At 66.9% G+C, this 57,671-nt stretch carries 49 protein-coding genes and 3 tRNA genes (2 of these 52 only partly in view); 25 read left to right on the top strand and 27 right to left on the bottom strand.

What is annotated here, in order from left to right; translation table 11 throughout:
* The 3 genes in view from ABZX86_RS19835 to ABZX86_RS19825 are tightly spaced (at most 3 nt apart) and all read left to right on the top strand, a layout consistent with a single transcriptional unit that may run on beyond the window.
* On the top strand, positions 1-673 hold the 3' portion of the coding sequence (locus ABZX86_RS19835; RefSeq protein WP_355125383.1) for a DUF4129 domain-containing protein. Its footprint begins 398 nt before the window's first position; only the last 673 of its 1,071 coding nucleotides appear in the window; the start codon falls outside the window, past its left edge; the stop codon is at positions 671-673.
* On the top strand, positions 670-1,674 hold the full coding sequence (locus ABZX86_RS19830; protein WP_355125382.1) for a MoxR family ATPase: 1,005 nt from the start codon (positions 670-672) through the stop codon (positions 1,672-1,674). Before ABZX86_RS19835 ends, ABZX86_RS19830 begins: the two co-directional genes overlap by 4 nt.
* Positions 1,675-1,677: 3 nt before the next feature.
* Entirely contained in the window at positions 1,678-2,973 is a 1,296-nt protein-coding gene (locus ABZX86_RS19825) for a DUF58 domain-containing protein (protein WP_355125380.1), read from the top strand.
* A gap of 91 nt (positions 2,974-3,064) precedes the next feature.
* Here the strand turns inward: ABZX86_RS19825 and ABZX86_RS19820 are convergent, their stop codons facing one another.
* The gene (locus tag ABZX86_RS19820) at positions 3,065-3,844 is read right to left on the bottom strand and encodes an RDD family protein (protein WP_355125378.1); all 780 of its coding nucleotides are present in this window, start codon (positions 3,842-3,844) and stop codon (positions 3,065-3,067) included.
* A 58-nt stretch (positions 3,845-3,902) separates the two neighbouring features.
* Here ABZX86_RS19820 and ABZX86_RS19815 point away from each other — a divergent pair, with 58 nt between their 5' ends.
* Positions 3,903-5,000, top strand: coding sequence for a stage II sporulation protein M (locus ABZX86_RS19815; RefSeq protein ID WP_355125376.1), 1,098 nt, complete (start codon positions 3,903-3,905; stop codon positions 4,998-5,000).
* Positions 5,001-5,667: 667 nt separating this feature from the next.
* Here ABZX86_RS19815 and ABZX86_RS19810 read toward each other — a convergent pair.
* Positions 5,668-5,750 (bottom strand) — tRNA-Leu (locus ABZX86_RS19810).
* A gap of 269 nt (positions 5,751-6,019) precedes the next feature.
* Between ABZX86_RS19810 and ABZX86_RS19805 the strand changes: the two genes are divergently transcribed.
* From ABZX86_RS19805 to pknB, 7 genes are all read left to right on the top strand, one after another.
* On the top strand, positions 6,020-7,489 hold the full coding sequence (locus ABZX86_RS19805) for an FhaA domain-containing protein (protein ID WP_355125374.1): 1,470 nt from the start codon (positions 6,020-6,022) through the stop codon (positions 7,487-7,489).
* Between the two features lie 205 nt (positions 7,490-7,694).
* A complete protein-coding gene (locus ABZX86_RS19800; RefSeq protein WP_327142981.1) occupies positions 7,695-8,162 on the top strand; it encodes an FHA domain-containing protein in 468 nt (155 codons plus the stop codon).
* Positions 8,159-9,634 (top strand): PP2C family serine/threonine-protein phosphatase, encoded by a 1,476-nt coding sequence (locus ABZX86_RS19795; protein WP_355125371.1) that lies wholly within the window; start codon positions 8,159-8,161, stop codon positions 9,632-9,634. The genes ABZX86_RS19800 and ABZX86_RS19795 overlap by 4 nt, the downstream gene beginning before the upstream one ends.
* Entirely contained in the window at positions 9,634-11,103 is a 1,470-nt protein-coding gene (locus tag ABZX86_RS19790) for an FtsW/RodA/SpoVE family cell cycle protein (RefSeq protein WP_355125369.1), read from the top strand. The genes ABZX86_RS19795 and ABZX86_RS19790 overlap by 1 nt, the downstream gene beginning before the upstream one ends.
* A complete protein-coding gene (locus ABZX86_RS19785; protein ID WP_355125367.1) occupies positions 11,100-12,569 on the top strand; it encodes a penicillin-binding protein 2 in 1,470 nt (489 codons plus the stop codon). Before ABZX86_RS19790 ends, ABZX86_RS19785 begins: the two co-directional genes overlap by 4 nt.
* Before the next feature lie 34 nt (positions 12,570-12,603).
* Positions 12,604-14,208 carry a serine/threonine-protein kinase gene (locus tag ABZX86_RS19780; protein ID WP_355125365.1) on the top strand — a complete coding sequence of 535 codons (1,605 nt, stop codon included), beginning with the start codon at positions 12,604-12,606 and terminating at the stop codon, positions 14,206-14,208.
* Positions 14,205-16,130 (top strand): Stk1 family PASTA domain-containing Ser/Thr kinase, encoded by a 1,926-nt coding sequence (pknB, locus tag ABZX86_RS19775; protein ID WP_355125363.1) that lies wholly within the window; start codon positions 14,205-14,207, stop codon positions 16,128-16,130. The genes ABZX86_RS19780 and pknB overlap by 4 nt, the downstream gene beginning before the upstream one ends.
* A 47-nt stretch (positions 16,131-16,177) precedes the next feature.
* Here pknB and ABZX86_RS19770 read toward each other — a convergent pair whose 3' ends face one another.
* The 3 genes from ABZX86_RS19770 to ABZX86_RS19760 are packed head-to-tail and all read right to left on the bottom strand — an operon-like array spanning position 16,178 to position 17,979.
* The gene (locus tag ABZX86_RS19770; protein WP_355125361.1) at positions 16,178-16,636 is read right to left on the bottom strand and encodes a dCMP deaminase; all 459 of its coding nucleotides are present in this window, start codon (positions 16,634-16,636) and stop codon (positions 16,178-16,180) included.
* Positions 16,626-17,318 carry a dihydrofolate reductase family protein gene (locus tag ABZX86_RS19765; protein ID WP_355125359.1) on the bottom strand — a complete coding sequence of 231 codons (693 nt, stop codon included), beginning with the start codon at positions 17,316-17,318 and terminating at the stop codon, positions 16,626-16,628. The genes ABZX86_RS19770 and ABZX86_RS19765 overlap by 11 nt, the downstream gene beginning before the upstream one ends.
* Before the next feature lie 22 nt (positions 17,319-17,340).
* Positions 17,341-17,979: an aminodeoxychorismate/anthranilate synthase component II gene (locus ABZX86_RS19760; protein ID WP_327142973.1), complete on the bottom strand. Its 639-nt coding sequence runs from the start codon at positions 17,977-17,979 to the stop codon at positions 17,341-17,343.
* 137 nt (positions 17,980-18,116) lie between these two features.
* Here ABZX86_RS19760 and crgA point away from each other — a divergent pair, with 137 nt between their 5' ends.
* Positions 18,117-18,383, top strand: a complete 267-nt coding sequence (gene crgA, locus ABZX86_RS19755) for a cell division protein CrgA (protein ID WP_327142972.1) — start codon at positions 18,117-18,119, stop codon at positions 18,381-18,383.
* A 73-nt stretch (positions 18,384-18,456) separates the two neighbouring features.
* Complete coding sequence (locus ABZX86_RS19750) at positions 18,457-18,894, top strand: PH domain-containing protein (RefSeq protein ID WP_355125356.1); 438 nt, start codon at positions 18,457-18,459, stop codon at positions 18,892-18,894.
* Positions 18,895-18,912: 18 nt separating this feature from the next.
* Here the strand turns inward: ABZX86_RS19750 and ABZX86_RS19745 are convergent, their stop codons facing one another.
* Together ABZX86_RS19745 and ABZX86_RS19740 are read right to left on the bottom strand one after the other, a co-directional pair.
* On the bottom strand, positions 18,913-19,782 hold the full coding sequence (locus ABZX86_RS19745; protein ID WP_355125354.1) for a rhomboid family intramembrane serine protease: 870 nt from the start codon (positions 19,780-19,782) through the stop codon (positions 18,913-18,915).
* 28 nt (positions 19,783-19,810) lie between these two features.
* Entirely contained in the window at positions 19,811-20,338 is a 528-nt protein-coding gene (locus ABZX86_RS19740) for a peptidylprolyl isomerase (protein ID WP_355125352.1), read from the bottom strand.
* Positions 20,339-20,477: 139 nt separating this feature from the next.
* Here ABZX86_RS19740 and ABZX86_RS19735 point away from each other — a divergent pair, with 139 nt between their 5' ends.
* Together ABZX86_RS19735 and glmS are read left to right on the top strand one after the other, a co-directional pair.
* Positions 20,478-20,747 carry a hypothetical protein gene (locus ABZX86_RS19735; protein WP_355125350.1) on the top strand — a complete coding sequence of 90 codons (270 nt, stop codon included), beginning with the start codon at positions 20,478-20,480 and terminating at the stop codon, positions 20,745-20,747.
* A 20-nt stretch (positions 20,748-20,767) separates the two neighbouring features.
* Positions 20,768-22,606 (top strand): glutamine--fructose-6-phosphate transaminase (isomerizing), encoded by a 1,839-nt coding sequence (glmS, locus tag ABZX86_RS19730; RefSeq protein ID WP_355125348.1) that lies wholly within the window; start codon positions 20,768-20,770, stop codon positions 22,604-22,606.
* A gap of 262 nt (positions 22,607-22,868) precedes the next feature.
* On the opposite strand, the gene ABZX86_RS19725 is transcribed toward glmS, so the two are convergent.
* From ABZX86_RS19725 to dnaA, 13 genes are all read right to left on the bottom strand, one after another.
* The gene (locus ABZX86_RS19725; protein WP_355125855.1) at positions 22,869-23,657 is read right to left on the bottom strand and encodes an ABC transporter permease; all 789 of its coding nucleotides are present in this window, start codon (positions 23,655-23,657) and stop codon (positions 22,869-22,871) included.
* A gap of 53 nt (positions 23,658-23,710) precedes the next feature.
* A complete protein-coding gene (locus ABZX86_RS19720; RefSeq protein ID WP_355125346.1) occupies positions 23,711-24,703 on the bottom strand; it encodes an ATP-binding cassette domain-containing protein in 993 nt (330 codons plus the stop codon).
* Between the two features lie 482 nt (positions 24,704-25,185).
* Positions 25,186-26,232, bottom strand: coding sequence for an adenylate/guanylate cyclase domain-containing protein (locus ABZX86_RS19715; protein WP_355125344.1), 1,047 nt, complete (start codon positions 26,230-26,232; stop codon positions 25,186-25,188).
* 67 nt (positions 26,233-26,299) lie between these two features.
* Positions 26,300-26,372: transfer RNA gene (locus tag ABZX86_RS19710), tRNA-Ala, on the bottom strand.
* Between the two features lie 39 nt (positions 26,373-26,411).
* The gene (locus tag ABZX86_RS19705; RefSeq protein ID WP_355125342.1) at positions 26,412-26,519 is read right to left on the bottom strand and encodes a DLW-39 family protein; all 108 of its coding nucleotides are present in this window, start codon (positions 26,517-26,519) and stop codon (positions 26,412-26,414) included.
* Between the two features lie 29 nt (positions 26,520-26,548).
* Positions 26,549-26,622, bottom strand: a tRNA-Ile gene (locus ABZX86_RS19700).
* A 169-nt stretch (positions 26,623-26,791) separates the two neighbouring features.
* Entirely contained in the window at positions 26,792-27,628 is an 837-nt protein-coding gene (locus tag ABZX86_RS19695) for a DUF3566 domain-containing protein (protein ID WP_355125340.1), read from the bottom strand.
* 161 nt (positions 27,629-27,789) lie between these two features.
* On the bottom strand, positions 27,790-30,303 hold the full coding sequence (gene gyrA / locus ABZX86_RS19690) for a DNA gyrase subunit A (protein ID WP_355125338.1): 2,514 nt from the start codon (positions 30,301-30,303) through the stop codon (positions 27,790-27,792).
* Positions 30,304-30,388: 85 nt separating this feature from the next.
* Positions 30,389-32,422 (bottom strand): DNA topoisomerase (ATP-hydrolyzing) subunit B, encoded by a 2,034-nt coding sequence (gyrB, locus tag ABZX86_RS19685; RefSeq protein ID WP_355125336.1) that lies wholly within the window; start codon positions 32,420-32,422, stop codon positions 30,389-30,391.
* 442 nt (positions 32,423-32,864) lie between these two features.
* Complete coding sequence (locus tag ABZX86_RS19680) at positions 32,865-33,467, bottom strand: DUF721 family protein (protein WP_355125334.1); 603 nt, start codon at positions 33,465-33,467, stop codon at positions 32,865-32,867.
* A 149-nt stretch (positions 33,468-33,616) separates the two neighbouring features.
* Positions 33,617-34,789 (bottom strand): DNA replication/repair protein RecF, encoded by a 1,173-nt coding sequence (gene recF / locus ABZX86_RS19675; protein ID WP_355125332.1) that lies wholly within the window; start codon positions 34,787-34,789, stop codon positions 33,617-33,619.
* 145 nt (positions 34,790-34,934) lie between these two features.
* Positions 34,935-36,104, bottom strand: a complete 1,170-nt coding sequence (dnaN, locus tag ABZX86_RS19670) for a DNA polymerase III subunit beta (RefSeq protein WP_327142957.1) — start codon at positions 36,102-36,104, stop codon at positions 34,935-34,937.
* A gap of 814 nt (positions 36,105-36,918) precedes the next feature.
* A complete protein-coding gene (gene dnaA / locus ABZX86_RS19665) occupies positions 36,919-38,841 on the bottom strand; it encodes a chromosomal replication initiator protein DnaA (RefSeq protein WP_355125329.1) in 1,923 nt (640 codons plus the stop codon).
* Positions 38,842-39,412: 571 nt separating this feature from the next.
* Between dnaA and rpmH the strand changes: the two genes are divergently transcribed.
* The 10 genes from rpmH (at position 39,413) to ABZX86_RS19615 (ending at position 46,939) form a co-directional block, all read left to right on the top strand.
* Positions 39,413-39,556, top strand: coding sequence for a 50S ribosomal protein L34 (gene rpmH, locus ABZX86_RS19660; protein ID WP_297610748.1), 144 nt, complete (start codon positions 39,413-39,415; stop codon positions 39,554-39,556).
* Positions 39,557-39,690: 134 nt separating this feature from the next.
* Positions 39,691-40,095 carry a ribonuclease P protein component gene (gene rnpA, locus ABZX86_RS19655; RefSeq protein WP_355125327.1) on the top strand — a complete coding sequence of 135 codons (405 nt, stop codon included), beginning with the start codon at positions 39,691-39,693 and terminating at the stop codon, positions 40,093-40,095.
* Positions 40,092-40,418: a membrane protein insertion efficiency factor YidD gene (yidD, locus tag ABZX86_RS19650; RefSeq protein WP_355125325.1), complete on the top strand. Its 327-nt coding sequence runs from the start codon at positions 40,092-40,094 to the stop codon at positions 40,416-40,418. Before rnpA ends, yidD begins: the two co-directional genes overlap by 4 nt.
* A 4-nt stretch (positions 40,419-40,422) precedes the next feature.
* The gene (gene yidC / locus ABZX86_RS19645) at positions 40,423-41,517 is read left to right on the top strand and encodes a membrane protein insertase YidC (RefSeq protein ID WP_355125323.1); all 1,095 of its coding nucleotides are present in this window, start codon (positions 40,423-40,425) and stop codon (positions 41,515-41,517) included.
* 47 nt (positions 41,518-41,564) lie between these two features.
* Complete coding sequence (locus ABZX86_RS19640; protein WP_327142953.1) at positions 41,565-42,140, top strand: protein jag; 576 nt, start codon at positions 41,565-41,567, stop codon at positions 42,138-42,140.
* 128 nt (positions 42,141-42,268) lie between these two features.
* Positions 42,269-42,961, top strand: a complete 693-nt coding sequence (gene rsmG, locus ABZX86_RS19635; RefSeq protein WP_355125853.1) for a 16S rRNA (guanine(527)-N(7))-methyltransferase RsmG — start codon at positions 42,269-42,271, stop codon at positions 42,959-42,961.
* Positions 42,962-43,055: 94 nt separating this feature from the next.
* Positions 43,056-43,478: a hypothetical protein gene (locus ABZX86_RS19630; protein ID WP_327142952.1), complete on the top strand. Its 423-nt coding sequence runs from the start codon at positions 43,056-43,058 to the stop codon at positions 43,476-43,478.
* Positions 43,479-43,908: 430 nt separating this feature from the next.
* Positions 43,909-44,931: a ParA family protein gene (locus ABZX86_RS19625; protein ID WP_355125320.1), complete on the top strand. Its 1,023-nt coding sequence runs from the start codon at positions 43,909-43,911 to the stop codon at positions 44,929-44,931.
* A gap of 45 nt (positions 44,932-44,976) precedes the next feature.
* Positions 44,977-45,993, top strand: coding sequence for a ParB/RepB/Spo0J family partition protein (locus ABZX86_RS19620; RefSeq protein WP_355125319.1), 1,017 nt, complete (start codon positions 44,977-44,979; stop codon positions 45,991-45,993).
* A 217-nt stretch (positions 45,994-46,210) separates the two neighbouring features.
* Positions 46,211-46,939, top strand: a complete 729-nt coding sequence (locus ABZX86_RS19615; protein WP_327142949.1) for a GNAT family N-acetyltransferase — start codon at positions 46,211-46,213, stop codon at positions 46,937-46,939.
* 74 nt (positions 46,940-47,013) lie between these two features.
* Here ABZX86_RS19615 and ABZX86_RS19610 read toward each other — a convergent pair whose 3' ends face one another.
* The 7 genes from ABZX86_RS19610 to ABZX86_RS19580 form a co-directional block, all read right to left on the bottom strand.
* Positions 47,014-48,210 (bottom strand): N-acetylmuramoyl-L-alanine amidase, encoded by a 1,197-nt coding sequence (locus ABZX86_RS19610; protein WP_327142948.1) that lies wholly within the window; start codon positions 48,208-48,210, stop codon positions 47,014-47,016.
* A 144-nt stretch (positions 48,211-48,354) separates the two neighbouring features.
* The gene (gene trxA / locus ABZX86_RS19605; RefSeq protein ID WP_355125316.1) at positions 48,355-48,693 is read right to left on the bottom strand and encodes a thioredoxin; all 339 of its coding nucleotides are present in this window, start codon (positions 48,691-48,693) and stop codon (positions 48,355-48,357) included.
* 11 nt (positions 48,694-48,704) lie between these two features.
* Positions 48,705-49,703, bottom strand: a complete 999-nt coding sequence (trxB, locus tag ABZX86_RS19600; RefSeq protein ID WP_355125314.1) for a thioredoxin-disulfide reductase — start codon at positions 49,701-49,703, stop codon at positions 48,705-48,707.
* Between the two features lie 143 nt (positions 49,704-49,846).
* Positions 49,847-50,770, bottom strand: coding sequence for a hypothetical protein (locus ABZX86_RS19595; RefSeq protein ID WP_355125312.1), 924 nt, complete (start codon positions 50,768-50,770; stop codon positions 49,847-49,849).
* A gap of 106 nt (positions 50,771-50,876) precedes the next feature.
* Positions 50,877-51,503 (bottom strand): RNA polymerase sigma factor SigM, encoded by a 627-nt coding sequence (gene sigM / locus ABZX86_RS19590; RefSeq protein ID WP_355125310.1) that lies wholly within the window; start codon positions 51,501-51,503, stop codon positions 50,877-50,879.
* A gap of 169 nt (positions 51,504-51,672) precedes the next feature.
* The gene (gene murJ, locus ABZX86_RS19585) at positions 51,673-56,088 is read right to left on the bottom strand and encodes a murein biosynthesis integral membrane protein MurJ (RefSeq protein WP_355125308.1); all 4,416 of its coding nucleotides are present in this window, start codon (positions 56,086-56,088) and stop codon (positions 51,673-51,675) included.
* Positions 56,085-57,671, bottom strand: partial view of a DUF6049 family protein gene (locus ABZX86_RS19580; protein WP_355125306.1) — the 3' portion only. The gene runs 948 nt beyond the window's last position; only the last 1,587 of its 2,535 coding nucleotides appear in the window; the start codon falls outside the window, past its right edge — the gene reads right to left on this strand; it ends in the stop codon at positions 56,085-56,087. The genes murJ and ABZX86_RS19580 overlap by 4 nt, the downstream gene beginning before the upstream one ends.

Genomic DNA, 57,671 nt, shown 5'->3' with positions numbered 1-57,671 from the left:
GACCCGCAAACCGAAGACGGCCCGGCGGAGGAAGAGCCGCGAACCGCTGGAACTGCCCGCGCTTCTGCGGGATTGGCGATTCTGGGCGGTGCTGGCCGGAATACTGGCCGTGCTCTTCCTCATCTATCTGGTCACCCACCTGAGCATGCCGCCGTCGACACCGCACGACACGCAGCCGCCGACCACCGCACCCCCGCCGACCACCGCTCCGCATCACCCGCCCAAGGTGAAGCCGCCGGACTTCGGCAGCGGCGACGATTCCATCTTCCAGCGCCTGCCCGACTGGGCGGCCTTCGGCGGACTGCAATTCCTGATCGCCTGGATCACCGTGCTCTGGTGGCGGGGCCGGCGGCGCGGCACCGTGGTGCGCGAACCCCGGCCGGTGGAGGCGCCCGCCAATGAACTGCTCGCGGGACAGGCCGGGCTGTACCGCAAATCCCGCGACCACGATCATGTGGCGGCCGGATTGCGCGCGGCCACCCTGCGGCGGTTGCGGCCCGCGCTCGGCGTCACCGCTGCCACCCCGCCCGAACTGGTGACCGCGGGCCTGTCCGCGCGCACCGGCTCCGACCCGGCGCTGCTGCGCGCCGCACTGTACGACCCGGTCCCGGACCGGGCCACGCTGGAAGTCGTGGCCGCACAACTCGAATGGATCGAAGCGGAGGTCTTGTGACCGGATCAGAGCCCACGGCGGTTGTCGTGGACACCAACCACGCGGTGACCGCCGAACAGGCCCAGCAGGCGCTGCTGGCCCTGCGCGCCGAGATCGGCAAGGCCGTGGTCGGCAACGACCAGGCGGTCATGTACCTGGTCCTGGCGCTGCTGTGCCACGGTCACGTCCTGCTGGAAGGTGTTCCGGGCGTGGCCAAGACGCTGCTGGTGCGGGCGCTGGCCACCGCGCTGGACCTGGAGCACGCCCGCATCCAGTTCACCCCGGACCTGATGCCAGGTGATGTCACCGGTTCGCAGATCTACGATCCGCACTCGGCGGAGTTCACCTTCCGGCGCGGACCGGTCTTCACCAATCTGCTGCTCGCCGACGAAATCAACCGCACCCCACCGAAAACCCAGTCCGCGCTGCTGGAATCCATGGAGGAGCGGCAGGTTTCGGTGGACGGCGTGCCGCGGCCGCTGCCCGATCCGTTCGTGGTGGTCGCCACCCAGAACCCCATCGAGCAGGAGGGCACCTATCCGCTGCCGGAGGCGCAGCTGGACCGGTTCCTGTTCAAGGTCGACATCCGATTGCCCGGGCGCGACGACGAATTCCGCATTCTGCAGCGGCACGCCGCCGGTTTCGATCCGCGTGATCTGGCCGCCGCCGGGCTGCGCCCGGTCGCCGGTCCGGCGCATATCGCCGCCGCCCGCCGGGCCGTCGCCCAGGTGACGCTCAGCCCCGAGGTGCTGGCCTACACGGTGGATCTGTGCCGGGCGACCCGCACCTCCCCCGCCGTCGCGCACGGTGCGTCCACCCGCGGCGCGACCGCGCTCATGGCCGCCGCCCGGGCCTTCGCCTGGTTGAACGGCCGCGGCTATGTCACCCCCGATGACGTGAAAGCCGTGGCGACAGCGGTGCTCCGGCACCGGCTGCAGCTGCGGCCCGAGCACGAGATCGAGGGCGTGACCGCCGAAGGGGTGATGGCGTCCCTGCTGATGTCCGTCCCCGTGCCGGTGTAGCCGGTGGTCGTCACCGGCCGGCTGGCCGTCGCGGCGGGCGTCGCCGCACTCTTCGTCACCTTCGTACTGCCGTCCTGGGCGGGCGTACTGCTGGCGACCGCACTGCTCGGGGCGCTGGTGCTGGCGGATCTGCTGCTGCTGGGTTCGCCGGGGGCGCTGCAGCTTTCGCGGGCCGCGCTCACCACCGTCCGCACCGGGCGCGGTATCGAGGTGGAGTTGATCGCCCTGAATACCGGTGATCGCACCCTGCGCGGCACGCTCTGGGACGACTGGCCCGCCAGTGCTCAGCCCCGCAATCACGCGCACCCGCTGAATCTGCCGTCCAACACCAGGATTCGGCTGCACACCGAGCTGACCCCCGAATATCGGGGCGACCGGGTCGCCGGTCCGGTCACCGTGCGCCTGCTCGGCCCGCTCGGCCTGGCCGGACGGCAGCTGCGCCGGGACGTCCCGGCCCGGCTGCGCGCCCTGCCGCCGTTCCGCAGCGAGAAGCTGCTCGTCTCCAAAGTCGCACAGCTGCAACATCTCGAGGGGCGCAACACCACGAATCGGCGCGGCCAGGGCACCGAATTCGATTCCTTCCGCGAGTACGTGGCCGGTGACGATGTCCGCACCATCGACTGGCGGGCCACCGCCCGGGCCGATGACGTACTGGTGCGCACCTGGCGGCCGGAGCGCAATCGGCACGTGGTCATGCTGCTCGACACCGGACGCGTGAGCGCGGGCCGCGTCGGCGACGGCACCCGCCTGGACGCCACCATCGAGGCCGCGCTACTGCTCGGCGGTCTCGCGGCCGCGGGCGGCGATTCGGTGGACCTGCTCGCCTACGACCGCACCCTGCGCGCCGAGGTGCGCGGCATCGGCGGAAAACGCCTGCAGCTCAAGCTCATGCACGCTCTCGCCGGAATCACACCGCAACTGGTCGACACCGACTACCAGGGCCTGCTCCGCACCACCCTGCAGCGCGCCCGCCGCCGCAGCCTGGTGGTGTGGTTCACGCACCTGGACGCGGCCACCGTCCAGGAGGGCCTGCTCCCCGTCCTCCCCGTCCTGTCCCGGCGCCACCGCGTACTCATCGTCTCCGTCACCGATCCGGACGTCGCCGCCGCGGCAGCCCACCGCTCCACCCTCGACGACCTCTACACCGCGGCCGCCGCCGAGAACATCCTCACCGAACACGCGATAGCCCGGGAAACCTTGCGCCGCATCGGCGTCCGCGTCATCACCGAATCCCCGGACCGGCTGCCCAGCGCCCTCGCGGATGAATATCTGGAGCTCAAGCAAACCGGGTCGATGTAAAGCCGCCCGTCTCTGTCGAACCGACCCTCGTCTTCCCGGTGCGCTTTTGGCATGCCGGGATGACGGGGGGGACCCGGGGGACGGGCGGTCTTCAGGCGACGGCGCGTGCGTATGCCGGGCGGGCGGGCGGGGGTGGGAACGCGCGGCGCTGGCGTTCGGACAGGACGGCGCCCAGGATCATCAGGGGCGGATAGCCGTTGGGGGGCGGGGTGTGCAGGCGGGCGCAGACCGTGAGGACCAGGGTGCGGCCCAGCTGGTCCTGGACGACGGGGGTCAGGGTGCCGAAGCGGATCAGGTAGCGGCGCACGGCGAGCGCCAATTCGTCGGAGAGGCCGGAGAGTTCGAGTTGCCGCGCCCAGCCCTGCAACCACGGCGGCGGGACGACCAGCGCCGCGAACGGCAGGCGGCTGCGATCGTGCACCACCACCGTTCCGGCGAGGGCATCACCGATGCGGCGGGCATTCGGTGAGCACAGCGACACCACCACGGCGATGAGACCGGTGCCCAGCATCCAGAAGTCCACGATGCCGGACAGACCGCGGGTGACCGCGTGCCGGAAGTCGATCGGCCCGCCGTCGCCGCGCACCACCCGCAGGCCCAGCGCCATCTTGCCGAGCGACCTTCCGCGCGTGAGAGTTTCGCCCAGCACCGGATAGCCGATCAGCACCGCGACCACGGTCACCACCATGGCGGTATCGCGCCAGGCCGAATCCGCGCCCCACCGGGACAGCAGCACCTGACTGCCGGGCACCAGCACCAGCCCGAGGATCAGCTGAACGCACAGGTCGAGCAGGAACGCCGCGGCCCGCGTGGGGATGCGCGCGATCGGCAGTTCGACGGCGACTGCTTCGCCGGTGGTGAAAAGGGCCATGTCACTCCTGGTGGGGGCGACTAGCATTCTTCCGAGCGAAGGCACAGGAAGGCAACCGATGGACCTGGACGCGTATACGTTCCTGCACAAACCTTCCTGGGATCGCCTGGACGCGTTGGCAACCCGCCGCAAGAAACTCACCGGCGACGAATCCGACGAACTGGTGCTGCTGTACCGGCTCACCTCACAACAGCTGGCCCGGCTGCAATCCGGATCCGCCGAGGCGGAACTGGTGGCGGGCCTGTCCGCGATCCTCACCCGGGCCCGCGGCCGGGTCCTGGGCGCGCGTATCGACACCCTGCGTGAGATCGGCCGCTTCTTCACCCACCGCTTCCCGGCGGCCGTCTACCGGGCCTGGCCGTGGTGGGTGACGGTGGCCACGGTCTTCGTGGTCGCCTCGGCGGCGGTCGGCACGTGGGTCGCGAACTCCGAATCCGCGCGCCGCGCTCTGGGCCTCGATACCGATACGGACACACTGACCCGGCCCGGTGGCGATTTCGAGACCTATTACTACGCGCATCCGCACGACGCTTTCGCGGCGCAGGTGTGGACCAATAACGCGACGGTGGCGGCCATGTCGCTGTTCACCGGGATACTCATCCTGCCCGCGGTGTACGTAATGGCCATGAATGCCCTCAATGTGGGCATCAGCGCAGGTCTGATGTCGGACGCCGGGCGCCTGGACGCCTTCTTCGGCTACATCCTGCCGCACGGAATGCTGGAGCTGACCGCCATTTTCGTGGCCGGCGGCGCGGGCCTGAAACTGGGCTGGACACTGATCGATCCGGGCCGGGAATCCCGGCCGCAGGCCCTGGCCCGGCAGGGCCGCGCCACCGCCGCGATTGCCCTGGGCCTGGTCGTGGTGCTGCTGATCTCGGGATTCATCGAAGGATTTGTCACACCCAGCGGACTGCCGACCGCGGTGCGGATCGGAATCGGGGCGCTCGTCGAACTCGGTTTCCTGGCCTATGTGTTCGGCCTGGGACGGCGCGCGGTGCTCGAACAGGAGACCGCGGAGGCGGCGGCGCATTCGCCGAGTGGAATCGAGCACATGTCGGGCAATCCCGCGCACACCCCGGGCAATTCGCTCGGGGGCGACCCGGATCCGGTTGCGGGAGCGGCGAGTTCGACGCTGGTGGCAACGGCCCGGAAGTGATTTCCACTGGCCGCAGCGAGTCCGGCTCAGCTGCGGCCAGCGTTACCGTCGACTCTACACAAACGTTATGGGTACGCAACCTCCGACTTGCTCACCGGACGTATAACGCGACCAGGCGAAATGCCCTTTGCGCGAAGGCAACTCGAGCAGTCCGCTAATGTCCAGCTTCTACATTGCCGGCGGTCTGCGGAGGCTAATGAAACCACCCGCGCGGTACCGTTGACGCACTCGATTCGACCCCTTGCACGTGCACCGCGAGAACCCCTGTCGAATGGTTTGCCGATTAGTCCGGCCAATACTCATCACAAGCGGTTCAACCCGCGTTAAGCTGGTGTTTCTCACCTGCTCAGCACCATTGCCGAGCAGTCGCTTCGGGGGAAACAAACTGCAAGTTTGTTTAACTCTGTTTTGACTTAATGCCCGTCAGGCAATGGTCGGAGAAAATCGGGCAGATACCCGATGTGGCACCTTCCGGCAATCGATTTACACCCCTCCGCGGACCGTCGGAGGCCATCCGGCAACGCCTCGGCCGAGGAGTTCACACCGTGGTTGCGATCTTCGTCACACCTGTTCTGACCTGCGGGTTCGGCAAGCTACCCACAAGCCTTCGAGGGGTGCGGAAATGACAGTAGGCCCGATCCGGAATCCGGATCGGGCCTACTGTTTGTGGGCGAAGGGGGACTTGAACCCCCACATCCTTTCGGATACTGGCACCTGAAGCCAGCGCGTCTGCCATTCCGCCACTCGCCCGAGCGACTCGAAGAACGTATCACGGCCCGTGTGCCAAAACGAAATCACCAGGTAACCGGCGCTGGGGGCGGCGGATGCCCGCACGGGAACCCTGACCCGTTTCCGGGAGTTACAGGGGTGGACGATGGTGGATATCATGCAATCACCGTGTCCCCGCGGTGACACGCCATGTCCGCGTGCCGCCCACGTTGCCAGGAGACCAGACACGCCGCACGCTCACTTCGATGTAACCGCACTCGAGGGAGCGTCCTGACCCGAGAGGAGGGGCGATGGGGATCGTTTCGCGATTCGAACGTCGCCTCCAGGGCGCTGTCGGTGACGTCTTCGCCCGCGCCTTCGGTGGCAGCGTGGTTCCGCAGGAGGTCGAAGCCGCGTTGCAGCGCGAGGCGGCGGACCATATCCAGGACCTCGGCAGCGGACATCTGCTGGCTCCGAACAGCTACGTCATCACCATCAACGAGTCGGACCTGGGGCAGCTCGTCCAGGGCGAGGGACAGGCCGACCACGACCTCGCAGTGCGGGCTTTCGCCAAACACTTACAGGACTACATCCGTGAGCAAGGCTGGCAGACGTACGGCGAAGTGCACGTGGAGTTCGAGGCATCCCCTACGCTGCACACCGGACAGTTCAGGACACGCGGCCGTGTGGACCCGGACGCCGTCGGCGGAACCGCCGAGCGCCGGGCGGGTCCGGCGCCGGCACCTGAACGCACACCACGACCCAACCCGCAACCAGGAGCTGGCCCCATGACGCAGAACTCAGGCTACGACCCGAGTCGTGAGCCCGCGGAGTCCGATCCACGTTCCCGCGGGTACGCGCCCCCGCCCGCGAGCCGCCCGGCTCCGCAGGGCTACGGCGAATACGGCCGCGGCGGTGTGCCGGCGCAGTCGCAGTACCCCGATCAGCCCGGTTATGCCGCGCCCGATCAGCAGGGCTACGGCGAGTACCAGAACGGCTACGACTACAACCAGCCGGGCGGTGCCGGCTACGGCGCGGCCCCGCAGGGTGGTTACGCCGAGCCGGGCTACGGGCAGCAGCCCGGGTACGCCGATCAGGCCTACGGGCAGCAGCCCGGCTACGCCGACCAGGCGTACGGGCAGCAGCCGGCCGGGTACGAGCAGGGCTATGCCGAGCCCGGCTACGGCCAGCAGGGCTACGCCGAGGGCGGCCAGCCGGGTTATGCCGAGCCGGGTTACGGCCAGCAGGCGTACGAGCAGCAGGGCTACGGGCAGCAGCAGGGCTATGCCCAGCAGCCCGGCTATGCCGATCAGGCCTACGGGCAGCAGCCGGAGCAGGCCTACGGCCAGCAGCCCGGCTATGCCGACCCCGCGTACGGCCAGCAGCCCGCCGGGTACGAGCAGGGCTATGCCGACGAGCAGGGTTACGCCCAGCAGCCGGGCTACGGCCAGCAGGCCGGGTATGCGGCGCCGGCCGGCCGCGCGGCCGCCTCGGGCTACTCCGCCACCCTGCAGCTGGACGACGGCTCCGGCCGCACGTACCAGTTGCGCGAGGGCAGCAATATCATCGGCCGCGGGCAGGACGCGCACTTCCGCCTGCCCGATACCGGAGTTTCGCGGCGCCACATCGAAGTTCGATGGGACGGCCAGACCGCGATGCTCTCGGATCTGGGTTCCACCAATGGGACGCTGGTCAACGGCTCTCCCGTACAGGATTGGCAGCTCGCCGACGGGGATGTCATCCGCGCCGGGCATTCCGAGATCCTGATCCGGATCGTCTGATCCCGTAAGCTCGCGAAGCAGGTCACGATATGGCTCGAGATTCCTCGGTCGTATCGTGATCGCAACCGGTCTACGGCCCTATGATGCTGCCAATACTCACGGTGGCGCAGGGCCGCGCTGACCAGCAACCGGTTGCGGGTCCGCGGAGCTTTTTCCGTATCGACAGCCCGTACGTACGACACGGTCGAACAGGAGGTGGAGCACCGTGCAGGGATTGATCCTGCAACTCACCCGTGCGGGGTTCCTGCTGTTGTTGTGGCTGTTCGTGTGGGCCGTGCTCCGGACCTTGCGCAGTGATATCTACGCGGCCTCCGGCATTCGGGTCGCACCTCGGGCCCAAGGCGGCTCCGCGGTGCTCCCATCCTTGCGCCGAGGCCAGAAGGGCGCCAAATATCTCGTGGTGACTCAGGGTTCACTCGCCGGCACCCGCATCTCACTCGGCACACAGCCGGTGCTGATCGGGCGCGCGGACGATTCCACACTGGTCCTCACCGACGACTACGCCTCCACCCGTCATGCGCGACTCTCGCCGCGCGGGGAGGACTGGTATGTCGAGGATCTCGGTTCCACCAATGGGACCTACCTCGACCGGTCGAAGGTCACCACCCCGGTGCGAGTTCCACTCGGCACCCCTGTCCGTGTCGGGAAGACTGTGATCGAGCTGCGATCGTGACTCTTGTTCTCCGCTATGCAGCGCGCAGCGACCGTGGTCTCGTCAGAGCCAACAACGAGGATTCCGTCTACGCGGGTGCGCGCCTGCTCGCCCTCGCGGACGGCATGGGCGGCCACGCCGCCGGTGAAGTCGCCTCGCAGTTGATGATCGCCGCGCTGGCGCATCTCGACGATGACGAGCCCGGCGACGATCTGCTCGGCAAGCTGGATCGTGCTGTGCACGAAGGTAATGCCTCCATCGCCGATCAGGTCGAGGAGGAACCGGAACTCGACGGCATGGGCACCACGCTCACCGCCATCCTGTTCGCCGGCCGCAAACTCGGCCTGGCCCATATCGGTGACTCCCGCGGCTACATGCTCCGCAATGGTGAACTCACCCAGATCACCCGCGACGACACCTTCGTGCAGTCGCTGGTCGACGAGGGCCGGATCACCCCGGAGCAGGCGCACACCCACCCGCAGCGGTCGCTGATCATGCGGGCGCTCACCGGCAATGAGATCGAGCCCACGCTGGTGATGCGGGAGGCCCGCGCCGGCGATCGGTATCTGCTGTGCTCCGACGGTCTGTCGGATGTGGTCAGCGACGAGACCATCGCCAACACCATGCGCGAGGGCAGCACCGACGAATCCGCCGACCGGCTCATCGAATTGGCGCTGCGCAGTGGCGGTCCCGACAATGTGACCGTCGTCGTCGCCGATGTCATCGATCTGGATTACGGCCAGAGCCACCCCATCGTGGCCGGCGCCGCCTCCGGTGAGGACGAGGACACTCCCCCGCCGAACACCGCCGCCGGCCGGGCCGCCGCCATGCGCCCGCCGCGGGCCGCACCGCGCCGGGCCGTCCAGGCGCCGGAGCCGGAACCGCCGAAGAAGAGCCACAAGCTGCGCTGGATCGGGCTGTCGCTCGCCCTGCTCATCGCCATCGGCGCCGGGCTCACGGTGGGCTACAACATGATTCGCGGCAACTACTACGTCGGCGCCGATCACGACAAGGTCGTGGTGCTGCGCGGGCTGCCGGGTTCGGTGCTGGGCTATTCGATTCGCGATGTGGATCAGTCCGCCTGCGTCACCCGCAGCGGAGATCTCCAGATGACGTCTCCCGGTGGGGATTTCCCGTCGGGCTGCCGCAGTCTGCAGCTCACCGATCTGAAGCCGACCGGGCGTGATTCGGTCGACAAGGGTCTGCCGCCGGGGTCCCGCGACGACGCCATCAAGCAGTTGCAGAGCCTGACCCGCAACGATCTGCTGCCGCCGTGCGAGAAGCAGCAGCCGGTGGTGCCGCCCGTCGTCACCCCGCCGGTCGATCCGAACGCCCCTCCGGTCACCACCACCGCGGCGGCCCCGCCGACCACCACCGTGCCCGGCGCTCCGGCCGGCTCCGGTGACAATCATCAGCTGGAACCGCGTGCACCGGTTCCGTCCACCACGATCGCGCCGCAGACGCCGGGGCAGAACTGCAGGGTGGCGGACTGATGTCCGCACCGGCACCACCGTCCGCTGGGGCCTTTCCCAGTCCACCGGGCGGATTCGCTCCCGCGCCTCCGCCGTCCACCCGGCGGAACGTGGAACTGCTGCTGCTCGGTCTGGCGGCAGTGGTGACGACGGTGTCGCTGGTGCTGGTCGAGGCCAGTCAGGAACAGGAGATCACGTGGGAGATCGCCAAACTCGGCGCCGCCTACCTGGCCCTGTTCGGGGTGGCGCATTTGGCGGTCCGCCGGTACGCACCCTTCGCCGATCCCCTCCTACTACCCATCGTGGCCCTGCTGAACGGGCTCGGGCTGGTGCTGATCCATCGACTCGACCTGGCCGAGAAGCAGGACGCCTTCCTCGCTTCGCAGCCCATCCCCTCCCCCGATGCCAACCAGCAGGTGCTGTGGACGGGGTTGGGGATGGTGGTTTTCACGGGCCTGTTGATTCTGCTGCGGGACTACCGCACGCTGGCCCGTTACGCCTACACGCTCGGCCTGGTCGGGCTGGCCGCGCTGGCCCTCCCGGCCGTGCTGCCGGACCGGTTCTCCCAGGTGAACGGCGCCAAGATCTGGATTCGACTGCCCGGCTTCAGTGTTCAGCCCGGCGAGTTCGCGAAGATCCTGCTGATCATCTTCTTCGCGGGGGTGCTGGTCGCCAAGCGTGATCTGTTCACCGCCGCGGGCAGGCACGTATTCCGGCTGGAACTGCCGCGCGCCCGGGATATGGGTCCGATCCTGCTGGTCTGGATCGTCTGCGTCGGCGTGCTGGTGGTTGAGAAGGACCTCGGCACCTCGCTGCTCATCTTCTGCACGGTGCTGTGCATGCTCTACATCGCGACCGAGCGGGTCGGCTGGGTGGCGGTCGGCACGGTGCTGCTGGCCATCGGATTCGTCTTCGCCTACAACGCCTTCGGGCATGTGCGGGTGCGCGTCGAGACCTGGCTGCACCCGTTCGCCGACTACAACAACACCGGCTATCAGATTTCGCAGTCGCTGTTCGGGCTGGCCACCGGCGGTCTCGCCGGGACCGGGCTGGGCAGCGGGCGGCCGTCACAGGTGCCGTTCGCCAAAACCGACTTCATCATCTCCGCGATCGGTGAGGAGCTCGGCCTGATCGGGCTCTCCGCCGTGCTGATGCTGTTCTGCGTGTTCGTGATTCGCGGCATCCGCACCGCGCTCGCGGTGCGCGACAGCTTCGGCAAGCTGCTCGCGGCGGGGCTGGCCTTCACCATCGCCATCCAGGTCTTCGTGGTGGTCGGCGGTGTCACCAAGCTGATTCCGCTGACCGGCCTCACCACACCGTTCATGTCCTACGGCGGCTCTTCGCTGCTGGCCAACTACGCGCTGGTGGCGCTGCTGATCAAGGTGTCCGATGCGGCGCGGGCGCCGGCCCCGGTCCGGAAGAAGCCGCAGGAGTCCATCACCGACGCGCCCACCGAACTGCTGCGGCGACCGAAGGGGGGCACCGCGTGAACACACCGCTGCGCCGCGTGGCCATGGCGGTCATGCTGATGATCGTGGCTCTGCTGGCCAATGCCACCTACGTGCAGGTGATCAAGGCCGACAGTCTGCGCAACGATCCGCGCAATGTGCGGGTGCTGCTGGACGAGTACGCGCGTCAGCGCGGCCAGATCTCCGCACAGGGCACCGTGCTCGCGAGCTCGGTCTCCACCGACGATCGCTACAAGTACCTGCGCACCTACCCGACCGATCCGCTGGCCTACGCGCCGGCGACCGGTTTCTACTCCATGCAGTACGGCAGCACCGGACTCGAGCACGCCGAGGATTCGGTGCTCAACGGCTCCGACAATCAGCTGTTCGGGCGGCGGCTCATCGATATGATCTCCGGCCGGGATCCGCGCGGCGGCAATGTGATCACCACGTTGAACCCGGCCATGCAGAAGGTCGCCTACGACCAGCTGACGGCCAAGGGCTACACCGGATCCGTGGTGGCGATCGAGCCGAGCACCGGGCGCATTCTGACCATGGTGTCCACCCCGTCCTACGATCCCAATCTGCTCTCCGGGCACGACGGGGCCGCGTCCTCACAGGCCTGGGAGACGCTGCAGGCGGATCCGCGCCAGCCCATGCTGAATCGTGCTGTCTCGCAGACGTATCCGCCGGGCTCCACGTTCAAGGTGATCACCGCGGCCGCCGCGCTGTCCGGCAATATCGCGCAGACGACCGACCAGTTCACAGCGGCGCCGCGAATCACCCTGCCGGACACCACAACCACGCTGGAGAACTACAACGGCACGCACTGCGGTGCGGGCGACGCCGCCACCGTATCCATGGCCGACGCGTTCAAGCTGTCGTGTAACACCGCTTTCGCAGAGGTCGGTATGAAGGTGGGGGCCGCGAAACTCAAGGACGAGGCCGCGGCCTTCGGCGTCGGCCAGCACCCCAATATTCCGATGCCGTGGGCGGACAGCACCGTCGGCACCATTCCCGACGCACCGGCACTCGCCCAGAGCAGTATCGGGCAGCGCGATGTGGCGCTCACCCCGCTCGACAACGCGGTCATCGCGGCGACCGTCGCCAATGGCGGCGTCCGCATGCAGCCGCATTTGGTGGACCAGCTGCAAGCCCCCGATCTGAGCACATTGGAGACCATCAAGCCGATGTCGGTCGGGCAGGCGATCAGCGCACCGGTGGCCACCCAGCTCACCAACATGATGATCGAATCGGAGAAGAACACCACGGGAGGGGGACAGAGCGCGTACACGATCGCGTCCAAGACGGGCACCGCCGAACACGGCACCGATCCGCGCAACACCCCTCCGCACGCCTGGTACATCGCCTTCGCACCGGCGCAGAACCCGAAGATCGCGATCGCGGTGATCGTCGAGAACGGCGGCGACCGGGCACTGGCCGCCACCGGTGGGTCGGTGGCAGCGCCGGTCGCCCGCGCGGTGCTCAACGCCGGGCTGGGGAGCTGAACGACATGAACGCGCAAGGTAGACAGGGTCGGAAATGCTGAACAACGGTGCATTGATCGCGGACCGCTACCGGCTGCATCGGCTGATCGCCACCGGTGGAATGGGCCAGGTCTGGGAAGCTCTCGACACACGACTCGATCGCCGGGTCGCGGTGAAGGTGCTCAAGGCGGAATTCTCCGCCGACCCCACCTTCCGCCATCGCTTCCGCACCGAGGCCCGGACCACCGCGCAGCTCAATCACCCCGGCATCGCAGGCATCTACGACTACGGCGAGACCATGGATCCCTCGGGCGGCGAAACCGCCTATCTGGTCATGGAACTCGTACAGGGCGAACCGCTCAACGCGGTGCTGAGCCGGCTCGGCCGGCTGTCGGTCCAGCAGGGTCTGGACATGCTCGAGCAGACCGGGCGCGCACTGCAGGTCGCACACGCCGCGGGCGTGGTGCACCGGGATGTGAAGCCCGGCAACATACTTGTGACGCCGACGGGTCAGGTGAAGATCACCGACTTCGGCATCGCCAAGGTGGTCGACGCCTCGCCGGTCACCAAGACCGGCATGGTCATGGGCACCGCCCAGTACATCGCGCCGGAGCAGGCCACCGGCGAGGACGCCACCTCCGCCTCCGACGTGTACGCGCTCGGCGTGGTCGGCTACGAGGCGCTCGCCGGCGAGCGGCCGTTCACCGGTGACGGCGCGCTCACCGTGGCCATGAAGCATGTGCGCGAAACGCCGCCGCCGCTGCCGGCCGATCTGCCGCCGAACGTGCGCGAACTCATCGAAGTCACCATGGCGAAGGATCCGCAGCAGCGGTTCGCCACCGGCGGCGAATTCGCCGACGCGGTGGCCGCCGTGCGGTCCGGTAGACGGCCCCCGCCCACCGGCGGTATGGCGACCACCGCCATGACCAGCGGGGCCGCCCGCATCATGCCGCCCGACGGGCCGACCGTCATGATTCCCGGCGGCCGCGGCGACCAGCCCACCATGCGGTACTCCACCCCGTCGCAGCAGATGCGGCAGCAGCAGCCCGGCGACGGCGCCACCGTCATGATGTCGGGTCCGCGCCCGCCCGCCGGACCGGTCACCCTGGCTCCGGCGGCGACCGGCGGGGATGGTGGCGGGCGCTTCACCAACAGCCAGAAGGCCATGGCCGGACTCGGTGTCGGTGCGCTGATCCTCGGCGGCGCAGCGGCTTTCGTGCTGCTCAGCGGCTCGCCGCCGGAGTCGACGCCGAACACCCGCACCAGCGTGGTGGTCGCACCGCCGCCGGTCATCACCACGACAACACCACCGCCGACCACGACCACCCGGGAGCGGCCGGTGCCGCCGCCCGTCGTGACGACCGACGATCCGCCGACCACGACGGACGCGCCCACGACCACACCAGCGCCGACGACGACACCGCAGAACACGACCACGCCGCAGACGACGACGCCGCAGAACACGACCACCCGGCCGGCCTGGCCGACCACCAGTCGCTACCCCCGCCCCACCTGGGACATACCATCATGGCCAGCGGTTCCCGGTGCCCGCGGATACGGCAACGGACACGATGAGTACGGGCAAGCGGTACCCGGAGCCGGTGGATACGCAGGAACGTCGGACAGCAGTGCTCCAGTCATCCCCCAAGGACAGTCATGACGACCCCGAAGAATCTCTCGTCCCGCTACGAGCTGGGCGAGATCATCGGCTTCGGTGGCATGTCCGAGGTACACAAGGCGCGCGATCTACGCCTCGGCCGCGATGTGGCGATCAAGGTGCTGCGCGCCGACCTGGCCCGGGACCCCACCTTCTATCTGCGTTTCAAGCGTGAGGCGCAGAATGCGGCGGCGCTGAACCATCCCGCCATCGTCGCCGTCTACGACACCGGTGAGGCCGAGATCGACGGCGGCCCACTGCCTTACATCGTGATGGAGTACGTCGACGGCGACACCCTGCGTGACATCGTGCGCGGCAAGGGCCCGATGGCCCCGCGCCGCGCCATGGAGGTCATCGCGGATGTGTGTGCGGCGCTGGACTTCTCGCACCGCAACGGCATCGTGCACCGGGATATGAAGCCCGCCAACATCATGATCAACCGCGCGGGCGCGGTGAAGGTGATGGACTTCGGCATCGCACGCGCGCTGGCCGACAGCTCCAACCCCATGACGCAGACCGCCGCCGTCATCGGCACCGCCCAGTACCTCTCCCCCGAGCAGGCCCGCGGCGAGCAGGTGGACGCGCGCTCCGACGTGTACTCCGTCGGCTGTGTGCTCTTCGAAATCCTCACCGGCGAACCACCTTTCACCGGTGATTCGCCCGTCGCCGTGGCGTACCAGCATGTGCGCGAAGACCCGCGGCTGCCCTCGCACGTGCACCCCGGCGTACCGCGCGAACTCGACTCCGTCGTGCTCAAGGCCATGAGCAAGAACCCGGCCAACCGGTATCAGACCGCCGCCGAAATGCGCGCCGATCTGATCCGGGTGCTGGGAGGGCAGAAGCCCACCGCGCCCATGGTCATGAACGACGAGGATCGCAATAATTTCCTCGACGACGATCTGCCGCCGCCGCGCAGCTACCGCACGGTCGAGCGCCGCGACGACACCACCGAACAGGAACTCGTCGAGGCCGGCCGTGGTGGCGGAGGCGGCGGCGGCGGACGCCGGAACGGGCTCATCGCGGCCGTCGTCGTCGCCGTGCTCGCCGTCGGCGGCGTGCTGTTCTGGGCGTTCGTCGGACCCGGCAGCCATGCCGACCAGGTGGCGGTGCCCGAGCTCTCGAACCAGAATTACCAACTCGCACAGCGGGATCTGGAGAAGCTCGGCTTCAGCGTCGCGATTCAGAACAAACCGGACCCGAAGGTCGCGCAGGACAATGTGATCGCCACCCAGCCCCTGGGCGGCTCCCGCATCGACAAGGGCAGCACGATCACCTTGCAGGTCTCCAGCGGACCGTCGCAGGTGGCGGTGCCGCGCCTGGCCGGATTGACCCAGCAGCAGGCCGAACAGCAGCTCAATTCCGTTGGGCTGCGGCTCAATCCGGATGTGCGCCGGGAAGCCTCCAGTGTCGACGAGAAGGACAAGGTCACCAGCCAGAATCCGGTCGAGGCGCAGAAGATCGACACCGGCGGGCAGGTCACCATCAGCCTCGGCTCCGGCCCGGACAAGGTCCGCGTCCCGGATGTCGTCGGCCAGTCCATCGATGTGGCGCAACCGAATCTGACCGACAGCTCGGGTTTCAAGGTCACCATTCAGGAAGTGCCGAGCAATCAGGCCAAGGGCACCGTGATCAGCACCGATCCGGCCGCCGGCACCCAGGCCGACAAGGGTTCGACGGTGACCGTGCAGGTCGCCTCCGGTGATCAGATCCCCATGCCCAGCCTCATCGGCCTCTCCCCCGGGCAGGCCGCCGACGCGCTGCGGCAGCGCGGCTGGAACGGGCAGATCAGTCAGAACACGCAGAGCACGCTGGATCCCAGCGGGGTCGGCCGCATCATCGCCCAGCAGCCGTCCGCCGGATCGTCCATCGCCAAGAATCAGACGGTGACCATTACCGTCGGCGCGTCACTGCTCGGCCCGCCGTGAGTTGATACGCCTTGGGGGTGTGCGGGATTCCCGCGCACCCCCTTTTTTCATAGTTGCAGGTGCCGGTTCATGGACATGGCTTCATCTGCGAGATCGGACAATTCGACTACCTCGATGCCGTGCTCGCGGAGTTTCTCCACACCCTGGCAGTTGTCCACAAAGGTGCCGGGTTCGCGCCAGGCGATGACCACGCGCCGAATGCCCGCCGCCAGAATGCGATCCGTGCACGGCGCGCGGTCCTTGCTGCCGCGCTGCGAACAGGGCTCCAGGGTGCTGTAGAGGGTGGCGTGCGGCAGGCGCGGGTCGTCGCCGAGCTTGTTCAGCGCGGATTCCTCGGCGTGCACCTTGTCATCGGTCTCCCGGGACCAGCCGTGCATGATCTCGACACCGTCCGCGCCGACGATCACCGCGCCGACGGAGAAGGCGGTGTCACTGGGCGGGCACAGGCGCGCCAGGCCGATGGCATGCCGCATCCAGCCCCGATCCCCCCGTGTTTCATCCGGCACTCGAATCCTCCTTCGGCAGATAGCGCAGCAGGGCGATATCACCGATCCGGCTGACCTCGGCCAGCTGCATGCGGTGTCGAGAACTATCCACAATTGTCCCCAGGAAGCGGGGCGCGGCCGGATCACCGATCACCAGCGGCGCGATCGCCATGCTGATCTCGTCGACCAGACCGGCCGCCAGGAAGGCGGTGTGGATGGCGCCGCCGCCCTCCACCATCAGGCGGGCGATATCGCGTTTGCCGAGATCGTCCAGCAGGGTCGCGAAATCGACCGCCGCACCCAGGGATACGACCTCCGCGAGATCGTCCAGGCGGTCACCGATCCGCGCCGCACCGGAATCGGTGGTGTAGACCAGCCTTTCGCCGCCGTGCTGCCAGAACCGCAGCGCCGGATCGAGATCCCCGGCCGCGGTGACGATCACCCGCAGCGGATATTCGGGCTGCCCGGCCGCGAGCCGCTGCAACCGCCGGTCCGGATTGCTGACCAGCAGCCGCGGATTGTCGCTGCGCAGCGTCTGCGCGCCGATCAGAATCGCGTCGGAGGCGGCGCGCAGCGCATCGACCCGATCGAAATCGGCCGCATTGGACAGCAGCAGCCGATCCGGTCCGGCATCGTCGATATAGCCGTCGATGCTGACTGCCACCGACAGCAGCACATGCGGTCGCCCTCGACCGGTCGTCATGCCCCGCTCATTCGGTATGCCGTCATACCAGCGCCGCGACCTCCGCCTCGAGGGTCTTCACGAGCGCCTCGGCGGGACGCTCGCCGCACACGCCCAGCCAGTTCGCCAGCATGCGATGCCCGCCCTGGGTGAGCACCGATTCGGGATGGAACTGCACCCCCTGGATCGGCAGGGTGCGATGCCGCATGGCCATGACGATGCCGGATTCGGTGCGGCCCAGCACCTCCAGCTCCGGCGGCATGGTCTCCTCGAGCACGGTCAGGGAGTGGTAGCGGGTGGCCGTGAACGGATCCGGCAGACCGGCCAGTACGCCCGCGCCGATGTGGAAGACCTCGCTGGTCTTGCCATGCAACAGTTCCGGGGCGCGGGTCACGGTGGCGCCGAACGCCACGCCGATCGCCTGATGGCCCAGGCAGACCCCGAGCAGCGGGCGCTCGTGCCGGGCGCAGGCCTTGACCAGTTCGATGCTGACGCCCGCGCGCTCCGGCGTGCCCGGGCCGGGGCTGATCAGAATTCCGTCGAACTCCTGCACGACGGCATCGAGATCAGCCAATTGCGGATCGTCATTGCGCCAGACAACAGCCTCGGCACCCAGCTGTCCTAGATACTGGACCAGGTTGAACACGAAGCTGTCGTAGTTGTCGACGACCAATACACGCATGATTCGAGACTAGTGGGCGGGTCCCGCCGCGTCGCATGCAATACCGTCGTTTATTCCCCCAGAGTGGCTCGCACAGGTTGTGCTCGAGTGACCTGGGATAATGTCTACCGAGACTGCACGCCGAAACTGAGGACGTCATGCCCAAGTCGAAGGTCCGGAAGAAGACCGACTACACGATCAACCCGGCCAGCCGCACGCCTGTGAAGGTGAAGTCGGCCGGCCCGTCGCCGGTCTGGTACGTCGCCATCATGCTGGGCTTCATGCTCGCGGGTCTGGTGTGGTTGCTGGTGTATTACCTGGCAGCCGAGCACATCACCTGGATGAGCGATCTGGGCGCGTGGAACTTCCTGATCGGGTTCGGCCTCATGGTCGTGGGCCTGATCATGACCATGCGCTGGCGATGAGTTCCTTACACCACTGTTATTCATGCACACCTGTGGATGAGCTTGTGGACAACTCGAGGAGAAAGTGGGGAAAGTGACTGCTGAGCCCCAGCTCTCCTGGTCCACACCCCCGGCCGCGCTGGCCGTTTGCGGCCTCGGCGGCATCATCCTCGCCGTGGCCGTCGTCGTCTCGAACGACGGCCCGGGACGGCTGCTCATCGGCCTGGCCGCGCTCGGCCTGCTCTTCTTGGCCGGAATGGGACTGCGGCAGCGCCCGCGCCTGTCCGTGGAGCCCGGGCCGGTGCCGCACATCGTGGTGCGCGGCCTCACCGGACCGCAGTACTACACACCCGAGCAGGTGCTGCGCGCCCGCGTGGTGAGCTATCGCCGCCTCGGACGCCGCATGCCCATGCTGGAGATGGATGTGGATCACCAGGGCGAGGAGAAGCTGATCATCTTCGGGCGCTGGGATCTCGGCACCCGGCCGGAGAACGTGCTCGACACGTTGCGCGGCTATCTCGTGAATCAGTAGCGCCTCACCGCACGCCCGTCAGTACAGCGTCGGCGCGCCCACCACGGTGACGATCACCGCGATCAGGCCCACCGCGGCCACCGCGATCCAGCCGATCCGCATGGCCAGGGCGGGCGTACTCGCGCGCAACCAGCGCGGCAGGTACAGGATGCCGCCGGCCGCGACGGTACCGGCCAGCAGGCCGCCCAGATGCGCCCAGACGGAAATGCCCGGCACCGAGAAGGTGATGATCAGGTTGATCACCAGCAGCACCATGATCTGGGTGAGGTTCTGCCGCGTCCGCAGCATCACCACGGCCACCGCGCCGAACAATCCGAAGATCGCGCCCGAGGCGCCCGCCGAGGCCGTCAGCGGATCCGACAGCACGGTCACCGCCGCCGAACCGCCCAGCAGCGAGACCGCGTACACCGACAGGTACCGGGCCCGGCCCAGCGCGATCTCGCAGTAGGGGCCGAGCACGTACAGCGCGAACATGTTCGCCAGCAGGTGGATCGGGCCGTAGTGCAGGAACGCGGAGCCGATCACCCGCACCCACTGCCCGTGCCCGACCAGCGCCGGCACCAGCATCCAGTCCACGAACAGATCCGAGCGCTGGTTGTCCATCACACTGCGGGCCTGGAATGCGGTGATCGCGAAGACCAGTACATTCACCGCGATGAGTGACCAGGTGACATACGGTTCCGGGCGCTTGGACTGTACCGACCCGGCCTGATTGCGGACCGGCCGCACATCCTGGCGGCCCTGCTGCACGCACTCCACGCAGTGCTGCCCGACCGCGGCCGGGGTCAGGCACTCCGGGCAGGACGGGCGCCCGCACCTGGTGCAGGCCAGACCGGTGGGGCGGTCGGGATGGCGGTAGCAGGTCGGTGCGGGCTGCTGCGGATTCATGGCGAATTCTCTTCGGGGTAGGCCGGATTCAGGAGAGCGTGATCCCGGAGATCTTGATCTCGTCCTTGGGCCGATCATTGCGGTCGGTGGCGGCATTCGCGATCGCATCGACGATCTTGCGCGAATCCGGGTCCACCACCTCGCCGAAAATCGTGTGCTTGCGGTTCAGGTGCGACTGCGGGCCGACCGTGATGAAGAACTGCGAGCCGTTGGTGGCCGGTCCGGCATTGGCCATGGCCAGCAGGTAGCCGCGATCGAAACGCAGGTCCGGGTGGAACTCGTCCTTGAACTCGTACCCCGGGCCGCCGCGTCCGGTGCCGGTCGGATCGCCGCCCTGGATCATGAAGCCGTCGATGATGCGGTGGAAGATCGACCCGTCGTAGAACGGGCCCTCGGTGGTGCCGGAGGCGTTCGCGGTCGTATAGGGCGCGGTGCCGTCGGCCAGGCCGATGAAATTGCGGACCGTCGCGGGGGCGTGGTTACCGAAGAGCGCGATCTTGATGTCGCCCTGATTGGTGTGCAGCGTCGCAACAGCAGTCTGATTCGGTGAGGTCACGCAGCACAGCGTAGAGGCCGGGGTGGACTGCGCGGTTCCACGGCACACCAACAGCGACCGTGACCTGCTCGATGCGATTCCCTGCCCGGAATCGGGCACAAATGTTGGCGAAATGACATTCATCGGGCAGGCTCAGGGCGTGACTGACGGGGTTCCGGTCGATCTGGTGCGCCATGTGGCGGCCTCTACGGGGCTGCCCGACGCCATCGCGGCGCGGGTGGTCGCCGATGTCGTCGGATATTTCGACGAAACGGCAGAGCAGTTCGTGCGCCGCAGACACGCCGAACTGCAACGCCGCCAGGTGCGCAATGCCGAAATCTGGCAGCGCATCGCGAGCGAACTGGCGCAATACCGGGTGGCCGCCCCCGAATTCACCGAACGGCAGCTGCGCCGCATCGTCTACGGATAGACAGAGGAGAGCTTCGCGCAATGTGTGGAATCGTCGGATACATCGGGCACCGTGAGTCCGTGCCGGTCCTGCTCGAGGGCCTGCACCGCCTCGAATACCGGGGCTACGACTCCGCCGGACTGGCCGTGCCGCACCGCGGCCGGCTGCGGATCACCAAAACCCAGGGCCGCGTGCAGGATCTGCGCAATCGCGTCGACGCGGAGGGCGCGCGCCTGCGCGGCACCGTCGGCATCGCACACACCCGCTGGGCCACCCACGGTGAACCCAGTGACGCCAATGCGCATCCGCACACCGACGGCAGCGGGCGGATCGCCGTGGTGCACAACGGCATCGTGGAGAACGCCGAACAACTGCGCGCCGCACTGACCGCCGACGGCGTGGAATTCCTCTCCGACACCGATACCGAGGCCATCGCGCATCTCATTGCCGCCTGCCTCGACGATACGGAGTCGCTCGAGGACGCCGTCCGCACCGCACTGCACAGTGTCGAAGGCACTTTCGGTCTGCTGGTGCTGGATTCGCGCCGTCCCGACGAACTCGTCGTGGCCCGCAACGGCAGCCCCATCGTGCTCGGCGTCGGCGACGGCGAGATGTTCGTGGCCTCCGATGTGGCGGCACTGGTGCACCACACCCAGCGTGTGGTCTTCCTCGACGACGGCGAACTGGCCACCGTGAAGGCGGGCGAATTCCGCACCAGCACACTGGGACTGGATGCCAGCCGGACCGACAAAACGCCCACCACCATCGATATGGCGGCCGAGGACTACGCACTCGGCGGCTATCCGGACTTCATGCGCAAGGAAATGGCCGAACAGCCCGACGCGGTCCGCCGGGCACTGCGCGGCCGGCTCGACGAACGCTTCGCCACCGCGATTCTGGGCGGGCTGAACATGGACGCGCGGGAACTGCGCGGCATTCGCAAGGTCGTCTTCCTCGGCTGCGGCTCCGCCTATTACGCGGGGCAGCTGGGCGCCCAGCTGATCGAGGAACTGGCGCGCATCCCCGCGACCGCCGAACCCGCCTCCGAATTCCGCTACCGCAATCCGGTCGTCGATCCGGACGCGCTGTACATCGCCATCAGCCAGTCCGGCGAGACCCTGGACACCCTGGCCGCGGTGCAGGAGCTGCAGCGCAAGGGCGGCCGGGTCATCGGCGCGGTGAACGCCGTGGGCAGCGCCATCGCCCGCGAATGCGGGGCCGGTATGTTCCTGCACGCCGGGCCCGAAGTCTCGGTGGCCTCCACCAAGGCGCTCACCAATATGACCGTCTCCTTCGCCATGCTGGCGCTGCTGCTGGGCCGCGTGCGCGACCTGTCGGCCGCCGGGGGCGAGCGCATCGTCACCGGTCTGCGCGCGCTGCCGGAGGCCATCGAATCGGTGCTCGATCAGGACGCCGAGATCGCCGAGATCGCGAACCGCTACGCCAAGGCGCGCAGCATGTTCTTCGTCGGCCGGGTGCGCGGCTGGCCGGTGGCCCGCGAGGGTGCGCAGAAGCTCAAGGAGATCTCCTACATCCACGCCGAGGCGTACCAGGGTTCCGAACTCAAGCACGGCCCGCTCGCCCTCATTGATCCGGACATGCCGAGCGTGGTCCTGATCCCCGGTGACGAACTGCTCGCGAAGAACATCACCACCATCGAGCAGATCAAGGCTCGCGGCGGACCGGTGATTGCCATCACCAATACCGACCTGCCGCCCGGGCTGGCCGATGCGGTCATCCGGGTCCCCGCGGTCGCGCGGGAACTGGACCCCATCATCCTGACCATCCCGCTCCAGCTGCTGGCCTATCACATGGCCGTCGCCCTGGACCGGGATGTGGACAAGCCCCGCAACCTGGCCAAGAGCGTTACCGTCGAGTAACCCCCGGACGCGCACTCGGGTGCGCGAAATCCATTGCTGTGTCACAGTGGTCGGATGGAGCTGGGGCGTTTTCGTAGTCGAATCATCGTGGCGGCAGTGCTTGCTATCGCGGGCGGCGCCATTGCGTTTTTCGTGAGCCGGCGACCCCAGCCGCCGGTCCCCGCCGCGGAGCCGCCGCGCCTGGGATACTCCCGCAACGGCTCCAGCCCTTCTCCGATCGCGGAATCCGCGCGCTGAGAAGGTAATTCGTCGGCCTCCCGAGTCAGCGACTCACGGAGCGCTTGTACTGCGCCAGCGCCAGCGGCACGAATACGGCGAGAATCACCACGACCCACAGCAGCGTTGTCGCCACCGGATGCTGCATCGGCCACACATCGGTGCTCGGCCCCATCGGACTGGTATTGCCGAACAGATCGCGGCTCGCCTGCGTCACCGCCGAAACCGGATTCCACTCCGCGATCACCCGTAGGACGGTGGGCAGGGTGGCGGTGGGAACGAAGGTATTGGCGATGAAGGTCAGCGGGAAGATCACCATGAAGCTGGCATTGTTGTAGACCTCCGGCGCGCGCACCAGCAGGCCGACCACCGCCATGATCCATGAGACGGCGTAGGCGAAGAGCAGCAGCAGCACGTAGGCGAGCACGGCATCGAGGAACGAACCGCGAATGCGCCAGCCCACCGCAAGACCGGTCAGCGACATGACCACCAGGCTCACCAGATTGATGCACACATCGGCGAGCGTGCGCCCGATGAGCACGGCCGACGGCGCCATGGGCAGCGACCGGAAGCGGTCGATAATGCCCTTCTGCATATCCTCCGCGAGACTGAGCCCGGTGAAGGTGGCGCCGAAGACCACGGTCTGCGCGAAGATGCCGGCGATCAGGAATTCGCGATATGACGTGCCCTGCAACTGAATTGCCGAACCGAAAACATACGCGAACAGCAGCACGAACATGATCGGCGACAGCGTCGAGAAGATCAGCACGTCGGGCACGCGCCGGATCTTGATGACATTGCGCTTGGTGATGGTGACGCTGTCGGTGAACACCATCGCCAAACGCGCTGCGGGCGAAGGATTGTCGACGGTGGTCTGGAGTGCGGCGCTCATCGGGCACCGCCCGCGGCCTGCTCGGCGGACTTGGCGCCATTGATCAGATCGTCGGCCTCGTGCCCCGTCAGCGACAGGAACACATCGTCCAGCGAGGGCCTGCGCAAGCCGACATCATGAATGACCACTTCATGTTTGGCGAGTAGCCCGATGGCATCCACCAGTGCCTGCGAGCCGTCGTTCACCGGCACGATAATGCGCCGCATACTGGGTTCGAGCCGAATCTCGCCCTGCGCCAAGCCTTCCAGCGCCCGCTGGGCAATGCCCAGATTGTCCGCATGGTCGACAACAAGCTCGATGCGATCGCCACCCACGAGCGCCTTCAGCTCATCGGAGGTGCCCTCGGCAATGACCTTGCCGTGGTCGATGACCGCGATGGAATCGGCGAGTCTGTCCGCCTCCTCCATGTACTGCGTGGTCAGCAGGAGCGTGGTGCCGCCGGCGACCAATTCGTCGATGACATCCCAGAGATCCAGGCGCGCACGGGGATCCAGCCCGGTGGTCGGTTCGTCCAGGAACAGCACCGGCGGATTCGCCACCAGCGCGCCCGCCAGATCGAGGCGTCTACGCATACCGCCCGAATAGCCCTTCACCGGACGATCGGCGGCATCGGAGAGCCGGAAACGGTCCAGCAGCTCCCGCGCTCGCTCCTTACTGCGCTGCACGCCCATGTGATAGAGGCGGCCGACCATCTCGAGATTCTCGAAGCCCGTGAGGTATTCGTCCACGGCCGCGTACTGACCGGACGCGCCGATGCGCGCGCGCAGCCGCTGCGGTTCGCGCAGAACATCAACGCCCGCAACGGTTGCCCGCCCGGCATCGGGCACCAGCAACGTAGTGAGTACGCGCACGGTGGTGGTCTTGCCCGCGCCGTTGGGACCGAGCAGTGCGGTGACGGTGCCTTCCGGCACCACAAGATCGAGTCCGTCAAGTGCGACCAGTTTGCCGTATTTCTTGACCAGACCCTCGGCGACGATTGCGTCGGGCATGATTCTCCTGATGTCTCGCGAGTTGGCAGCCGCAGGGGCTCTGAGCTGCACAGATGCTACTGAACAAGACCGGACATTCAGGGCAAGTATGCCCCGGCACAGCGGCGGAGGCCACACATTAACGACCACATCCCGCCGGGGGTCCGAGGCAGGCAGCTCCCGTGCGAACATATGTTCGCACGCGGGTACGACACTTTTTCCCGCAAAAAATCTTCGAACGCGATGCCCCGATTTCCACGCAATCAGCCGGTGTCGCGTAGGATCGATCGCGTCGGCCCCTCCCCCCCGGGCCGACCTTACGCGGGCCTCGGCTAACTCCCCCCCTTCGCCGAGGCCCGCCCCCATGTCTGCACCGCCTTACTGACCCGCCTCCCCGAACCTTTTGGCCAGACTTAGGTTGTGGGACAGTCGCGTTGGCGACCGGCGGTCAGGTGGTGACTGAGTCAGCCCGTACCCGGTGAGTTACCCCGAACGGAACCAAATCAGTTGTCGCCTGAATCAAACGGACGAACTTCGCGAACTTCGTTGTGGCGCAGGACGTGCCCGTGGAGGCGGTTGATGCCCTTCACTCGGACCGTGCGCAGGTGGCGGAGATCGAATTGCGGGTCGCCGACAATCGACTGTGCCGCACTGTCATCGATGAGTACGGTGCCCGGGCGGGCCACACCCGTAAGGCGGGCCGCAACATTCACGACCGAGCCGTAGAGGTCGCCGAAGCGCTGCAGGACGTCGCCGTAGGCCAGGCCGACCCGGAGCTCCTGGGTGACGCCGTGTGAGGCGGTGGCGGCCTCCTGGATGGCCAGGGCGATGCGGGCGCCGTCCTTCGCGGTATTGGCCGCGAACATGACTTCGTCGCCGACGTTCTTGATGACCCAACCACCATGCGCCGTAATGGCATTGCTGGTGGCCGTCTCGAACGCCTCCAGCAGCGAGGAGAGCTCCTCGGGATCCAGGTGCCGGGTCAGGCGGGTGTAGCCGACCATATCGGCGAAGCCGACGGCCAGCACCCGCATGGTGTCCCCCGCGACCGCGCCCTCCTCCAGCGACCGCGACAGCGCCGCATCCAGATGCCGCCGCCACGCATAGGACATGAGCGCCTCGAGCTCGGCCACCACCTCTTCGGTCGCGGCGCGCGCCACCTGTTCGTGATCGGCCGCCGGATCCTCGGCGGTGTTCTTCGCGATGCGATCCAGGATCTCCTCGGTCACCAGATCGACCTGCCATTCGGCCAGCCGGGCCATGGAGCGGCCCAGGGTGCGCGCGGCGGTCGTCTGCCGGTGAATATCCGCGGAGGCAAGCACATTCAGCTTGCTGAAGGTTTTGGCCGCATCGATATCGGCATCGGTGTACTCGACGGCCGAATCGTCCGGATCGGCCGGAAAACCGAGAGAAACCCACAGGCGCCGCGTCAGCGAGGAGGGCACCTTGGTGAGCGCGGTGACCTCGCGCCGATTGTATTTGCGCTGCCCGTTCAGCAGGAACGGCTCCACCACCGATTGGACCAGCTTGGAGATCTCCGGGGAAGCCATGCAGCCACCTTACGGGGCGCGTGTGCTCGGAATAAGACAGCCACGAAGGGCTGTGAGAATTAACGAGTGGAGCCTAGGGGAATCGAACCCCTAACCCCTGCCTTGCAAAGGCAGTGCTCTGCCAATTGAGCTAAGGCCCCCAGCCGGGATGCTGTGTCTCCACAGGATCCCGAAGAGGATCAGCGAGTGGTGACCTCGTGCCAGAGGTCCGCATCGCTTCGCTGGCGCAGCTTGCTGATTCCGAAGATCACTGCGGCGACAATGCCGATCGTCAGGAGAAATTTCATGAATCCCACCCTACTGTGATGTTCAGGAGTGGGCCTAGGAGGACTTGAACCTCCGACCTCTTCGTTATCAGCGAAGCGCTCTAACCGCCTGAGCTATAGGCCCTCATCCCGGTCCGAGTCTGTGACTCGAACCGAGGCTGAAGATTACCCGAAGGTCACGCGGATAAGCAAAACGGCTGGTCACCGGCCTGAAATCACAGGCGGGACCAGCCGTTTCGACATACCTCGAATCCGGGTCGGACAGGGTCGCCAGTCCGGATCGGACGGTGTCTCTAGTCCGGATCGGACAGGGTCACCTGAATGCCGCCGACCAGATCGGTGCACTGGTTGTAGACGAACACGCCGACCGTCGAAAGTGCTGTCAGCAACACCACATTGATGAGACCGATGACACTCGCGTAGCCGAACACCGTGCCGGCATCGATCAGCCCCGAGGAGGAGCTGTCCGACACCATGTCGGTGAAGGTGCTGTTGAGCCGGCCCCACACACCCATGCCCTCGAGCACCAGGTACAGCAGGCCGACCGCCAGCATCCACACGAAGAACAGCGCGACGCTGATGACCAGCGACACCTTCAATGTGGACCACGGGTCGATATGGCGCACCTGCACGGTGGCCCGCAGCGGCTCCCCCGTCGCGGCGGCGGCGGCGACCGCCGCCGGAGCGGACGGCGATACCGGGCCGGACGGCGGAATCGGCTCCGGCGGGGGCAGCGGATGCCGCATCTCCGACAGATCCGGCAGATCCTTCACCAGTTCCGGACGGGCGATGCTGCGGGTGGGTCCGTCGATGCCGACGGACTTCACCATGGCGGCCTCCTTGCGTGCCGCCTTGGCCGCCAGATCGGCGGTGGTGCGCGCATTGGAGACACCGGCGTTCAGACCCGCACTGCCGGGCCTGCCGGTGGTGGGGGCCTGACCCGGGCGGTACAGGTTGGACTGCGGTTCCCGCTGCGGCAGCTGCGACCACCCGCCGTCCTGGTAGGGCGAACCACCGGACTGACCGTCCACGCCTTCGGGGGCGGTCACCTCCGTCGGATCGCTCATTCGGCCGGAGCCCTCCGGCGCGTATTCGCCGGAGTTGTCCGGTCCCTCATTGGATTGCGGCACGCCGCCCTCGTTTCCCGAACCCGGTCGCGGAATAGGCCGCGGCGGAATCGGAGACGGAGCGATTCTCTCGGTCACGCCATTGGCATGACCACGCTGGTCATTCGGCTGATTGGTCAATGGTGAATCCTTCGATCCGTTGTGCCGCCGCTGCTGGGGTGAAACTACTGCTTCGCCGAACCACTGTTGTCATCTTCGGCAACCTGGTCGGGCTCGTCCGCGTTACGCGCGATCGCAAGCAAGGTATCGCCCTCACCGAGGTTCATCAATCGCACACCCTTGGTCTGGCGTCCAGCCTTGCGAACCTGCTTGGCCACAGTCCGGATAACACCGCCGCCGGATGTAATGGCGTACAGCTCATCCTCGTCGTCGACGATGAGCGCACCGACCAGACTGCCACGTTTCTCGTCGTATTGAATGGTCAATACGCCCTTTCCACCACGACCCTGCGCGGTGTACTCCTCGATCGCCGTGCGCTTGGAGTACCCGCCGGCCGTCGCGACAAGCAGGTAGTTCTGATCGCCCTCGCGAACCACGTTGAGCGACAACAGTTCATCGGCCTGATTGAACCGCATGCCCTGCACGCCGGAGGTGGCGCGGCCCATCGGGCGCAGCACCTCGTCATTGGCGGAGAAGCGGATCGACTGGCCGTGCGCCGACACCAGCAGCAGATCGTCATCGGCCGAACACAGTGCCGCGCCGACCAATTCGTCACCATCGCGCAGATTGACCGCGACGATGCCGCCGGTGCGGTTGGAGTCGAAGTCGGTCAGACGGGACTTCTTGACCAGGCCGTTGCGGGTCGCCAGCACCAGATGCGGGGCGTCCTCGTAGGTGGTCAGCTGAATGACCTGGGCGATCTTCTCGTCCGGCTGGAAGGCCAGCAGGTTCGCCACATGCTGACCGCGGGCGGTACGGCTGGCCTCGGGCAGCTCGTACGCCTTGGCACGGTAGACCCGGCCCTTGTTCGTGAAGAACAGCAGCCAGTCGTGCGTGGAGGTGATGAAGAAGTGCCGGACCAGATCGTCCTGCTTGAGACCCGCGCCCTGCACGCCCTTGCCGCCGCGCTTCTGCGAGCGGTACAGATCGGTCTTGGTGCGCTTGGCGTACCCGGTCTCGGTGATGGTGACGACCACGTCCTCGCGGGCGATGAGGTCTTCGTCCGTCACGTCGCCGTCGGAGGCGATGATCTTGGTACGCCGGTCGTCGCCGTACTTGTCGACGATCTCGGTCAGCTCGTCGCGCACGATGGCGCGCTGGCGCTCCGGCTTCTCCAGAATGTCCTTGAGATCGGCGATCTCGAGCTCGATCTTCGCCAATTCGTCGACGAGCTTCTGGCGCTCCAGGGCGGACAGGCGGCGCAGCTGCATATCCAGGATGGCGGTCGCCTGGATCTCGTCGATCTCCAGCAACTGCATCAAACCGGTACGCGCGGTGTCGGTATCGGCCGAACGGCGGATCAGGGCGATCACGGCGTCCAGCTGATCGAGCGCCTTGACCAGGCCGCGCAGGATGTGGGCCCGCTCCTCGGCCTTGCGCAGCAGGTACTTGGTGCGCCGGACGATGACTTCCAACTGGTGGTTCACATACAGCCGGATCATCTGATCCAGGCGCAGCGTGCGCGGCACCCCGTCCACGATCGACAGCATGTTCGCGCCGAACGAGGTCTGCAGCTGGGTGTGCTTGTAGAGGTTGTTCAGCACCACCTTCGCGATCGCGTCGCGCTTGACGGTGATCACGATGCGCATACCGACACGGTCCGAGGACTCGTCGTGGATGTCGGAGACGCCCGCGATCTTGCCGTCCTTCACCTGCTCGGCGATGGCATTGATGAAATTGTCGGTATTGACCTGGTACGGCAGTTCGGTGATGACGATCGTGGTGCGCCCGCGGGCGTCCTCCTCGATCTCGACCACACCGCGCATCTTGATCGAGCCGCGACCGGTGCGGTACGCGTCATTGATGCCCGAGGTGCCGACGATCAGGCCGTAGGTCGGGAAGTCCGGACCCTTCACCCGCTCGATGCACGCTTCGAGGGTGGTCTCCTCGTCCGCGAGGTGATTGTCCAGCGCCCAGAAGATGGCCTCGGACAGCTCGGTCAGATTGTGCGGCGGGATATTGGTCGCCATACCGACGGCAATACCGTTGGAGCCGTTCATCAGCAGCGCCGGCACCCGCGCCGGGAGCACCACCGGCTCCTGCGTCTTACCGTCGTAGTTCGGGGTGAAATCGACCGTCTCGTGGTCGATCTCGCGCAGCATCTCCATGGCCAGCGGAGTCAGGCGGCACTCCGTGTAGCGCATGGCCGCCGCGCCGTCGTTGCCGCGCGAACCGAAGTTGCCCTGACCGTCCACCAGCGGATAGCGCAGCGACCACGGCTGCGCCATGCGCACGAGGGTGTCGTAGATGGCCGTATCACCGTGCGGGTGGTAATTACCCATGGTGTCGGCGACCGGGCGCGCGGACTTCACATAGCTGCGATCGGGGCGGTAGCCGTTGTCGTACATCGCGTACAGGATCCGGCGGTGCACCGGCTTCATACCGTCGCGCACCTCGGGCAGCGCGCGCCCGACGATCACGCTCATGGCGTAGTCGATGTAGGAGTTCTGCATCTCCTGCTGGATATCGACCGGCTCGATGCGGTCGCCACCCGAGGGCGGAAGCGAAGTCTCAGTCATGAATTGGTCTCCGTAGGAAGTCTTTTGGGAGGGTGCTCGACGCAGGTGGGGGCTAGGGGAATCGAACCCCTAACCCCTGGCTCCGCTAAACGTCGAGGAACCGAACGTCCTTGGCATTGCGAGTGATGAAGCTGCGCCGGGCTTCCACGTCCTCACCCATGAGGATGGAGAACAGCTCGTCGGCAGCGGCGGCATCGTCGAGCGTGACGAGGCGCAGCACGCGCACCGAGGGATCCATCGTGGTCTCCCACAGCTCCTTCGGGTTCATCTCGCCCAGACCTTTGTAGCGCTGGATGCCGTCGTCCTTGTTGATCCGCTTGCCCGCCGCGAGGCCGGCCTCGAGCAGACCGTCGCGCTCCCGGTCGGAGTACGCGAACTCCGGCTCGGTGCGCTGCCACTTGAGCTTGTACAGCGGCGGCTGCGCCAGATACACGTGACCCTGCTCGACCAGCGGCCGCATGAAGCGGAACAGCAGCGTGAGCAGCAGCGTCGAGATGTGCTGGCCGTCCACGTCGGCGTCGGCCATCAGCACGATCTTGTGATAGCGCAGCTTGGCGATATCGAACTCGTCGTGGATTCCGGTGCCGAAGGCGGTGATGATCGCCTGGACCTCGTTGTTCTTGAGCACCTTGTCGATACGCGACTTCTCGACATTGATGATCTTGCCGCGCAGCGGCAGGATCGCCTGGTACATCGAGTCACGACCGGACTTCGCCGAACCACCGGCGGAGTCGCCCTCCACGATGTAGATCTCGGACTTCACCGGATCCTTGGAGCGGCAGTCGGCCAGCTTGCCGGGCAGACCGCCCAGATCGGTGGCGGACTTGCGCCGCACCAGCTCTCGCGCCTTACGCGCCGCGACCCGCGCCTGCGCCGACGAAACCGCCTTGGTGACAATCGTCTTCGCATCGGCCGGATTGGCCTCGAACCAGTGCGCCAGGTGCTCGTTGCAGGCGCGCTGCACGAACGACTTCACCTCGGTATTGCCGAGCTTGGTCTTGGTCTGGCCCTCGAACTGCGGCTCGGAGACCTTCACGGAGACAATGGCGGCCAGGCCCTCACGGATATCGTCACCGGTGAGGTTGTCGTCCTTCTCCTTGAGAAGCTTCTTGTCCTTCGCGTACTTGTTCACCACCGTGGTGAGCGCCGAGCGGAAGCCCTCTTCGTGCGTGCCGCCCTCATGCGTATTGATGGTGTTGGCGAAGGTGTGCACGGACTCGGAGTACCCCGAGTTCCACTGCATCGCGACCTCGAGCTCGTGGCCGGTGCCCTTGCCCGTGAACGCCACGATCGAATTGTGGATCGGCGTCTTGGTGCGGTTGATGTGCTTGACGTAATCCTCGAGCCCACCGGGGTAGTGGTAGGTCCGCGTCTTCACCTTCGGCGTCGCGACCGGGGCGTTCTCATCGAGATGCTTGGGCGCCTCGGCGGTATCGCTCACCACATCGTCGGTGACGTCGCTCTCGGCCACCCGCTGATCGGTGAGGGTGATGGTCAGTCCCTTGTTCAGGAACGCCATCTCCTGCAGCCGGCGCGCGACCGTCTCGAAGTTGTAGACGGTGGTCTCGAAGATATTCGGATCGGCCCAGAACCGGATGGTGGTACCGGTGCGCCTGGTGGCCTCACCCTGCACCAGCTTGCCCGGCTTGGAATCCTTGTACTCCTGGGTCCAGTGGTAGCCGTCGACGTCGATATCCGCTTCCAAGCGGGTCGACAGCGCGTTCACCACCGAGATGCCGACGCCGTGCAGACCACCGGAGATCGCATAGGAGTCGGAGTCGAACTTGCCGCCCGCGTGCAGCTGGGTCATGACCACCTCGATGGTGGGCACCCCCTGCGCATGCATGGCGACCGGGATACCGCGGCCGTCGTCCACGACCTCGACACCGCCGTCGGCCAGCATGGTCACATCGACGCGCGTGGCGTGCCCCGCCATCGCCTCGTCGACCGAGTTGTCGACGACCTCCCAGATCAGGTGGTGCAGACCGCGCTCACCCGTGGAGCCGATGTACATACCCGGCCGTTTACGAACGGCTTCGAGGCCCTCGAGGACGGTGATGGAGTCGGCACCGTATGTGCCCGACTTAGGTTTGGTCGAGCCGTCTGCGTTGGAGTCCATGGCAGCCACTGGTCGGTAGCTCTCCTTACTTGCTGATCCTCCGAGCGCCGAACGGTGAGCACACGTGGGGCCCCAGGGCATGTCTGCTCGAGGGTTACGGGTCCACGCGCGAGCTGTCGCCGAACGCGCCGGGAGGTATCGCCGCTAGTTACTCCTACATCCTACTGGTACGACCGACACAGAATGCACCTATGACACCCCTGTGTGCGCCGTAGGTGCGTGAAATCGACCAGCAATATGTCCGGTCATGGGTGACGGGGGTCCGGGGAGCTTCAGCGGGCTGTCGTGCGGACCGCCGGGCGGGTTAGCGACGAAGTGCGCGAAGATCGAGTCTCGGAGGCGTCGCGCACAGTTTGCCGGGCCCGCCGTTTTCGGCGATGTTCCACGTGAAACGGTCGGCTGACCAGGACAGCGGGGTTGCCGCACAAGCGATTCCGAGCGGTTACCCGTACGTATCGCGCGGGCCGCGTCCCTTCACGTGACGCTCACCCTTGCGCCAACTGGGTGCGGTCGGGCCGTTGATGCGCAACTGCGTGACGATCCCGTGGCCCACCGCGGCGGCGATCTTGGCCAGAATCTGCGACTGGAACATTCGCAGCTGCGTCGCCCACGCGGTCGACTCCGCCTGGATGCTCAGCACATTGTTCTCCAGCGAAACCGGCTGTGCGTGGGAGGCGATGTCCTCCCCCACCACCTTCGCCCACTGACCGAACACCATGCCCTCGGCGACCTTGCCGGACCAGCCGCGCCCCTTGGCCAGCTTTCCGGTCAATGCGCCGAGCAATTGCGGATCACGCTCATCGGGCCCGGAACCGGACCAGCCGCGGCGGCGGCCGCGCAGCGCGCGCACCCCGCCGGTCCGCGGCGACGCCCGGCCCTGGCCCACCGACTTACCGGCGGCCCGGGCGGCGGCACGCGCCTCCTCCAGCGCCCGGCGGGCCAGATCCACACCGCGCAGCTCGGATTCGGGACCGGCGGCGGCCGGCGTACCCGCCGCGGCGGCGGCCGGGCGGTGCGGATCGGCGGCTGGCGACTGCTCGGCCATGCACTCATCCCTTCGTCCGCGAGGTGGTCCGGTCGGAGATCACCCTGCTGTGGAGATCATCCGTGCGTTCCCGGCGATTCTGCCGCATCCCGCCGACAGACACGCTCGGCGAGGCCGTGATGTCGCACTCGCGCCACCAGCAGATCGGCCTACTCCACGATTCGCGACACCCGCTGATCGGCTTCCCCGGTGGTCTCCACCCGCAGCGGCGTCGCCGCCAGCTCCGCCGGCACGTCCTCCGGCACCGCGGCCGTGATCAATACCTGCTCGGCCCCGGCGGCCACGGCCGCCAGCGCGGCCCGGCGACGGCGATCCAGTTCGGCGAACACATCATCGAGAATCAGCACCGGATCGGTGCCCGCGGTACGCAGCAGCTCGAACGCGCCGAGCCGCAAAGCCAGTGCGAACGACCAGGATTCGCCATGACTGGAGAAACCCTTCGCGGGGGCGGATCCCAGCATCAGCTCCACATCGTCACGGTGCGGACCGACCAGGCACACCCCGCGTTCCAATTCCTTCTGGCGCGCATTCGCCAACTCGCGCAGCAGGATCGCCTCCAGCGCCTCATCGTCCCCAGGCTCCGGCGTCCGCGCGGGATCCTGGAATTCCACAGGCAGATAACCACTCCGGTAGGCGATCGACGCAGGTCGCGACTCCGGCGCAATCGATCCATAGGCCTGTGCAAGATGTGGATAAAGTTCGTGCACCAGTTGCAGCCGATGCGCCAGCAGCACCGCACCGTGCGCCGCCAGGTGCCCGTCCCACACATCGAGGGTGCTCAGATCCGTACCGCGCGACCCGGAACGCGCCTGCCGCCCAGCGGTTTTCAACAGGGCCGAACGCTGCCGCAGCACCTTGTCGTAATCCGCGCGCACCCCGGCCAATCGCGGCAACTGCGCCGTGGCGAGCTCGTCCAGGAAACGACGGCGCTCGGACGGGTCGCCGCGCACCAGCGCCAGATCCTCCGGCGCGAACAACACCGTCTGCAGGATCCCCAGGATCTCGCGCGGCCGCCGCACCGGCGAACGATTGATCTGCGCCCGATTCGCGGAGCCCTGATTGAGCTCCATATCCACCCGCAACTCACGACCGGTATTCACCACGGTCGCACCGATCCGGGCGCGCTGCGCACCCAGCCGGATGAGCGGGGCATCGGCCGACACCCGGTGGGAACCGAGGGTGGACAGATAGCCCACGGCCTCGATCAGATTCGTTTTGCCGTTGCCGTTGGAACCCAGGAAAACCGTTCGGCCCGGCGGTAATTCGAGCTCGGCGGCCTCCCAGGACCGGAAATCGCGCAGCGACAGGGTGCGCACGTACATCCGGTCAGTCCACCGTTCCCTTCGACCTGGGGACAACTACCCCACGCAGTGCAAAAACCCGGCACCGAGAGGTGAAACACCTCCGGGCGCCGAGCTTTTCACAGGTTTATCAACAGTGTGCACAGTGCCACCGCTCGCGCTGACATCAGCCCGGCAGTCGCACCGGCATCAACAGGTAGATGTAATTGCTGGCCAGCGCCGCGAACGCACCCGAATCCAGCTGCGCCGGATCCTCCTCCGGCGTCGGCACGAAAACGGCCGGGCGGCTGGGGGTGGTGAAACCGAAGGTCACCTTGTCGGTGCGCAGCGCGCCGAGGCCGTCCACCAGGTAGCCCGGGTTGAAGGCGATGGTCAGCGATTCACCGCGGAAGTCGGCCTCCAGCCACTCCTCGGCGCGACCGGCATCGTCGCCGCCGGCGGAGAGCAGCAGGCCCTCCTCCGAGAACTCCATCCGCACCTGGGCGCCGCGCTCGGCCACCAGGGCCACACGCTTGATGGCCTCGACCAGCTGACTCACCGAGAGCGTGGCGATGGAGGTGTGCTCCTTGGGGAGCAATTGCCGGAACTTGGGGAATTCGGCATCGAGCAGGCGCGTGGTGGTGCGGCGACCGCCGTTCACAATGCCCAGCAGGCCGTCGGAACCGGTGCCGAACGCCAGCTGCACCGGCTTGTCGGACGAACCGAGCGTCTTACCGGCCTCGGACAGCGTGCGGGCCGGGACCAGCACCGCGGTCTCCACATCGGCGCGACCCGGATTCCACTCCAGCTCGCGCACGGCCAGCCGGAAGCGGTCGGTGGCGGCGAGCACCACCTTCGGGCCCTCGATCTCGACCCGGATGCCGGTGAGCATGGGCAGCGTGTCATCGCGACCCGCGGCGACGGCGACCTGACCGACGGCCTCGGAGAACAGATCCACGGTGAGCTCACCGGTCTGGGGAGGAAGTTCGGGAAGCTGGGGATAATCCTCGACCGGCATGGTCGGCAGCGAGAACTTCGCACTGCCGCAGGCGATCAGCACGCGGGTGCCGTCCACCGACACATCGACCGGCTTGTTGGGAAGCGATTTGGTGATATCGGCCAGGAGACGGCCCGAGACCAGCACCTGCCCCGGTCCGGCGACCTCGGCGGCCACCCGCATCTGCGCGGAGACCTCGTAGTCGAAGCCGGACACGGTAAGACCATCTTCATCGGCCACGAGGAGCACACCGCCGAGCACAGGCACCGGAGGCCGCGACGGCAGGCTGCGGGCCACCCAAGCTACGGATTCGGCGAAGTCCTCGCGAGCGACCCGAAACTTCATGCTTGCAAGCTCCATCGCCCGGTCTGTCCTCTCCCAGTCTCGATCAGTAGTGATCTGAATTCTTCAGGGGCTACTTCCCCCTGGAACCCATGCAGTCTCGCACAGGGGGCCGACATCAAACCGTACCCGCGATCTGCGCGCGCCGGGTCGGAGGGTCCGACTGTCCGATTTCGTCCGAGTGCCCTTCGCCGCTTCGAGACTCGGCGGTTCGTCCTGCGCGACCCAGCTCTTCTCGTCCAGGCATCTCTGCTTGTTCATGAAGCCGGGAACCGATCTCGGCGAACCGTTCGCTCCCAGCCCGACTTTCCACACACCTGTTTTAGAAGAGAAATCTAATTAGAGAGAAATGAAGTAGTAGTAGGCGGTGTGGAATCTGTGGACTTCCCCCCTTTCCGCAGCTCGGAGGGTGTGGCGGCGTGTGGATGTCTCGAGGGTGTCTCGAGGATGAACAGCCGATGGCTGTGGAGTCATCACCAGTTTCCACATTCATCCTCGAGTCATCCTCGAGTTGCTCCACGGTTTCCGGGCCACCTGCGCACATGGGGGCGAAACGGTGGACAACTGGCAGTTTCCTCGAGGACTCCCATGGGACTCCTCGAGGAATCCACAGGGCACAACTCCCATCCGCGCAGGTCAGACCTCGAGGATGAAGCAACCTGTGGGAACTGTGCACTACTGGTTGTGCACCCCTGTTAGTAGAGCCCTGTGAGCAAACCGGTGGACAACTAGGAGTTTCCTCGAGGAATCCACAACGTTTACTCGAGGAATCCACAACCCGGAAAACAACAGACCCCCACGTCAGAGGACGTGGGGGTCTGTTAGTTGTGGATCAGCGCGAACGCTGTTTAATTCGGGCTGTGAGTTCCTGAACCTGGTCGTACACCCGGCGGCGCTCGGTCATCTCCTTGCGCACCTTCTTGTCGGCGTACATGACCGTCGTGTGGTCGCGGCCGAAGGCCTGGCCGATCTTGGGCAGGGATAGGTCGGTCAGCTCGCGGCACAGGTACATGGCTATCTGCCGGGCCTGCGCCAGCGGCCGGGCCTTACCCGGACCGGTGAGTTCCTCGAGGGTCGTATTGAAGTACTCCGCGGTCACAGCCATGATCGTGGACGCCGTGATCTCCATGGTCGCGGCATCGGGCATGAGATCGCGCAGCACCACCTCGGCCAGCGACAGATCCAGCGGCTGCCCGTTGAGCGAGGCGAATGCCGTCACCCGGATGAGCGCGCCCTCCAGCTCACGGATATTGCGCTCGACCCGGGTGGCGATGAGCTCCATCACGTCGTGCGGCACATCGAGACGGTCCATCCGGGCCTTCTTACGCAGGATCGCGATCCGCGTCTCCAGCTCCGGCGGCTGCACATCGGTGATGAGGCCCCATTCGAAACGGGTGCGCAGTCGTTCCTCCAGGGTGGCCAGCTGCTTGGGCGGCCGGTCCGAGGACACCACGATCTGCTTGTTGGCGTTGTGCAGGGTGTTGAAGGTGTGGAAGAACTCCTCCTGGATACCTTCCTTACCCTCGATGAACTGGATGTCGTCCACCAGCAGGATGTCGGTCTCGCGGTAGCGGCGTTTGAACGCCACCTTCCGGTCGTCACGCAGCGAGTTGATGAAGTCGTTGGTGAATTCCTCGGTGGATACGTACTTCACCCGCATGCCGGGGAACAGCCGCTGGGCATAGTGACCCGCCGCGTGCAGCAGATGCGTTTTGCCCAAACCCGAAGCGCCCCAAACGAACAGCGGATTGTAGGCGCGCGCCGGAGCCTCCGCGATGGCGACCGCGGCCGCATGCGCGAACCGGTTCGAGGCGCCGATGACGAAGGTCTCGAAGGTGTACTTCGCGTTCAGGCTGTTGGCAGAGGACGGCTGCGGCGCTTCCCGCTCGGGCGACTTGTTGAAATACGTCGGCCACGAGTTGCGGGCATTCACCACCGGCTCGTCATCGCGATCCTCGTCCACCGGGCGCCGCGTGGGCTGCGCGGACATGGGCTCGGACATCGACGCGGGCTGGGCCTGCGGCTCTTTGAACTGCTGCGGTTCCGGGAACTGCTGGGGCTCGGGGAATTGCGGCGGTTCCGCGAACTGGGGGGCGGGCTCGGGAGAGAACAGTGATTCCTGCCCCGGCGGCATGGCGGGTGCACGGTGGTTCTCGCGTCGCCGCGGCGGCTGCTGCGGCTCCGGTTGCGGGGCCGGCAACTGTTCGGCCATCTGTGGCTGCCCGAATTCCACAGGTGGATAAGGTTCGCGCTCGCCGTACTCCGAGGGGTAGTCCTGTGCGGGTGCGTAGCGGGGCTGTGAATACTCCGGCCGCTCCTGGTAATGCTGCTGCGGACGCTCGGCGGGCGGCTGCGCGGGGGGTGCCGGCTGGTAGCCCATCGGGGCCCGATCCGGCTCGCGGGGGCGTTCCGGGCGGGAGGTCATGCGGGCATGGCGCGGTGCGTTCGGCGACCGGTCGACCGGGGAATTCTGCTGTGCCCGGATCCGCACGCCGAGTCCCTCGACCTGAAGTCCACGCCGGGCCAGGGACCGCAGAATGGGCTCGCGCAGATCGCGTTCCACCACCTCCTGCGCCATGGTCCCGGGTACCGAGAGCAGGGCGAATCCCTGGGCGAAGGTGATCGGTTCGATGATGCCGAGCCAGGCTTTGTGCGCCTTGCTGACCGGCTGGATCTCACCGTCGGCCGAGCCGCTCGCGAGTTCGGCGATCACCTCGGGCCAGACAGCTGTCAGCACATTCTGCTCGTCGTCCACGAACGTAGTCCTCCCCGGAGCAAGGTCGATTGGAGCAGACGGGCGGCGACTGCTCGGTTCCCCCAGGTAACCGGGCGTCGACGAGGACCGTCAGCCACACGAATATGCCACTCCAAGGGTGTTTCCACACAATTATCCACAGATGTGGACAACCTGGGGATGCGTGTCGCATCCCGTCGAATCCCCCCAAACGGACGTAGACCTGCGGTTCTTCAGCAATCAGCTGGCAACTACACGCTAGGTCGGGTGACGTCTGCAATGGACCGTACACGAAACGGACCTCTCGGCACGAACCCGGTGTTCACCCCCGGGGACACCGGCGTTCAACCCCGCCGGCGCCGGTGTTCAAGCCCGCGACAGGGGCGGGACAACCGTCACTCCCCCCGAGTTTGACCCTCGTCCAGCAGATCAGTACCCTTCTACAGTCACCCTATGGTGCGGTGGCGGCTGTGTGCTGCCCGTGCCGACAAGGGTATTTGCACCGATGGATCTGATTCGTCGCGTTGCAACACCGTTTCACCGAAAAACTTCGGGCGTCAACCGACGCCCCCACCTATGAGGAGTGTTGACCGTGGCCAAGGGCAAGCGGACGTTCCAGCCGAACAACCGTCGTCGGGCGCGCGTCCACGGCTTCCGTCTCCGGATGCGGACCCGTGCGGGCCGCGCCATCGTGTCGGCTCGTCGTGGCAAGGGCCGCGACAAGCTGACTGCCTGATTCGGAACCCCGGATGCGGCGGCTTGTTGACGGCTCGCCGTGGCGGCTGATGCACGGCTCGCCGTGGGGTCCCATGCACGGCTCTATGAACGACCTCCGTTCTCTTCTCCGCCCGCACTCCGCCGGACGCATCGGTGCTGCCTGAGCCGTATCGGCTGCACCGGCGTACCGACTTTTCCCGGACGGTGCGCCAGGGCCGGCGAATCGGGAAGCGGGATCTCGTTGTGCACGTACTGCTACACGACGATCAGTCCGGCGGGCCGCAACCATCCATCAGGGTGGGCGGTCCGCGTTTCGGGTTGATCGTCAGCAAGGCGGTGGGTAACGCGGTGGTTCGCCACCGGGTGGCCCGCCGCCTGCGTCATATCTGTGCGGCTGTCGCGGCGGAATTACCCGACGGCACGGATATCGTGCTGCGCGCCCTGTCGGGCGCCGCGGCCGCCTCCTCCGCCGATCTCGAACGGCAGATTCGTGGTGGACTGCGCAAACTCGGCATCCTGGCCGATACTGCGGCTCCCACTGAATCAAGCGAGTCATGAACGCGCTGCGCGCGGCGGCCCGCTTACCGGCCAAAGCTCTGATATTCCTCATCGAGCTGTATCGGACCTACATCTCCCCCACCCGCATGCCCACATGCCGGTTCACTCCCACGTGTAGTGAGTACGCGGTCACCGCACTGCGCACGCGCGGTCTGTTCATCGGACTCGGACTGGCAGCCGTGCGTCTTGCGAAATGTGCGCCCTGGCACCCTGGTGGGTGGGACCCCGTACCGGAACGTGCTTCACGGCACCGGCACGCGGCAGCAGCCTATGAAGGGTCATCGTCCGCGGTGACCGGCGATACGAACGACGGGAGTACATAACGCCGTGCTCGATTTCATCTACTACCCGGTGTCGGCCATTCTGTGGTTCTGGCACCAGGCCTTCGGGTTCGTGCTGGGCAAGGACAATGGATTTGCCTGGGCGCTCTCCGTGGTGTTCCTCGTGTTCACGCTGCGGTTGGTGCTGTTCAAGCCGTTCGTGAAGCAGGTCCGCACCACGAAGCAGATGCAGGAGCTGCAGCCGCAGATCAAGGAACTGCAGAAGAAGTACAAGAACGACCGTCAGCAGATGACGATCGAGATGCAGAAGCTGCAGAAGGACCACGGCTTCAACCCGCTCATGGGCTGCCTGCCCGTGCTGCTGCAGGTGCCGGTCTTCCTCGGCCTGTTCCATGTGCTGCGCTCGTTCAACCGCACCGGGCACGGTATCGGTCAGGTCGGCATGACGCCGTACGAGAACGCGCATACCGCGAACTACATCTTCAGCCCGGGTGACGTCCAGTCCTTCCTGACCGCACGGCTTTTCGGCGCTCCCCTCTCGGGCTTCATGACCGAGAAGGCGAATGTGCTGCAGTCGTTCGCCGAGTACGGCGGCGTGCCCAGCAAGGTGGCCATCGCCGCCGTCTCCATCCCGCTGATGATCATCGCCGGACTGGCGACGCACTTCAATGCGCGCGCTTCGGTGCAGCGGCAGAGCGAGGCGGCCGCCGCCAACCCGCAGGCCGCCATGATGAACAAGCTGGCGCTGTACGTGTTCCCGCTCGGCGTGATCGTCGGTGGTCCGTTCCTGCCGATCGCCATCCTGCTCTACTGGGTCTCCAACAACATCTGGACCTACGCGCAGCAGCATCTCGTCTTCGGTCGTATGGAGAAGGAAGACGAAGAGAAGAAGACCGTCGCCCTGGAGCGTCGCGCGCAGAATGCGCCGAAGCCGGGTGCCAAGCCGGTCGATACGCGTAAGAAGTCGGTGGAGGACGCGCCCGTGGTCGATTCCGCCGGGGTCGATATGGCGAAATCCGATGCGCCGCAGGCCACGCAGAACGGCTCCAAGCCCAACTCCGGTCAGGCGAAGCCGAACTCGAACCAGGCCAAGAAGCGGTCCGGCAACCGCGGTCGCGCCAACCAGAAGCGGCGCCGCTGATCTTCTCGTGGCGCCTTGCGCCGACAACTCCAGATGAAGGAACAACAATGACTGTTGAAACAGACGGAGGGGACCCCACTGTGACTGCTGCGACGGCGGCACCGGCTGGATCTGTTGATGAGGCAGCGGCGGAGGCGCCGGCCGAGACCGTGGTGGATGCCGAGGAAGCACTCATCGAAGAGGGTGAGATCGCGGGCGACTACCTGGAGCAGTTGCTGGATGTCCTCGACTTCGACGGCGATATCGATCTCGACGTCGAGGGCGATCGCGCCATCGTGAGCATCGACGGCGGCAAGGATCTGGACAAGCTGGTCGGCCGTCGCGGCGAGGTGCTGGACGCGCTACAGGAACTGACCCGGCTGGCCGTGCAGCAGGCGACCGGCGTGCGCAGCCGTCTCATGCTGGATGTCGCGGGCTGGCGGGCCGGTCGTCGCGCGGAGCTGAGCGCACTCGGCGCCGAGGCGGCCAAGCGCGTGCTGGAGTCCGGGGAGCGGGAGGCGCTCACCCCCATGACTCCGTTCGAGCGCAAGATCGTGCACGACGCGGTGGCCGCCGTCGACGGCGTCGTGAGCGAGAGCGAAGGCGTGGAGCCGAGCCGACGGGTTGTCGTCCTCCCCGCCTGACACGTACACCTCGAGGTAGGGCCCCCGCGTCGATCGGACCGGGGGCCCTACGCTTGTCTTCGCACCCCCGGTCCCGATTGTTCGTCATCAGTTCGGAAGGAATGTTTCACGTGGAACCTGGCACCGAGATGACCGATCAGGCAGCAATGCCAACCGATCCGGAACCGCCCGCCGCTGCGACGGTGGTCTTCGGGAACCGGCTGGAGTTGGCCCGCCGCTACTACACCGCCCTCGCGGGTGCGGGCGTGGAGCGCGGCCTGATCGGCCCGCGCGAGGTGCCCCGGCTGTGGGATCGGCACATCCTCAATTGCGCGGTGATCGGTGAACTCATCCCGCAGGGCGCGACCGTGGTCGATGTCGGCAGCGGCGCGGGACTGCCGGGCATCCCCCTCGCCATTGCCCGCCCGGATCTTCGAATCACCTTGGTGGAGCCGCTGCTTCGCCGCACCGTTTTCCTGGCCGAGTTCATCGAGGCCACCGGACTCGGCATCACCGTCGTCCGCGGCCGGGCCGAGCAGGCGGGGGTGAAGAAGGAAGCCGGTGGCGCGGATGTGGTCACCTCCCGCGCGGTCGCTCCCCTGGCACGGCTGGCCGGTTGGTCCATGCCGCTGATTCACGATCACGGACGAATGCTGGCGCTCAAGGGCATCAGCGCGATCGAGGAATTGGAGCGCGATCGCGCCGACCTCACGAAGGCGGGCGCGGGTCACGCCGAGGTGCTCGAGTGCGGCGTGGGTGTGCTGGAGACGCCCACGATGGTGATCAGCGCCGAGCGTCTCCCCCGGAGTGAGCGCCGGAAGTCCCGTGCCCGGAATAATTGAAATATAGATACTTCAAAATAGCTGTGCGCAGGCCGGTGGCTCGGTACTGTCCCGTTGACCCACAGGCAGTGGGTTAGGGAGCACAGGAGTTTTCATGAAGATCTCACGGCGGGCCGGCCTCGGCACCACGCTGCTCGGCGCACTGGCGACGGCCGCATTGGTCGCCGCGCCTCAGGCGAGCGCGCTGGTGACGGACCTCAGCGTCTCGGGCACCACCCTCTATGTCGGGCAGGCCTACACGATCACCGCGAGCGTCACGGTCACCTCCGCCCTCTTCCAGGTCGACTTCACCGACAACGGCACCGAGATCGGCAAGGCCTACCCGAGCGGCAGCACGGCCACCATCCAGTGGACGCCGTCGACCACCGGCTCGCACGAAATCAAGGCGACGCAGGAACTGATCAGCAGCAAGACCACTACCGTCACAGTGACGAACCAGCCCACTACTCCGGGTGGCACCGGGTCCTCCGGGAGCAATCCCCTCAGTGGTCTGCTCAGCAGCCTCTCGGCGCAGTAGCCCCACCCCGGCCCGAGCTGAAGTGGGCGAGGCGGCAGTCCTGCCGCCTCGCCCGCTTCGTGCTTCCCATCCCCGGCGCCGCTGTTGTTTCACGGGAAACATGCGCCGCGCCCCGCCCGGCACGGCCCGAGTCCGAAATCTGCTGATTGTCCCGGCCGATTCAGCGTGTCGGATGGAGTTCATTGCCGTTCAACTTCCGTATTGTGTCCCGTACTGGCAAGCTAGTGAACGTCGAGTGTGAGCGCAGACTGCGATGCCCGGCAGCGGCTCCAAATCGACTGCACGACAGTCGGGAACGGCTTCGAATGGGTATCGCAGCTCGAACCTCGCACCATCTCGGTGACAACGCAGCGTGGCGTAGTGAGCCCGCTGCCGATCCTGCTGCCACGCTCGGCCACGTGTCTTTGAGTTCTCGGGGTTAGGAGCCTGTATGTCCAACGGTCCGGCGAATGTTTCACGGGAAACAACGTCCCGAGTGCCCGGCATGCTCGATACCGGGACCTTCGACGCGGAGGAGTTCAGCCGCACCCCGTTCGGGAACATCTCCCCCACCGAGACCCCCATTGCCGCCGAGGCGTCGCGCGCCAGCCAGGTCTTGCATCCCAGCAAGAACTCTGAGGTGCAGCGCCCCAAGGAGCAGCGGGTCATCACCATCGCCAATCAGAAGGGCGGCGTCGGCAAGACCACCACCGCCGTGAACCTGGCCGCCGCACTGGCGATCCAGGGCATGCGGGTGCTGGTGGTCGATCTCGATCCGCAGGGCAATGCCAGCACCGCGCTCGGCATCCCGCACCACTCCGGTATTCCGTCGAGCTACGAACTGCTCATCGGTGAGTGCACGGTGCGGGACGCCATCCAGCAGAGCCCGCACAATGAGCGGCTCATGTGCATTCCCGCCACCATCGATCTGGCGGGCGCGGAGATCGAACTGGTCTCGATGGTCGCCCGCGAGGGCCGGTTGAAGGCCGCCATTCAGGAAGCCAATCTCGCCGGATACGACATCGACTACGTCATGATCGACTGCCCGCCGTCGCTCGGACTGCTCACCGTCAATGCGCTCGTCGCGGCGAAGGAGGTGCTGATCCCCATCCAGTGCGAGTACTACGCGCTGGAGGGTGTGGGTCAGCTGATGCGCAATATCGGTCTGGTGCAGTCGCATCTCAACCCCGAATTACATGTCTCCACCGTTGTTCTCACCATGTACGACGGCCGCACCAAGCTCGCCGATCAGGTCGCGGAGGAGGTGCGCAACCACTTCGGTGACACGGTCCTGAAGGCGGTCATCCCCCGCAGCGTGAAGGTGTCCGAGGCTCCGGGCTACGGCATGACGGTGCTCGACTACGACCCGGGTTCGCGAGGCGCCATGAGCTACCTCGATGCGGGACGTGAGATGGCACTCCGGTCGGCGAGTCCGGAGCCCGCATTGCTACCCGATACGGGATCGGGTGTGTAATGACAATTTCGGCTGCGGTGAACAACGAGAGGGGTCAGTAGACCGATGAGCCAGGCGAAGAAGGGTGGACTGGGACGCGGTCTCGCCGCGCTGATCCCTACCGGACCCGCAGCGACACCGGGTGGCCTCGGCAGCGCTGCCGCCAATGTCGTCATCGGACTGGACCCGATCGGACCGCAGCCGGCTTCGGCCTTCCTGCACCGGGTTCCGGATCCGGTCGAGGGCGCCGAGGCGGCCGATGCGGGGGCGGTGTACCGGGAGATTCCGCACGACCAGATCGTGCCGAATCCGAAGCAGCCGCGTCAGGTTTTCGAGGACGAGGCGCTCGCCGAACTGGTGCACTCCATCAAGGAGTTCGGCCTCATGCAGCCGATCGTGGTGCGTCAGGTGGAGAGCCTGCCGACCCCGAAGTATCAGCTCATCATGGGCGAGCGGCGTTGGCGCGCAAGCCAGGAGGCGGGCCTGCCCGCCATTCCGGCCATCGTCCGGGAGACCGCGGACGAGTCGCTGCTGCGGGATGCGTTGCTGGAGAACATCCATCGCGTGCAGTTGAATCCGCTGGAAGAGGCGGCCGCCTATCAGCAGCTGCTGGAGGAGTTCGGCGTCACCCATGAGGAACTGGCTTCGCGAATCGGCCGTTCCCGACCGGTTGTGACGAATATGATTCGCCTGCTGAAACTTCCGATTCCGGTGCAGCGGCGGGTGGCGGCTGGCGTACTTTCCGCCGGCCACGCGCGCGCGGTGCTCGCACTGGAGGCCGGAGCCGAAGCGCAGGAGGTACTCGCCGCACGGATCGTGGCCGAGGGTATGTCGGTCCGGGCCACCGAAGAGGCTGTCACGCTGGCCAATCGGAACCCGGATGCCGCGGCCACTCCCCCGGCGGCCAAGCGCAAACCGATTCAGATGCCGGGTCTGCAGGATGTGGCCGAGCGGTTGTCGGAATCCTTCGACACCCGGGTCACGGTGGCGCTCGGCAAGCGCAAGGGCAAGATCACGGTCGAGTTCGGTTCCATCGATGATCTGGAGCGGATCGTCAGCATGATGGAACAGTCCAAGCCGTAGCGGAAATCGGGGCCCTACCCCCACACCCGAGCTCTCGGAGAAGAATTTTCGAGGTTCGGGGTCCCTACCCGAGGGTGGGGGCTGAAACGTCACAGTGACGCCGGAGTTTTCTAGGCCCGGAGAGGCGTGTTGCTTTGATCGCTTATTCTTTTTGGCGAGCAGATATTGATGCGGCGTGAGTGTGGATGAATCGGACAGCTGGAGGCTGAGCAGAGCGGTGTCGACCAGCGTTACCGCACTAACCCTCGGCGGACTCGACAAACTTCCGGCGCATGCCCGGCGGTGTGTGTTCTGGGAGCTCGATCCGGCGGTGGCTGCGGACTCCCGGGAATTCAGTGACCCGGTCTTCGAAAAGGAGGCCTGGCTGTCCACTGTGCTCTTGGAGTGGGGCTCGTGTGGGCAGATCGCGCTGATCGACGGTCAGCCGGCCGGCTGCGCGCTGTATTCGCCGCCGAGCTCCTCACCGCGCGCCGGACTGTTCCCCACCTCCCCCGTGAGCCCGGACGCGGTCCTGCTGACCACGCTGGGCGCCGAATTCCCGTATCAGACGAATGATGTAGCCCAGCAGCTTATTCAGGCCGTGGTGGGCGATCTGGTGCGTCGTGGTGTGCGGGCCATCGAGTCCTTCGGGATTCGCTCGGATCCGTCGTCCACCTCGATGGCGGATCTCGGGTCCATGATGTTCATGGAGCGGATCGCCCCCGCGTCCCCGCGTACATCCTCCAAACCGTCGCCGTCGTCCGTGTGCACGCCGGAGACCTGCATGATCGATGCCGATTTCCTGGAGGAGGTCGGTTTCAAAGTGGTTGCCGCGCATCACCGTTTCCCGCGCCTGCGGCTGGAGCTGGACAGCGACCACCTGTGGAAGGAAGACGTGGAGCGCGCGCTGGATCAGCTGCTCGCGACCGCGGCCATGACCATGCCGAACCGCCTGATCACCCTCTGATCGGTACGGACAGCAGAAAACCCCGTCGTCCCGGGTAATTCGGGAGGACGGGGTTTTTCGGTTCGAAACCGGGCTCAGATGCGCTCGGCCGCGGCCATTTCCTCGGCGAGCAGTTCAGCGAAGGTGTACGTACCGGTCGGCTGGTCGTCCTGGCCGAGCAGGTACAGCCGCTTCACCGAGATGAGGATGGCCTCGGCGATCACATCCCGCATGCGCGGATTGGTGAGCACCGTCGAATCGTAATCGCTTGTCAGATAGCCGATATCGACCTGCACGGTCGGCATCTTGGTCAGGCGCAGCAGATCCCAGGTGCGGGCATGGGTGCGGCAGTCCTGCAGTGAGGTCCGGGCGACGATCTCGCGCTGGATGAAACCGGCGAGCACCTGCCCGATCATCGAGGTGGACCCGTGCGAATTGCCGAAGTGGAAGCTCGCCACGCCGCTGGCCGAGGTGCTCGGATTGCCCGCGCAGCGCAGCGAGATCATCAGATCCGCGTCGAAAGTATTGGAGGTCTCGGCTCTTTCGGCATCGGAGGGGTTCGCGCCCCACGGCCGGGACAGGAACGTCTCCATACCGGTGGCGGCCATGCGGCCCTCGAGCCGGCTGGCCAGATCCCAGAGGATCTCCGATTCGTACACGTCGCCGAATTCGCTGGGCACCGGTGCGCCCTTATCGGGTCCGCCCAGGCCCGGATCGATGACGATGCGCTTACCGGTGAGCTGCGGCCCGGCCCGGTGCACCACTTCTTCCTCGGCGATGCGATGCGGATTACCGCCTGTGACACGGGCTCCCAGCAATTCCAGGGACCGGAGCGTGTCCGGACCGCAGATGCCGTCACCGGCCAGGCCGATCTCGCGCTGGAAGGAGGTGAGACCCTCGTGCGTATGCGGCCCGAAGAACCCGTCCACCCGGCCCACATAGAAACCGAGGTCCTGCAGACGGCGCTGCAGGGTGGCGACATCGTCGCCGTACAGCGGCGCCGACAGCTGATAGATCAGCGTGCGGGCGCCGAGCCGGTAGGAGGCTTCCTTGAGGGCCCGGTACGTAGCCGGACCGACCACGCCGTCGACGAGCAGGCCGCGATGCTGCTGAAAGCCGCGGACCGCGGAGTCGAGGTCGTGGTCGAAGACGACTTCTACGTTCTTCCAGTACTCGCCATTCCCGTTGCCGTGCTCGGCATTCAGGTGGGAGTGCAGGAATCCGAGACTTGCGAGGGTGCTCCGAACCTCAGCTACGGCTGGTCCAGTATCGCCGTGACGAAGTCGGTGCATGCGTAAGAGCCCTTTCCTTCCGCCAACCCGGGTACCCACTCGTGCAAAGATTCACACCTTTGCACGACCGGAGCGTCGGTCGATTGTCTCAGACCCGGACCGGATTTCGGCAACTGTCGAGTGCAGGCATCGTACGGCGCGTCGTCAGATAACACCCTCGAGTTCGCGCAGAAGGGCCGCTTTGCCCTTTGCGCCGACGATCCGCTTGATCTCCTTGCCCCCTTGGAACAGCACCATGGTAGGCAACGACAGAATGCCGTAGTCCTTCGAGGCCTCCGGATTCGCGTCGGCGTCGACCTTGGCGATGGTCAGGCTGTCGGAGTGGGTGGCGGCGATCTCCTCGAGCACCGGGGCGACCATCTTGCACGGGCCGCACCAGGTGGCCCAGAAGTCGACCAGGACGGGCTTGTCGCTGGCCAGCACGTCCTGGGCGAAGGTGGCGTCAGTGACGGTCTTCGTGGCGGTGGTCTTGGCGTCCGACATGGTGACTCCTTCTAGTTACTGATGACCGCAGTGTTCGATTCCACCGAGTGACCGGCGTGATCGAGTGTGTTGCTGGTGATGTCGCCCTGGTCCGCGAGCCAGCGCTCGGCGTCGATGGCCGCGCGGCAACCGGTTCCGGCGGCGGTGATGGCCTGCCGGTAGGTGTGGTCGACAAGGTCGCCGGCGGCGAAGACGCCGGGCAGCGAGGTGTAGGTGGACTGGCCGTCGACCCGGACATAGCCCTCGCCGTCCAGTTCGACCTGGCCGCGCACCAGTTCGCTGCGCGGGTCGTGGCCGATGGCGACGAACAGGCCGGTGGCGGGCAGCTCCGAGGTCTCGCCGGTGCGGGTGTCCCGAATGCTCAGACTGGTGACAGCCGAATCACCGTGCACCGCAGTCACTTCGGAGTTCAGCAGGAAGCGGATCTTCTCGTTGGCCTTGGCCCGCTCCAGCATGATGCGGGAGGCCCGGAACTCTTCGCGGCGGTGGATGATGGTGACACTGGAGGCGAACTTGGTGAGGAAGGTGGCCTCCTCCATGGCCGAGTCGCCGCCGCCGACCACCACGATGTCCTGACCCTTGAAGAAGAAGCCGTCGCAGGTGGCGCAGGCGCTGACGCCGCGGCCGAGTAGTTCCTGCTCACCGGGGATGTTCAGGTAGCGGGCCGCCGAACCCATGGCGAGGATCACGGCGTAGGCCTCGAACACCTCATCGCCGACGGTGACCTTCTTGATCGGACCGGACAGGTCGAGCTCGTCCACATCTTCGGTGCGGATGTCCGTGCCGAAGCGCTTGGCCTGCTCGCGCATCTCCTCCATCAGATCCGGGCCCATGATGCCGCCGCGGAAGCCGGGGAAGTTCTCGACCTCGGTGGTGGTCATGAGGGCGCCGCCGAACTGGGTGCCTTCGAAGAGGATCGGCTGGAGTTCCGCACGCGCCGCGTACACAGCCGCCGTGTATCCGGCCGGTCCGGAACCGACGATGATCAGGTCGCGAACAGCGGTACTCAAAGGGTCCTCCGAGGCAGTTGTGAAACAGGCACGTGAAACAGGCATGTCGGTCAACCACAGCGTAAACGCTGTTGTTCCCAGGGGGCCGGGGGTAGGCGGTGGCGCCCCCATCCACAGGTGTGAATGGGAGCTGCGGCCGGCCGTCAGCCGATATCGGTGCTGGCCAGTACCTGCGGGTTCCCCGGTCCGCAGCCGTTGTCGAGCACGGCGGCTGTGATCTGCGGCGCGTGCGGGCCCGCGAGCAGTACGAGTACGGCCTGTTTGCCGCCGTAGACGACGCTACGCGACCCGAGGACCGAGCGGTTGAGGCCGGCGGCCTCGAGACAGCTCGATAGCGCGGTGCCGGCGGCGAGCGGCCCACTGATGTCGTGGTGGCCCATGGCGGCAAGTACCACAGTGGAAGGAAGGTCCGCCGCCAGCGGGATCGCGCCGGCGGGTTGCGCGGCGGCGGGCGTCCCGTGGTGGCCCTGTACCGCGTCCACGGCCACCACGGCGCCGGCCGTGATGGCGGCGGTGGCCGCGGCCGCGGTGAGCCAGCGCAGCCGATTGGAGAACCGTTCGGTCGCCGGGGCGGGCCCGGGCGGGAGATCGAACTCCGACTCGGCGGGCTCCTCGGGCACGAGGTCGTCGAGTTCGCGGGGGTCCAGCCGCCCGGTGTCGAAGATGGCCGAACCGTTCAATACCGGCATGGGTGCGGTGGAAGGCGGTGCGGGATGGGTGGATTGGCGGGGCACCGGGAGCCGGTGCACGGTGGCCACTCGATCGCTGGTGTCGAGGTCGGTGGCGGCGAGATTGTCGATCATTCGTTCCAGGCGTGCGGTGATGGCGGTGGGCATGGGGTGCGCGATGTGCTCGTCGCGGCCGAGGTCGCGCAGGCGGTTGTTCACCTGATCGAGCGAGCGCAGGTAGCGCATGGCGTCCGGATCGCGGCGGACCTGCGTCCACAGCTGGGCGGACAGATCCGCCGGGACGTTCCCGGCGTGCAGATCGGCGAGCAGCTCGGAGGAATAGGGCGGCCGGGGAATCGTCCCCGCTGCCACCGGTCCTCCTGCGTAGTCCTCGTTCATCGCCCCTCCAGATCGGACCCGATATGGGAATTCGCAGACCTGTCTTAGTTTTTGACGCACCGGAGTGCGATCCGGTTCCCGCTATCCTGCGTGCTTCGCAGCGGATTCAGGTGTTCATCGCATGCAGATGTTCTTCGAGTCGCCGCCGGCCGCGGGCGCACCGGCTCTTGATGGTTCCGGCCGGAACTCCGAGCAGCGCTGCGGCTTCCGCGATCGACAGTCCTTCGAGCTCCACGGCGACGAGTGCGGTGCGCTGTTCGGCGGGCAGCGTGAACAATGCTGCGTCGATGACAAGACTTGCCTCCAGGCTCGCGAAATCGTCGCGGGCATAAAGGGGTTCGAGCAACGACTCGTCCGGTAACGGTACCGTGCACCGCAGTTTGTTGCGACGGATGCGATCGAGACACGCGTTCACCACGATGCGGTGCAACCAGCTGCGGACCTCGGCATCGCCGCGGAAGGCGCCCGCGCCGCGATGGACGGACAGCAGGGCGTCCTGCAGCGAGTCGGCGGCGTCCTCGGGCGTGTAGGACGCGCGCAGGGCGGTCTGCCAGAGGTGATCGCGATGGCGCCGTAATAGTTCGGCGAAGGCGTGCCGCTCGCCGGTGGCGTGGGCGGCTAGGAGGTCACGATCGGTGGCCTCGGCGACCCGGGGTTTCCGGGTCCGGACAGCCGTCGCTGTGGGCCGAGTGGTCGGCTCGGTCGCTACCTCGTAATTCTTCGCAGTTGACAATGCAACTCCTGAACCTGCAACTCCTGAAACCAGCAGAGAGTACGCAAGATCATAACGAAGATAACGATTCGGCAGCAATGGTTTGCGCAATAAAAGCGCAGCTAGCGGGCTTTTTCGGGCGAACCGGACACCCAGTTCCGAGGCCGGAGATCACGGCACGGCCTCGGAACTACGGTGCGGCCTCGTAGCGAACTTCGCCGATGGAGGTCTGGTACTGACCGCCGTTCTGCGCCAGCGCGGTGATCCACACCAGCACGTAGCGGGCAGGCTGGTCGGCCTGCACCGCGATCTCGGTGGTCCCGTTGCCGAGCGTCGCCGACCCGATGAGCTGGGTCTGATCGAGCGTCGGCGACGCCGTGGGCGAGGTACGGATCTCGACCACGGTGCCCGGTGTCGGCGAATCGATGATCACCTTGGTGAGCTTGCTGGGGCTGCCGAGCGTCGTCATGATCCCCACCCCCTTCTTGAGGGCGGGGAACTGCTGGAAGTACGCGTCGGTCCGCCACACCGTGACGGGGTTGTTGTCCAGCACGGCCCCGATGCTGCCCACACCGTCCGGGGTGCCCTCGGGCGAGAACACCATGGCGCCGGTGACCGGTACCGGAACACCCTGCGCCGCAGCGCCGGTCGGCGCCGGAGCACCCGGCGAGGTGGGTATCGGGCTGGATGTGGTGAGCCCGATATTGCGCTGTTCGTTCAGCGGCGCTTCGGAACTGCCGGGCGCGAACACGCTCAGCAGCCACCAGATGATGACGCCGACCACCAGCGCGGCCAGCACGCCGAGCCCGACCAGGATCCACATCATCCGCTGCGAGCGTTCCTTCTCGGCGGCGAGCAGTTCCGGATCGGCGAGGGTCTCGTCCGGCGCCGAGGGCGGCCGCTGGCCGAGTCTGAGCACCGGAATGAGATCGGTCTTCTGGTCGACGACCGACGCCTGCTCCAGCACGTGCTGAACCGTGGCGGCGGTGCGCACACCCTTGTTGGATTCCAGCGAGCGCACCGCGACCGCGGAGATCTCGAAGGGCACCTCGGGCCGAATGGTCCTGGGCTCCACCGGAGTTCCGTCCGGCCCGAAATCGGCCAGCGGCAGTCCGCCGATGGTCGCCGCGGTGCCGGTGACGCCGCCGACGCGAATCGGCCAGTGCGCCGTGATGAGCGCGTACAGCATGGCCCCGAGCCCGCGGACGTCCGATTGCGCGTCCGAATCGCCGAGGGTGCCGGGGAAGGCGAGCACCGCGTCACCGGAGGCGCTGATGCGCACCCGATCCGGGTGATCGATGGACAGCGAGCCGCCGCCGCGGTGGGCCAGTTCGGCCGCCGCCGCGAGCGCCCGGATGGCGCGCGCCGCTCCTATCGGGGACGGCACGGTATCGGCCATCTCCTTGAGCGAGCGGCCGGGCGTCCATTCGGCGACGACGATGCCGCCGGAGGACCCGCGGACCACGTCGAGCACGCGAGCGAGGCCGGGCGAGTTGATCCGCCCGAGTCGCAGGGTGCGCGACAGGATCGCCTGGGGCCCATCGTGTCCGGAGTTCTCGGCGTCCTGCTGGTCGGCGTCGACGAACGTGAGCGCGACCTCGCGGTCGAGCTTCACATCCAGCGCCTGCCAGAATTTCAGGCCGCGCGCGCCGCCGTGGCCGGCGAGCAGCCGGTAGCGGCCGCCCGCGACGGACGCGCCGGGCAGCAGTTTGGGGCCGCGCTGGATGCGCTTGGTGGCCTCCACCCGCATGGGCGGCATCTGAGGCGAGATCGCCTCGTAGACACCGGTTTCGGGGCCTGCGCCACCTTCGTCCGGTAGTTCGTCCGGTTCGCCTCGGTCGCCACGTCCGGTGGATCGGTTGGCGGAATCGGCTTTGCCGCTCTGCTTTCCGATCTTTTCGTCCGGAGTCGGGGGCGCATCCGTGGAGAGCCCACCGCCCGCTGCCGCTGTGGATTCGGCGGCCGGGACGCCGCTCACCGCGTCGTCGCTCACCCTCGTTCCTCCTTCGCCCTGGTATGTCGGAGACCGATGTGTCTGGGCCGAACCCGGTGCCCGGTAGACACCGTCGTCCGAGGCCGCGCGAGAGCCCTCATCCGGCCTGTTGTAGTCGTCTGGAACACCGGATGCGGCGCTTGCGCTTCTCTGCCGAACAGGGTACGGGAACTCACCCTTGCCGGTGATGTCAACCGCATCGGGTCGGATAACAGGCAGCACCATTGTCTGCGCGTCGAGGTACGGGTCGAACCGGTAGTAGTACGGCGCGGCGCGCAGATCCGGCTTGGGGAGCAGCGTGGTCGCGTCGATCGGCCCGCCGTCGAGATCCATCTCCGGTGCGGGCGCCGTGAAGCCGAGGCGCCGCGAGACGGCCACCGTGATGGCGACGATTTCGGGGATGCCCGCCAGCCGCATGAGCCCGAAGGCGACGCCGAACATGATGATCGCGGTGAGGGCCACCCGCACCAGCGATCCGATGCCGCCGAACGACTCCGAAAGCCGGTGCAGCCCCATGACCTTGTCGGCGGTCCACATGACCACGCCGGCGGCCAGGGAGGCCCCCACCACCCGGGTGATGGTGTGCCCGACATTGGCCATGCGCAGATCGCCGAGGCTGCGATGCAGCAGCCAGCCGCCGATCACCGCGCCGGAGACGAAGCCGAGCCCGTTGGCGACACCGAGCGCGATCACCACGTGGCGCTCGTCGACGACCATCGGCGCGAGCGCCGACAGCGCGATCTTCACGCTGGTGATGCCGAGAATGATCCAGGTCGGCGTCCAGGCCTGTTCGCGGGCGTAGAAGACGCGCAGGTGGATCAGCACCAGCGCGTACGGGATCAGCGTGAAGGCCGACCAGGAGACGGCCTCGCCGAGCCGCCCGGCCTGTCCGGGCCCGAAGTGCCCGTAGCCGTAGAGGGCGCGGCCGATCTGCGGTCCGGCGAAGGTCAGGAAGGTGACGACCGGAACGAGCGCGATCATGGTGAGTCGCGTGGCGGTGCCGAGATCGTCGACCACGGCCGGGGTGTCGTCGGCGGCGGCATTGCGGCTCAGTCGCGGCATGATCGCGGTCAGCAGGGTCACGCCGAGCACGCCGTACGGCAATTGCAGCAGCAGCCAGGCATTTTGGTAGATGGCCGGACCGGCGATGTCCACATGCGAGGAGACGCGGGTCGCGAAGGTCCAGCCGACCTGGCTGATCAGCACGTACAGCATGATGGCCGCGGCCATGCCGCCGAACTGCCGGAGCCGGGCGTCCACACCCCACAGCGGCCGCAGATCGATGCCTTCGCGGCGGATGGCGGGCAGCAGGCTGAGTACCTGGACCGCGACGCCGACGGTCACGCCGATGCCGAGGACCAGCAGTTTCGTATCGCCCATGCGGACCGGATGCAGGCTGATCTCACCGGGTGTGAGCCGGTAGGCGATGAGCACGGCCAGCACGACGAGGTTGTTGAGCACCGGCGCCCACGCACCGGGTTTGAACACCCCGTGCGTATTGAGGATGGCCATCATCAGCGCGGAGGTGCCGTAGAAGAACACCGCGGGCAGCAGCAGGAAGGTCAGTGCGGTGGTGAGCGCGGTATTGACCTTGCCGTCGTTCGAGAGGAAGACGTGCGTGGTCAGGATGGGCGCCAGGATCAGCGTGAGGGTGGTGCCGATGCCGAGGATGGTGATCGCGGCGGTGAACAGCCGCCGGACGAAGGCGCTGCCGCCGTCGGGGTCCTCTTTCTCCGCGCGCACCAGGGTGGGCACCACGATGGCGGTGAGGACCGCGCCGAGCAGCAGCTCGGAGATCATGGTCGGGATGGTGCTGGCGACGGTGAAGGCGCTGGCGATGGCCGGTCCGAGCACGGTCAGCAGCAGTAGCTGTTTACCGAAGCCGGTGATGCGGCTGACCAGGGTCGCGATGGCGATGGATCCGGAGTCCCGGACCAGTCGGGCGTTCGAGTTCTCGGCCTTCTCGACCTGCTGCTGCTCCCGCGTGGTCGGTCCGCCGCGCGCCTGCCTGGGCAGTGGTTGCGAGTGCCGCGGTACCGGATTCGACTCCGGATAGCGCATGCCGTCGCGCGGGGTGGGCCGCGGCCCGATTCCGGGTGCCCGGTTCTGCTCAGGGTTGCCGTGACCCCAGTGGTAGCGGTCTTCCTCGGGAACGTAGGCGTTTCCGCGTGGCGGTCCGGCCGGGCGTGGCGGTTGCGGCTGGCGCGGCGGCTGTCCGGGTGCGGGCGGCCGCGCCATGATGGGCCCGGATTCGCCGGGGCGTGGTCCCCGCACCGGCAGCGGACCGGACGGTTGACCGGGTAGTGGACGGCCGGGCCCTCCGGGCGTATTCACCTGCGGCACCGGCGGAAAGCCACCACTGCGCGGACCTGGCGGTACCGGACGCGGACCCTGCGGTGCCGGGCGCGGACCCTGCGGCACGGGCCGCGGACCCTGGGGTGCCGGACGCGGTCCCTGCGGTGCGGGCGCACCGCGCTCCCACGGCGCCGACGGTGCCCGGCGTGCGGGCGGGCCCTCGGTGCCCCGTGCGGGCGGGCCGTCGGCGCCGTGGGAGCGCGGCCCGTCGGTGCCCTCGGGTCGGCCGGTCGAGCGCGGTCCGCCGTACTCGCTCACCGGGCCTCCTGGTTCTCGTCTCGCAGCTTGCGTTTCCGTGCGCGCAGGTACTTGTTCACCCGGCGTCGCTTCTCCGGATCGAAGCCTTCGTCCGCCGGATCCGACTGCCCGCGGAAGCGGTGCCAGAGCCGGCGACCCGCCAGCAGGAGCAGCAGTGCTCCGGCGCTTGCGGTAATTATTGCCAACACTCGACCGTAGGCGTTGGACCGCACGGATACCGATACCGCATTGCCGAGCGGTGTCCCGTCGGGTGTGGTAAGGGCGATGGGTATCACCAGGTTTCGGCTGTCGGACACCTCGGTCGGGATCTGGAAGGACCGGGTGCCCTTGGCCGGAAGCTGTTGTTCACCGATGTCTTTGATATTTGTCTCGGTCGGCGCGTCGATGCGGAATTTGATGCGGATGGCGACCGGCAGATCGTTGCGGGCGACCAGCAGCAGCGGGCTCTGTTCGGAGGCGAGGGTGTAGACGCCGCCCGGCGGCAGCACGGTCACCGAATGGAACAGATCGTCGATGGTGCGGGTGGTCTGGTCGAGGCGCCGCTGCGCGGTGGTATCGGCCGCGGCGGCGCCGGCGCGCCGGTCCGACATGGTCAGCACCCGGATGAGGTCGTCGCGCAGCGGGGTGAGGAAGGTGCGCGGGGTGAGCTCCTGCTGCGGCTGGTCGACCAGGGCGCCCATCAGCTCGGTGATGTTGTGCGCCTGCTGCCGAACCGGTTCGGCGAAGTGGTCGGGCACCGCCTCGTCCGCGGCGGCGGGCAGATAGTCCAGGTCGTAGGGCTGCGGATCCGGTTGCTGCGCCAGCAGTTCGGTGAAGGAGCGCGGTGCGGCCAGATTATTGCGGAAGAGCAGGTCGAGCTGTCCGAGCACCGCGGTGGCCTCGTCCCGGTTGGCGCCCCACTGCTGCGGCGGCATGAGCACCGCGGAGCGCGGCCGTCCGGCCTCCGGGTTCAGCGCGGTCCAGGCGACCGCGCCGAGCGCGTCCTGCAGCCGGGCGGCGCGGGAGTCGTTGGTGACGTCGTAGCGGACCCGGTCCGGGGTGAACGGCGGGGTCGGCGGATGTGAGCCGATGGCGGCGAGGGCGGTGGCCGACCAGATATCGAAGGTGGCGGCATGCATTTCGGGGCCGCCCGCGGCATCGCCGCCGGGGGTGGGCAGGTCGATCCCCGACAGGTGCACCATGTCCGGATTCACCGATTCGCTTGCGCCGCCCGGGCTTTTGGCGCTGGAGATATTGCTGCGCCCGTCGGAGGGCGCCACGGCATTGTCGGCCAGCACGGCGGTGGTGTAGCCGTGGTGCGCGAGCAGGCCCGCGCCGTCGGTGTCGAGGGTTCCGGAGTCCGGCAGTGCCACGCCGCGCACGGATTTCACCGACAGCAGCGAATCCACCAGGTCGGCAGGCGCGTTGAGGGCTCGATCCGAGAGCGTCTCGTCCCCGGCGGCGGCCAGCGCGGTGGGATCGACCTGCGCGAACGGCAGCGCGACCACGCACATGGTGGGTGCCAGCGTGCGCAGCCGGTCCAGCCAGGCCTTGGCGGCGTGCGCGCCGGTGCCGGCCCGGGTGGTGCCGTCCGGATCGGACGG

The sequence above is a fragment of the Nocardia sp. NPDC006630 genome (genome assembly GCF_040611495.1).
GTDB lineage: Bacteria > Actinomycetota > Actinomycetes > Mycobacteriales > Mycobacteriaceae > Nocardia.
This window is presented reverse-complemented; position numbering and strand designations above follow the sequence as displayed.

What these genes read in the sequence shown, in the direction of transcription:
- ABZX86_RS19820 (WP_355125378.1), bottom strand. Translation starts at nt 3,844, where the DNA reads ATGGCCCTTTTCACCACCGGCGAAGCAGTCGCCGTCGAACTGCCGATC.
- ABZX86_RS19815 (WP_355125376.1), top strand. Translation starts at nt 3,903, where the DNA reads ATGGACCTGGACGCGTATACGTTCCTGCACAAACCTTCCTGGGATCGC.
- ABZX86_RS19805 (WP_355125374.1), top strand. Translation starts at nt 6,020, where the DNA reads ATGGGGATCGTTTCGCGATTCGAACGTCGCCTCCAGGGCGCTGTCGGT.
- ABZX86_RS19790 (WP_355125369.1), top strand. Translation starts at nt 9,634, where the DNA reads ATGTCCGCACCGGCACCACCGTCCGCTGGGGCCTTTCCCAGTCCACCG.
- ABZX86_RS19780 (WP_355125365.1), top strand. Translation starts at nt 12,604, where the DNA reads ATGCTGAACAACGGTGCATTGATCGCGGACCGCTACCGGCTGCATCGG.
- pknB (WP_355125363.1), top strand. Translation starts at nt 14,205, where the DNA reads ATGACGACCCCGAAGAATCTCTCGTCCCGCTACGAGCTGGGCGAGATC.
- ABZX86_RS19765 (WP_355125359.1), bottom strand. Translation starts at nt 17,318, where the DNA reads ATGACGACCGGTCGAGGGCGACCGCATGTGCTGCTGTCGGTGGCAGTC.
- ABZX86_RS19760 (WP_327142973.1), bottom strand. Translation starts at nt 17,979, where the DNA reads ATGCGTGTATTGGTCGTCGACAACTACGACAGCTTCGTGTTCAACCTG.
- crgA (WP_327142972.1), top strand. Translation starts at nt 18,117, where the DNA reads ATGCCCAAGTCGAAGGTCCGGAAGAAGACCGACTACACGATCAACCCG.
- ABZX86_RS19745 (WP_355125354.1), bottom strand. Translation starts at nt 19,782, where the DNA reads ATGAATCCGCAGCAGCCCGCACCGACCTGCTACCGCCATCCCGACCGC.
- glmS (WP_355125348.1), top strand. Translation starts at nt 20,768, where the DNA reads ATGTGTGGAATCGTCGGATACATCGGGCACCGTGAGTCCGTGCCGGTC.
- ABZX86_RS19725 (WP_355125855.1), bottom strand. Translation starts at nt 23,657, where the DNA reads ATGGTGTTCACCGACAGCGTCACCATCACCAAGCGCAATGTCATCAAG.
- ABZX86_RS19720 (WP_355125346.1), bottom strand. Translation starts at nt 24,703, where the DNA reads ATGCCCGACGCAATCGTCGCCGAGGGTCTGGTCAAGAAATACGGCAAA.
- ABZX86_RS19715 (WP_355125344.1), bottom strand. Translation starts at nt 26,232, where the DNA reads ATGGCTTCCCCGGAGATCTCCAAGCTGGTCCAATCGGTGGTGGAGCCG.
- ABZX86_RS19705 (WP_355125342.1), bottom strand. Translation starts at nt 26,519, where the DNA reads ATGAAATTTCTCCTGACGATCGGCATTGTCGCCGCAGTGATCTTCGGA.
- gyrA (WP_355125338.1), bottom strand. Translation starts at nt 30,303, where the DNA reads ATGACTGAGACTTCGCTTCCGCCCTCGGGTGGCGACCGCATCGAGCCG.
- gyrB (WP_355125336.1), bottom strand. Translation starts at nt 32,422, where the DNA reads ATGGACTCCAACGCAGACGGCTCGACCAAACCTAAGTCGGGCACATAC.
- ABZX86_RS19680 (WP_355125334.1), bottom strand. Translation starts at nt 33,467, where the DNA reads ATGGCCGAGCAGTCGCCAGCCGCCGATCCGCACCGCCCGGCCGCCGCC.
- recF (WP_355125332.1), bottom strand. Translation starts at nt 34,789, where the DNA reads ATGTACGTGCGCACCCTGTCGCTGCGCGATTTCCGGTCCTGGGAGGCC.
- dnaN (WP_327142957.1), bottom strand. Translation starts at nt 36,104, where the DNA reads ATGGAGCTTGCAAGCATGAAGTTTCGGGTCGCTCGCGAGGACTTCGCC.
- yidD (WP_355125325.1), top strand. Translation starts at nt 40,092, where the DNA reads ATGAACGCGCTGCGCGCGGCGGCCCGCTTACCGGCCAAAGCTCTGATA.
- ABZX86_RS19640 (WP_327142953.1), top strand. Translation starts at nt 41,565, where the DNA reads ATGACTGTTGAAACAGACGGAGGGGACCCCACTGTGACTGCTGCGACG.
- rsmG (WP_355125853.1), top strand. Translation starts at nt 42,269, where the DNA reads ATGACCGATCAGGCAGCAATGCCAACCGATCCGGAACCGCCCGCCGCT.
- ABZX86_RS19630 (WP_327142952.1), top strand. Translation starts at nt 43,056, where the DNA reads ATGAAGATCTCACGGCGGGCCGGCCTCGGCACCACGCTGCTCGGCGCA.
- ABZX86_RS19625 (WP_355125320.1), top strand. Translation starts at nt 43,909, where the DNA reads ATGTCCAACGGTCCGGCGAATGTTTCACGGGAAACAACGTCCCGAGTG.
- ABZX86_RS19620 (WP_355125319.1), top strand. Translation starts at nt 44,977, where the DNA reads ATGAGCCAGGCGAAGAAGGGTGGACTGGGACGCGGTCTCGCCGCGCTG.
- ABZX86_RS19610 (WP_327142948.1), bottom strand. Translation starts at nt 48,210, where the DNA reads ATGCACCGACTTCGTCACGGCGATACTGGACCAGCCGTAGCTGAGGTT.
- trxA (WP_355125316.1), bottom strand. Translation starts at nt 48,693, where the DNA reads ATGTCGGACGCCAAGACCACCGCCACGAAGACCGTCACTGACGCCACC.
- ABZX86_RS19595 (WP_355125312.1), bottom strand. Translation starts at nt 50,770, where the DNA reads ATGAACGAGGACTACGCAGGAGGACCGGTGGCAGCGGGGACGATTCCC.